We start from the raw sequence: 56225 nt of genomic DNA on the forward strand, positions 1-56225 counted from the left end.
GCCGCGTCCGTTGTGCCAGGCTTTGACGTCGCCGTTGTCGAGGACGGTGATGATTTCGGACTTGCCGTCGCCGTCGAGGTCGGCGAAGTGGACGTCGTCCTTGGTGAAGCCTTGGCCGATGACGACGTCCGCGTCCCACGGCATTTCCGCGAAACCCGCGCCGTTGCGCCAGGCCTTCACATCACCGTTGTCCAGGACCGTCACGATGTCCGCCTTGCCGTCCCCCGACACCGAAGAACCGTGGGGCCCGCCGTCCACGATGTTGCGGTAGCGGTACGGCTTGTAGTCGCCCGGGGTGCTGGAGTACGGATACGGGATCTTGCGGTAGATCGTGCCGGTGCCGCCGGCCTGCTCGTATCCCCAGTAGGACGTGTGGGCGGCGTCGGCCCACTTCTCGAACAGCACCGCGTGGCGGGTGTTCTCGTTTCCGCTGGCGTCGATCAGCGCGTCCCCGGCCCTCAGGTCCTCCTTGCCGATGGCGTCACTGATCTGCGTGAGCCCCACGGTGTTGGTCCCGCCGTTGGGGTCCTGCGGCTTCCCGGGCAGACCCCAGGTCATCGACACATAGCCCGAGCAGTCCGTGCGATAGGTGCCGTACTGGTTGCTGTGGTAGGCGGACTGGCTGTAAGGCACCGAAGGGATCAGCCAGCTCTTGGCCCGGGTGATGACCTCGTTCCGGCTGATCGGCTGGGCTGCGGCCGCAGCCGCGGCCGTGGGACTCTTCTGGGCATCAGCGGCTCTCTCGGCACGGGCCGCCGGCGCGGCGGTGGACGCGGTTCCGGAAGCCGTCCCGCCTGTGGCCGCCTGCGCGGTGGCGGCTGTGGACATCAGCGCCGCCAGTGCCGCCGTCGTCGCGACCGCGAGTTTCACGCGGCCGGAATTCCCCCTCGCGAGCATTGGATCTCCTCTGCCATGAATCGCCCGAGGCGATGTGGTCCGTTTCCTGGCAGGAAAAACACTCGCGGTCGTGGCTTCAGGAGACCTACAACGCTTCTGCAAGTCCGCGCGGGGCCATGCGAATTCCCTATAGGCCGTCTAGAAGCGGCCCAGAGAACCGCCGATTCCGCCTCCTCAGGCCCCGGCTCACCCGCCGGACCCGCCCGCATAGCATCGGGCCATGAACCGGACGGCGAATCTCGTACTCATCAGCGGCAGCCTGCGCGAAGGCTCCACCAACACGGCGGTGGTGCGCACCCTGTCCGGGCTCCTGGGCGACCGGGCCCGCCCGCTGGAGTACCGCGGCATGGCGGCGCTGCCGCACTTCAACCCGGACGACGACATCGAGCCGCTGCCCGCGGAGGTGACCCGGCTGCGCCGGGTGGTCGCCGAGGCCGACGCGGTGTTGTTCTGCACGCCCGAATACGCCGGGGATCTGCCCGGCTCGTTCAAGAACCTGCTGGACTGGACGGTCGGCGGGGCGGAGATCGGGGACAAACCGGTGGGCTGGATCAACGCTTCCTCGTCCCCCACGGGGGCCGAGGGGGCCCACCGCGCCCTGCGCACGGTCCTCGGGTACACGGGGGCGCGCCTGGTGGAGGAGGCGTGTGTGCGGGTGCCGGTGGCCCGGGCCGCCGTCGACGCCGCCACCGGCACCGTCACGGATCCCGGGGTGCGCCAGGCCCTCGCCGATGTCGCTCGCGCGCTCGTCGACCATGTGGCGGCCGGCTGGGGGCCCTCGGCCACGGAAGAGACCACGGAAGAGACCACGGAAGAGACCACGGAAGAGACCACGGAGGGAGCCGCGGGCGGGGCCACGGGCCCCGCCGTCGCGTCCTAACCGGCGTCCCATTCCCCCGTGGTGGCGAACCGCTCCACGGCGTCCGCGTACGGCCCCGGGTCGAGCCCCCGCGCGCGTACCCACTCCGGGTCCAGGTGGGTGCCGCGGTACGGCTCGGCGTGGTCGCCGACCAGGCCGACCACGCTGCCCCGCACCCCCGCCGCGCGCATCCGCGACACGAGGTGGCACACGCCCCACAGGCCGGTCCCTGCCGCCGGGCCGGCCGGGACCCCGGCGGTGTCGTGCAGCCACCGCAGAGCCGCGATGGACGCGGCGTCCGGGACCGGGATCACCAGGTCGATCACGGTCGGCAGGAAGCCGGGCTCGGTGCGGGGGCGGCCGATGCCGGGGATCCGGGAGGGCATACCGGTGGCGTAGTCGCGGCAGTCGCTCGCCCAGGCGGGGAAGTAGGCGGAGTTCTCCGGGTCCACCACGGCCAGCCGGGTGGGGTGGCCGTGGTGTCGCAGATGGCGGCCGATCGAGGCCGAGGTGGCGCCGGTCCCGGCGCCCGTCACGATCCACGTGGGCACCGGATGGGGCTCGGCGCGCAGCTGCTGGAAGATCTCGTCGGCGATCGTCGGCTCGCCGCAGCCGGCCAGGGCCGGTGCGGCGTCGGTGAAGTGGTCGAGGAAGTGGCCGCCGAGGCGCGCGGCCAGCGCGGCGGCCTCCTGCTGCACGGCGGCCGGCGGCTGTTCGCCCACCTGCCACCGACCGCCCTCCCGCTCGATGCGGAGCAGGGTGTCGGCGGGGGTCTTCGCCGGTACGACGGCGAGGAACGACAGGTCGAGCAGGCGCGCGAAGTGGGCCCCCGCGACGGCGACGGCGCCGCCGGTGGCGGCGACCACCGTGGTGTCCGCCGCGATCCGGCCGTTGGTGATCGCCTGGCAGAACATGGCCCGTACCAGGCGGTGTTTGACGCTGCCGGTGGGGTGCGCGGACTCGTCCTTGAAATAGACCTCGACGTCCCGCAGCGCGGGCAGCGGAAGCCGGCGGAGGGGGGTCGGGCCGTGTGCGCGGCCTTCCGCGTGCAGGCGCCGAATCGCCTCCGCCGCCCAGGCGTTGGGGTGCGCCGAGGTCATGGACACCGACCCTACCCTGGGGCCAGGACGCGTTGTCGGTGCCGTATGGCATCGTCGAAGGCGTCAAGTACGGTGCGTTTACGGGGGGTTGACGTGACGGTGATGCTGGACGGCGAGCGGCTGGTCGAGGTGGCGCGGCGCCTGAGGGAGGCCGACACCGGAGGGTGGCGGGAGCCCGCGCTGCGGGCGCTGGTCTCGTCGCTCGGGTGGGAGTGGCGCGAGGCCGCGGGGGAAGCGGGCGAGGCGTGGCTGCGGCCGACGGGGAGGTACGAGTCGCCGTTCACGCATGACGGGGAGGAGTTCGTCGGGCTCCATGTGCCGGTCGAGCTGGTGGAGGGCGGGGCCGCCGCCAAGGCGGAGAGCTTCCGCAGGGCGGCGGAGACGCTGACGGAGGCGTTCGCGCGCGCGTCCATCATGGGCGCGTACGGGGACCTCGGGCCGTTCTACGAGTCCACGCCGCTGTGGGGAAGCCCCTTCCTGCGGTGGCGCGGGAAGCCCGACACCCTGGAGCTGCGCGCGGGGGAGCGGGGGCCGGAGCTGCTGCTCCAGCCGACCGACCCGGTGGAGAACTGGTTCTGGCGGCAGGGCCACGGCGAGGCCCACGCGCTCGGCGGCTTCTTCGGCTCGCGCCGGGTCCCGGCCAACGGCGGCCTGGGCTTCCCCGGTTACTGGCACACGGACGACTGGGACGTCTACACGACCGCGCTGAGCGATTTCCTGGGCTCGCTCCCGGCCGAGACCAGCGCCCTGGGCATCGAGCTGGACCTCGGCATCCATGCGCTGGTGCCGGGCACCTACGGGCCGGTTGTCTTCCATATGGTCTGCGGCGACCAACTGGAGATCGTCTACAGCACGGAGGAACTGGACGGCGCGGGCTCCGGCACCGACCCGGCCTCCCTCGGCTGGACCCCGGAGGCCACCACGCCCGCGCGGCTCTCCCACTGGATCGACTGGACACACCACTCCGGCGTCTTCGGCCCGGACGACACCGACGGCCCCCGGCTGGCCCGGTTGCTCGTCGACACCCTCCGCGGCCTGGGAGTGTCGTCGCCGAAGGACCTGAGCCTTTCGGACCACGCCCAGACCGTGGACGAGTACCAGGTGGACTTCTACGGGCTCACGCTGCGGGAGAACCCCTAAGAGCCGCGGAGCGGGCGTATGGCGCGGCGGTTCAGGGGGTGGCGGTTCAGGGGGCGGCGGTGAACACGAGCGAGGTGTTGTGGCCGCCGAATCCGAAGGAGTTGGTCAGCGCCGCGGCCGGTGCCGCGCCGCGCCGGGGCTGCCCCGTGACGACGTCGAGCTTCACCTGTGGGTCGAGGGCCTCGATGTTCTGGGTCGCGGGGATCACCCCGTCGCGCACCGCGAGGATCGCGGCGAGCGCGCCGACCGCCCCCGCCGCCCCGAAGAGGTGGCCGGTCATCGACTTGGTCGCGGTCACGGACGGATGGACGCCGATGGCCTCGGCGATCGACTCGGCCTCGACGAGATCGCCCATGGGCGTGGAGGTCGCATGGGCGTGGATGTGCTCGATCGCCAGCGGGGTCAGCCCCGCGGCGGCCAAGGCCAGGCGCATGGCGCGGATCTGACCCTCGGGGTGCGCGGCGGTGATGTGGTGGGCGTCCGAGGTGACGCCGGCCCCGGCGAGCGTCGCATGGGCGCGGGCCGCCCGGGCGGCGGCGAACTCGGCGCGCTCCAGGACGACCACGGCCGCTCCCTCGCCGATGACGAAGCCGTCGCGGTCGACATCGAAGGGCCGGGACGCCCGCTCGGGCTCGTCATTCCGCGTGGAGTGGGCCCTGGCCTGGGCGAACCCGGCCAGCACCAGCGGGTTGACGCAGGCCTCGGTGCCGCCCGCCACGACCACGTCGGCCCGGCCGAGGCGGATCAGGTCTAAGCCCAGCGCGATCGCCTCGGCGCCCGAGGCGCAGGCGCTGACCGGGGCGTGGGCGCCGCCGCGCGCGCCGAGTTCGATGCTGACCAGGGCGGCGGGGCCGTTGGCCATCAGCATCGGGACGGAGTGCGGGGACATCCGCCGCATCCCGGAGGAGTCCATGACGTCGTTCTGGCGGAGCATGGTCAGCGTGCCCCCGGTGCCCGTGCCGATGGCCACGGCCAGCCGCTCCGGATCGACCTCGGGGGCGCCCGCGTCGGCCCATGCCTCGCGGGCGGCGATCAGTGCGATCTGCTGGCAGCGGTCCATGCGCCGGGCCTGCACCCGGTCCAGGACCTCGGACGGCTCGACCGCCAGTTGGCCCGCGATCCGCACGGGCGCGTCGAGAGCCCAGTCCTCCTCGATCCCGCTGATCCCGGATCTCCCCGCCAGCATCCCGGACCATGTCGAGGCCACGTCCCCGCCGAGCGGTGTGGTGGCCCCGAGACCGGTGACCACCACCTGGTCGGTGTCTGCGCGCATCGGAACTACCCCCGTGTAGTGGACACACAACTCCCGCAGAAAGTACGGGAGGAGATCGACTTGTCGGCCACTCTGTCAGGGGGATTCCACCCGGGTAGATGTTGTGATCCCAGCAGTCCGGGGTCGGGATTTTATGGGGATCGGCTATTGAGCGGCCAGGCGGTGACCGAGGAACCGCGGAGCGTGAGAAAAGGGACCGCCCCGGCCGGACGGGTGTCCAGCCGGGGCGGGAAAGGGGCTGAGGCGGCGGGCCGCCGGATCAGCCGAGGGTGGCGAGGGCCTGGTTGAAGGTCGCCGAGGGACGCATCACGGCGGCGGCCTTGGCCGGGTCGGGCTGGTAGTAGCCGCCGATGTCGGCCGGCTCGCCCTGGACGGCGATCAGCTCGTCGACGATGGTCTGCTCCTGGGCGGTGAGCGTCTCGGCGAGCGGGCCGAAGGCCTTGGCCAGGTCCGCGTCGTCGGTCTGCTTGGCCAGCTCCTGCGCCCAGTACAGCGCCAGGTAGAAGTGGCTGCCGCGGTTGTCGATGCCACCGACCCGGCGGCTGGGCGACTTGTCCTCGTTGAGGAAGGTGGCGGTGGCCCGGTCGAGGGTGTCGGCGAGCACCTGGGCGCGCCCGTTGCCGGTGGTCTTCGCGTACTGCTCGAGGGACGGCACCAGCGCGAAGAACTCGCCCAGCGAGTCCCAGCGCAGGTAGTTCTCCTTGACCAGCTGCTGGACGTGCTTGGGCGCGGAGCCGCCGGCGCCCGTCTCGAACAGGCCGCCGCCCGCCATCAGCGGGACGACCGAGAGCATCTTGGCGCTGGTGCCCAGCTCCAGGATCGGGAACAGGTCGGTCAGGTAGTCGCGCAGCACATTGCCGGTGACCGAGATGGTGTTCTCGCCGCGGCGGATCCGCTCCAGGGAGAAGGTGATCGCGTCGACCGGGGCCTTGATCTCGATCTGCAGGCCCTCGGTGTCGTGCTCGGGCAGGTACGCCTTGACCTTCTCGATCAGCTGGGCGTCGTGGGCGCGGTTCTCGTCGAGCCAGAAGACCGCCGGGTCGCCGGTGGCGCGGGCGCGGGTGACGGCGAGCTTGACCCAGTCGCGGATCGGCAGGTCCTTGGTCTGGCACATGCGGAAGATGTCACCGGCGCCGACGACCTGCTCCAGGACCACGTTGCCGCCCTCGTCGAGGACGCGGACGGTGCCCGTGGTGGGGATCTCGAAGGTCTTGTCGTGGCTGCCGTACTCCTCGGCCTTCTGCGCCATCAGGCCGACGTTCGGCACCGAGCCCATGGTGGCGGGGTCGAGGGCGCCGTTGGCCCGGCAGTCGTCGATGACGGCCTGGTAGATGCCGGCGTAGCTGCTGTCGGGGAGGACGGCGAGGGTGTCGGCCTCCTGGCCGTCGGGGCCCCACATGTGGCCGGAGGTGCGGATCATGGCCGGCATGGAGGCGTCGACGATGACGTCGGAGGGGACGTGCAGGTTGGTGATGCCGCGGTCGGAGTCGACCATCGCCAGGCGGGGGCCCTCGGCCAGCTCGGCCTCGAAGGACTCCTTGATCTTCGCGCCCTCGGGCAGCGACTCCACGCCCTTGAGGATGCCGCCGAGCCCGTCGTTGGGGGTCAGGCCGGCCGCGGCGAACACCTCGCCGTACTCGGCGAAGGTCTTCGGGAAGAAGGCCCGCACCGCGTGGCCGAAGACGATCGGGTCGGAGACCTTCATCATCGTGGCCTTCAGGTGCAGCGAGAACAGCACGTCCTCGGCCTTGGCACGGGCCACCTGCGCGGTGAGGAACTCACGCAGCGCCGCCACCCGCATCACGGACGCGTCCACGACCTCGCCCGCCAGTACGGGGACCGACTCGCGCAGGACGGTGGTCGAGCCGTCGTCGCCCGCCAGCTCGATGCGCAGCGAGCCGGCCTCGGAGATCACCGCGGACTTCTCGGTGGAGCGGAAGTCGTCGACGCCCATGGTGGCGACGTTGGTCTTCGACTCGGGGGACCAGGCGCCCATGCGGTGCGGGTGCGTCTTGGCGTAGTTCTTGACCGACGCGGGGGCGCGGCGGTCGGAGTTGCCCTCGCGCAGCACCGGGTTGACGGCGGAGCCCTTGACCTTGTCGTAGCGGGCGCGGATCTCGCGCTCCTCGTCGGTCTTCGGGTCGTCCGGGTAGTCCGGCAGCGTGTAGCCCTGCTGCTGCAGCTCGGCGATCGCGGCCTTCAGCTGCGGGATCGAGGCCGAGATGTTCGGCAGCTTGATGATGTTGGCCTCGGGCGTCTTGGCCAGCTCGCCGAGCTCGGCGAGGGCGTCGGGGATCCGCAGGCCCTCCTCCAGGTACTCGGGGAAGACGGCGATGATGCGCCCGGCCAGCGAGATGTCACGGGTCTCCACGGCGACGCCCGCCGTCGACGCGTAGGCCCGGACCACCGGCAGGAACGAATACGTCGCCAGGGCCGGGGCCTCGTCGGTGTGCGTATAGATGATGGTCGAGTCAGTCACCGGGTGCTCCGCTCCACGTCTGCAACATTGCTCGACATCAAGATATCTCGTCACGGGCTCCCTCTCGAAGGGGCCCTCGAAAGCCCTCATTGCATAAAGCTTCGGTCGGCCGTATAGTCATGCCATCAAGAGGGAGGCATCGATGGTGGTACGTGCGGCGGTGGCCGGAGCGAGTGGATACGCGGGCGGCGAGGTGCTGCGCCTGCTGCTCGCCCACCCCCAGGTGGAGATAGGCACCCTGACCGGAAACTCCAACGCCGGCCAGCGCCTCGGGGCCCTGCAGCCGCACCTCCTGCCGCTGGCCGACCGGGTCCTCGAGCCCACCGCCCCCGAGACCCTGGCCGGCCACGACGTGGTGTTCCTCGCGCTGCCGCACGGCCAGTCCGCCGCCGTCGCCCAGCAGCTCGGCGACCAGGTCCTGATCATCGACTGCGGAGCCGACTTCCGGCTCCAGGACGCGGGGGACTGGGAGAAGTTCTACGGTTCGCCGCACGCGGGCACCTGGCCCTACGGCCTCCCCGAGCTGCCCGGGGCCCGCGACGCGCTGGAGGGGTCCAAGCGCGTCGCGGTCCCAGGCTGCTACCCGACCGCCGTCTCGCTCGCCCTGTTCCCGGCGTACGCGACAGGCCTGGTCGAGCCCGAGGCCGTGATCGTCGCCGCCTCCGGCACCTCCGGCGCCGGCAAGGCGCCCAAGCCGCATCTGCTGGGCAGCGAGGTCATGGGCGCCATGAGCCCGTACGGCGTCGGCGGCGGCCACCGGCACACCCCCGAGATGATCCAGAACCTCTCCGCGGCGGCGGGGGAGCCGGTCTCGGTCTCCTTCACCCCCACCCTCGCCCCCATGCCCCGCGGCATCCTCGCCACCTGCAGCGCCAAGGCCCGGCCCGGGGTGACGGCCGAAGCCGTCCGGGCCGCGTACGAGAAGGCGCTCCGGGACGAGCCGTTCGTCCACCTCCTCCCCGAGGGGCAGTGGCCGTCCACCTCCGCCGTGTACGGATCGAACGCCGCGCTGATCCAGGTCGCCCACGACCCGGCGGCGGGCCGTGTCATCGCCATCAGCGCGATCGACAACCTCACCAAGGGCACCGCGGGCGGCGCGGTCCAGAGCATGAACGTCGCGCTCGGCCTCCCGGAGGAGCTGGCGCTCGCCACCACCGGAGTCGCGCCATGAGCGCCGTACACCACTCAACGGGTCCCCACGCTGGGGCGAACAAGGAGTCACAGTGAGCGACGCACGCACGGCAGCCGGGTTGCAGCCGAAATCGAAAGCCGCACCTCTGCGCCGTGCGGGCGACAGCAACATCAGCCGCTGGCGCGGCGGGGCGAACAAGGAGTCACAGTGAGCGTTACGGCAGCCAAGGGCTTCACCGCCTCCGGCGTCGCCGCGGGCATCAAGGAGAACGGCAACCCCGACCTGGCCCTCGTCGTCAACAACGGGCCGCGGTCGGCCGCCGCCGGTGTCTTCACCTCCAACCGCGTCAAGGCCGCCCCCGTCCTGTGGTCCGAGCAGGTGCTGAAGGGCGGCACGGTCAGCGCGGTCGTCCTCAACTCCGGCGGCGCCAACGCCTGCACCGGCCCGCTCGGCTTCCAGGACACCCACGCCACCGCCGAGAAGGTCGCGGAGGTCCTGGGGCACAGCGCCGGTGAGGTCGCCGTCGCCTCCACCGGGCTCATCGGCATCCGGCTGCCCATGGACAAGCTGCTCCCCGGCGTGGAGAAGGCGGCGGCCGAGCTGACCGCCCTCGGCGGCGACAAGGCCGCCATCGCCATCAAGACCACCGACACCGTGCACAAGACCGCCGTGGCGCAAGGGCCCGGCGGCTGGGTCGTCGGCGGCATGGCCAAGGGCGCGGGCATGCTCGCCCCCGGCCTGGCCACCATGCTCGTCGTGCTCACCACCGACGCCGACGTCGAGGCCCAGGACCTGGACGCGGCGCTGCGTGCCGCCACCCGCACCACCTTCGACCGGGTCGACTCCGACGGCTGCATGTCGACCAACGACACCGTGCTGCTGCTGGCCTCCGGCGCGTCCGGCGTCACACCCCCCGCCGAGGAGTTCGCCGAGGCGGTCCGCGAGGTCTGCGCCGACCTGGCGCGGCAGCTGATCGGCGACGCCGAGGGCGCCTCCAAGGACATCCGCATCGAGGTGGTGGGCGCGGCCACCGAGGACGACGCCGTCGAGGTGGGCCGCTCGATCGCCCGTAACAACCTCCTCAAGTGCGCCATCCACGGCGAGGACCCCAACTGGGGCCGGGTGCTCTCCGCGATCGGCACCACTTCCGCCACCTTCGAGCCCGACCAGCTCAACGTCGCCATCAACGATGTCTGGGTGTGCAAGAACGGCTCCGTCGGCGAGGACCGGGAGCTGGTCGACATGCGCTACCGCGAGGTGCGTATCACCGCCGACCTGGCCGCGGGCGGCGAGTCCGCCGTCATCTGGGCCAACGACCTGACCGCCGACTACGTCCACGAGAACAGCGCCTACTCGTCATGAGCCAGCCGACCGCCCGTAAACACACCGCCCTGCCCAAGGCCCGCATCCTCATCGAGGCGCTGCCCTGGCTGACCCGCCACCACGGCAAGACCGTCGTGATCAAGTTCGGCGGCAACGCCATGGTCGACGACGAGCTGAAGGCCGCCTTCGCCCAGGACGTCGTCTTCCTGCGCCACGCCGGGCTGCGCCCCGTCGTGGTGCACGGCGGCGGCCCCCAGATCAGCGCCCAGCTCGACCGGCACGGCCTGGTCAGCGAGTTCAAGGCGGGGCTCCGGGTCACCACCGACGAGGCGATGGACGTCGTACGGATGGTGCTGGCCGGACAGGTCCAGCGCGAGCTGGTCGGGCTGCTCAACCGGCACGGGCCGCTCGCCGTCGGCATGACCGGCGAGGACGCGCACCTGATGTCCGCCACCAAACACTTCGCCGAGATCGACGGCGAGCAGGTCGACATCGGCCGGGTCGGCCAGATCACCGAGATCGACACCGGCGCGGTGCAGGCCCTGCTGGACGACGGCCGCATCCCGGTCGTGTCCTCCATCGCCCGCAGCGCCGATGACGGCCACGTCTACAACGTCAACGCCGACACCGCCGCCGCCGCGCTCGCCGCCGCGCTCGGCGCCGAGACGCTGATGGTGCTCACCGACGTCGAGGGCCTGTACGCGGACTGGCCGAACAGCGACGAGGTGATCAGCAAGCTCACCGCGAGCGAGCTGGAGAAGCTGCTGCCCGAGCTGGCCAGCGGCATGGTCCCCAAGATGGAGGGCTGTCTGTACGCCGTGCGCAACGGCGTCACCACCGCGCGCGTCATCGACGGGCGGGTGCAGCACTCCATCCTGCTGGAGATCTTCACCGACGAGGGCATCGGCACGATGGTCATGCCCGACCCGGACAACGCAAACGACAAGGCCGAGGGGGCGGACCGGTGAGCAACGAGCAGCTGACACAGCGCTGGCAGGGCGCGCTGATGGACAACTACGGCACGCCCCGCGTCCCTCTCACACACGGCGAGGGCGTCAAGGTCTGGGACGCGGACGGCAAGGAGTACCTGGACTTCGTCGGCGGCATCGCCGTCAACGCCCTCGGCCACGCCCACCCCGCCGTCGTCCGGGCCGTGTCCGACCAGATCGGAACCCTCGGCCATGTCTCGAACCTGTTCATCGCCGAGCCCCCGGTGGCCCTGGCCGAGCGGCTGCTGCAGATCCTCGGCCGGCCCGGGCGGGTCTACTTCTCCAACTCCGGCGCGGAGGCCGTCGAGGCCGCCTTCAAGATCGGGCGGCGCACCGGCCGTACCCACATGGTGGCCACCACCGGTGGCTTCCACGGCCGCACCATGGGCGCCCTCGCGCTCACCGGCCAGCCCGCCAAGCAGGAGCCGTTCCTGCCGCTGCCCGGCGAGGTCACCCATGTGCCGTACGGGGACGTGGACGCGCTGCGCGCGGCCGTCACCACCGACACCGCGCTGTTCATCGTGGAGCCGATCCAGGGCGAGAACGGCGTGATCGTCCCCCCGGAGGGATATCTGGCGGCGGCCCGTGAGATCACCCGGGCCACCGGCACCCTGCTGGTCATCGACGAGATCCAGACGGGAATCGGCCGCACCGGCCACTGGCTCGAATGCCAGGCGCAGGGCGTCGAGCCCGATGTGGTGACCCTCGCCAAGGGGCTGGGCGGTGGCCTGCCCATCGGCGCGACCGTGGCCTTCGGGCCCGCCGCCGAGCTGCTGACCCCTGGTCAGCACGGCTCGACCTTCGGTGGCAACCCGGTGGCGTGCGCCGCCGCGCTGGCCGTGCTCGACACCCTCGCCGCCGATGACGTCCTCGAGGGGGTCAAGCGGGCCGGGGAGCGGCTGCGTGACGGGATCGAATCGCTCGGCCACCCGTTGATCGGCCATGTCCGCGGCTCGGGCCTGCTGCTGGGTATCGTGCTGACAGAGTCCCTTGCGCCACAGGTGCAGCAGGCGGCTCAGGACGCGGGACTCCTGGTCAACGCGGTCGCGCCGGATGCGGTCCGGCTCGCCCCGCCGCTCGTCGTCGGCGACGAGGAGGTGGATGCGTTCCTCGGGGCCTTCCCCGACGCCCTGGACGCCGCCCAGGGGAGACACGGGCACTGACGGACCGGAGACTGACGAGACGATGACCGAGGCGCAGCACACCGAGGCGCAGGCCAACGGCCCTTCCCACGGGAACGGCCCGGCCGTGCCGCAGACCCGCACCGCCCGGCACCGCCGGATCGTGGACATCCTGAACCGGCAGCCGGTCCGCTCCCAGAGCCAGCTCGCGAAGCTCCTCGCCGACGACGGGCTGTCCGTCACCCAGGCGACGCTCTCCCGCGACCTGGACGAACTGGGCGCGGTGAAGATCCGCAACACCGGGGGCGAGCTGATCTACGCGGTGCCGGCCGAGGGCGGCGACCGTACGCCCCGGGCCCCGCTCGGCGAGTCGGCGAGCGAGGCCCGGATGGCGCGGCTGGCGGGTGAGCTGCTGATCTCGGCGGAGGCGTCGGCCAACCTCGTGGTGCTGCGCACCCCGCCCGGCGCCGCCCAGTTCCTGGCCTCGGCCATCGACTCGGCGGAGCTCCACGCGATCCTGGGCACGATCGCGGGGGACGACACGGTGCTGCTGATCAGCCGTGAGTCGACGGGCGGCCAGGCGCTCGCCGACCATCTGCTCCGCCTGGCCCAGAAGGAGAGTTAACGCCCTTCCGGCGGCGGGGCCGTGGAGCCGCGGACGACCAGGCGGGTGGGGACGCGGACGCGCGGCGGGCGCTCGCCCGCGTGCGGGGCCTCCCGCACCAGCCGGCACGCCGCGGCGCCCGCCTCCTGGAGCGGGACGTGCAGCGCGGTGCTGCCCGGCTGGGTCATGCCGATGACCGTGAGGTCGTCGGACGCCGCGAGGCTGATGTCCTCGGGCACCCGCAGCCCCGCCCCGCGCAACCCCATGAGCAGGCCGAGCAGCACATAGCTGCTGTACGCCATGACCGCGGTGACCCGCTCCGCCCGCCGCACCAGGTGCTCGGCCGCCGCGAGGCCGGCGTCGACCTGGGGCGGCACGGGGTCCAGCACGGTCAGCTCGCCGCCGCCGTCCTCGACCGCCTTGCGGGCGGCCCTGGTGCGCTGCCGGTCCATCCACGAGCCCGGCGGGCCGCCGAGGTAGGCGATGTGCCGGTGGCCGAGGCCGAGCAGATGCGTCATCAGCTCCCGTACCCCGCCGGGGGTGTCCACGACCACCCCGGGCAGACCAGGGGTGGTGCGGTCGACCGTCACGACCGGCAGTCGCTCGGCCAGTTCGCGCAGAGTCGCGTCGCTGCTGACCGGGGCGACGAGGACGAGCCCGTCGACCCGCGAGCCCAGCTGCGCCGCCAGCTCCCGCTCGCGTTCCTCGGAGCGGTCGGACACCCCGAGGAGGACGTTTCCGCCCGTCTCGGTCAGTGACTCCTGGACACCGGTGACGATGGGCGGGAAGAACGGGTTGGCGAGGGTGGGGACGATGACGCCGACCAGCCCGGTGTGGCCGGTGGTCAGGGCCCGCGCGGTGGCGTTGAGCGTGAATCCCATCTCGGCGGCCGCTTTGGCAACCCGCTCCCGGGTCTCCGCCGCCACCATGTCGGGCCTGCTGAGGGCGCGGGACGCGGTGGACGTGGACACCCCCGCGGCGCGTGCGACATCTGCCAGCCGAACCATCCGCCCCTGCCTTCTGTCGATCCGTTGCCCGTTTCCGGCCCGTTGTTGGTTACACGTTCTTTACCGGCAGCCGTTGACGGGCTCGCCGGGTCCAGCGTAGCTTGCCTGCAACCGGTTGCCGCAACCGGTTGCAGACGATGTATCAGTAACATCTAGGAGGGTCCGGCTCGTGTCACGCAGAGCGGCTTCTGGCCTCTTGCTCCTGCCGGGCGTGGCACTTCTCGCCTTCGGCTTCCTCTATCCCTTCGGCGTCACCCTGTTCGCGCCGCCCGCCGCCGAGGACCCCGACGTCCTCGGCAAGCTCGGCGGCATGCTCGGCGACGGATACGTGCTGGAGGTCGCGGCCCGCACCGTCCGGGTCGCCGCCCTGACCACGGCCATCTGTCTGCTGCTCGGCTTCCCGGTGGCGTATCTGATCGCCCGGGCGCCCCGTCGTCGCCAGGGGCTGCTGCTGGCCCTCGCGGTGTTCCCGCTGCTGCTCAGCACCGTCGTACGGACCTTCTCCTGGCTGGTCATCCTGGGTCGCAACGGACTGATCAGCGACCTGCTGACCGCCCTCGGCCTCGCCGACGGCGGCACCCAGCTGCTCTACACCGAGTTCGCCCTGATCGCCGGGCTCACCCAGCTCTTCACCCCGATCATGATCCTGACCTCGTACAGCTCGCTGTCGCATATCGACGTCAAGCTGGAGGAGGCCGCCCGCGGGCTCGGGGCGAGCCCCGGCCGGGCCTTCCGCCGGGTGGTGCTGCCGATCGCGCTGCCCGGTGTGCTGGTCGGCGCGATGCTGGTGTTCGCCGGCGCGGTCACCGCGTTCACCACCCCGCTGCTGCTGGGCGGCACCCGCAACCGCACGCTGGCCACCCTGCTGTACGACTACGCCAACGTGAAGCTCGACTGGGGCGCGGCCAGCGCGGTGGCCCTGATCATGACCGCGCTGGTGGTCGTCGCGGGCCTGATATCCGGCCGGCTGTCGAAGGTGGGTGCCGTCTGATGCGCGGACGTCCGCTGCTGACCGCCGTGGCCGCGCTGGCCCTGGTCTTCCTCCTCGGGCCCATCCTGCTGGTGGTGGCCATCGCCTTCTCCTCCGGCGACACCGTGGAGTTCCCCCCGCCCGGCCTGTCGGGCAAGTGGTTCACCAAGGCGCTGGCCTACCAGCCCTTCCAGGACGCGCTGACCACCAGCGCGCTGGTGGCGGCCGGGGCCACGCTGCTCGCGCTGCTCGTCGGCATCCCCGCCGCGCTGGCGATCCAGCGGCGGCGGTTCCGCGGCCGCAAGGCGGCCGAGGCGCTGTTCCTGTCCCCGGCGATCGTCCCCGAGCTGGTCCTGGGCTTCGCGCTGTTCCAGCAGCTGATGGTCACCCTGCGGATCACCGCCCTCGGGGCGCTGCTGATCGGCCACACCGTGCTGCTGCTGCCGTACGCGGTGCGGGTGACCGGTGCCTCGCTCGCCATGGCCGACCCCGCGCTGGAGGAGGCGGGGCGGGGGCTCGGCGCGGGACCGCTGCGGACCTTCTTCCACATCACCCTGCCGGTGATGACGCCCGGGATCGTCTCCGCGGCCGTGCTGTCCTTCCTCACCTCCTTCAACAATGTGCCGCTGTCGCTGCTGCTCAACGGCCCCGGTGTGACCACCCTCCCGGTTCAGATGCTCAATTACGTCGAGTTCTCCTTCGACCCGGTCGTGGCGGCGGTGTCCACCCTGCTGCTGGCGGCCACGGTGGTCGTCGCCCTGGTGACCGAGCGGCTCGTCGGCTTCAACAAGGTCTTCGGCAAGTAGGGACGCACGCATGACATCGACGATGACGACGACCAAGACGACGACGCCAGTGGTTCAACTCCAGTCCATCACCCGGGAGTTCTCGGGCTCGGTGGCGGTCGACTCCATCGATCTGACGGTGCGCCGCGGGGAGTTCACCGCGCTGCTCGGCCCCAGCGGCTGCGGCAAGACCACCACCCTGCGGATGATCGCCGGCTTTCTGCCGCCCACCAGCGGCACGATCCTGCTCGACGGCCAGGACGCCACCACCTTGCCGCCCGAGCGCCGCAACATCGGCATGGTGTTCCAGTCGTACGCGCTCTTCCCGCATCTGACCGTCGAGAAGAACGTCGCCTTCGGACTGCGGATGCGGGGTGTGCCCACCGCCGAGATCCGCACCCGCGTGGCCGAGGTGCTCGACCTGGTCGGCCTGGCCCACCTGGCCGGGCGCAAGCCCAAGCAGCTGTCCGGCGGCCAGCAGCAGCGGGTCGCGCTGGCCCGCGCGGTGGCCATCCGCCCCTCGGTGCTGCTGCTCGACGAGCCGCTGTCCAACCTGGACGCGCGGCTGCGGGTCCAGATGCGCCAGGAGCTGCTGCGGGTCCAGCGCGAGACCGGGCTGACCGCCATCCTGGTCACCCACGACCAGGAAGAAGCGCTCGAACTGGCCGACAACATGGTGATCCTCGACCGCGGCCGGATCGTCCAGCAGGGTCCGCCGCGCGAGGTGTTCCGGGCGCCCGCCACCCGGTTCGTCGCCGAGTTCCTCGGCTACGAGAACTTCCTCGACCTCCCCGGGCGTGGCCCGGTCACCATCCGGCCCGAGCACATCGGCGTCCTCGGCCCGGACGCCGAGCCGCCCGCGGGCGGCGAGGTGGTCGAGGCGACCGTCACCGCGGTCCGCTTCCGCGGCACCGACTTCGCGGTCACCGCCGCCGTCGGCGACCGCACCCTGCACGCCATCACCACCGACGAGACGCTGCGCGCGGGCGCGTCGGTGCGGCTCCACCTGCCCCTGGGGCAGGCCATCCCTCTGCCTGGCGACGACGGCGCCGCTCGGCTCGGCAAAAACCCTCGTCAGGAGTGTCCCGCATGATCCGCACCGCCAGACTCACCACCGGCGCCCTGGCCGCGTCCCTGATCGCCTTCACCCTCTCCGGCTGCGCCGAGAGCGCCAAGGCCGACCCGAAGAAGCTGACGGTGAGCACCTTCGGCTTCGGGGCCGACCGCTTCGAGGAGACGGTGATCAAGCCGTTCGAGAAGAAGACCGGGATCGATGTCACCCTGGAGACCGGGGCCAACGCGGACCGGCTGACCAAGCTGCGGGTCAACAAGAACGACCCCACTGTGGACGTCGTGATGATCTCCGACCTCTTCGCCGCCATGGGCCAGAAGCAGGGTCTCTTCGACAAGGTCGACCCCGAGAAGGTCCCCAACATGGCGAAGATCTACGACTTCGCCAAGAGCCAGGACGGCTACGGCCCCGCGTACACGTACCAGCTGCTCGGGATGCTCTACCGCACCGACAAGATCAAGCAGCCGCCCACGCTGGAGACCCTGTGGGACGCGAAGTACAAGGGCAAGGTCGCCGTCCCCGACCTGTCCACCAGCGCCGGCGTCCCGTTCCTCCAGGCCGTCTCCGCGACGTACGGCTCGGGCCCCAAGGACACCGACACCGGCTTCAAGAAGCTCTCCGACCTGAAGCCCAATGTGCTGAAGTTCTTCAACCGCTCCACCGAGCTGGTCAGCCTCCTCGACCGCGGCGAGGTCGAGATGGCCCCCGGCCTCGACCTGTTCGCCGTGGACCCGGCCAAGGCCGGCAAGCCCATCGGCTGGGTGCCGTTCGACAAGGGCCGCTACGTCGCCGCCAACACCGCCCAGATCGTCAAGGGCGCCAAGAACAAGGCGGGCGCCGAGAAGTTCCTCGACTACCTGCTGTCCGCCGACGTCCAGGAGAAGGCGGCCGCCTCCTTCAGCGACAAGCCGGTCAACAAGGACGCCAAGGTCCCCGCCGCCATCACCAAGGTGTCCGGCAAGGCCGCGAGCGACCCGGCCGCCGCCGGGTTCACCTCGCCCGACCTGAAGTACTCCGTCGAGCACAACGACGCGTGGGTGGACCGCTTCCAGCGCGAGGTCTCCGGATGAGCCAGGCCCCCAGACGGGTCATGATCGACTGCGACCCGGGCATCGACGACGCCATCGCCCTCTTCCTGGCGTACGCGTCGCCGGAGCTCGAGGTCGCGGGCGTGACCACGGTCGCGGGCAACGTCGGCCTCGACCAGGTGGTCGACAACGCCCTGCGGCTGTGCGACCTGATCGGCGGACCCGCCGCGGCCACCCCCGTGCTCCGCGGCCACGCCGGGCCGCTGGCCCGGGTGGTGCGCCACCCCGACGAGCCGGTCCACGGCGCGCACGGCCTCGGCGGAGTCGAACTCCCCGCGGCCGCCCGCGCCGCCCACCCCGGCCACGCCGTGGACTGGATGGCCGAGCAGCTGCGCGGCGCGAGTCCCGGGGAGATCACCCTCATCGCCACCGCGCCGCTCACCAACGTCGCCGCGCTGCTGCACACCCACCCCGACAGTCGCGGACTGCTGCGGGAGATCGTGGTCATGGGCGGTGCGGCGTTCGCCCCGGGCAACACCACCCCCGCCGCCGAGTTCAACTTCCACGCCGACCCGGAGGCCGCCCGCTACGTCACCGAGTCCGGCGTCCCGCTGCACATCGTCGGCCTCGATGTCACCCGCAAGGCCCTCACCCCGCTCGCCGACGCCGACGCGCTCGTCGCCGACGGCGCGCCCGTCACCACGGCGGCCGGGCAGATGCTGCGCCACCTCATCGACCGCTACGCCCGCCGCCACCAGGTGCGCGCCTGCGCGGTGCACGACGCGCTCGCCGTGGCCGCCGCCGTCCGCCCGGAGCTGCTGGAGTGGACGGGGGCGTGGGTGACCGTCGAGTGTGCGGGCGAGTTCACCCGCGGCGCCCTGGTGGCCGATGTACACGGGCGCACCGGCCTCGCGCCCAACGCGCGGGTGGCGACCGGCGTGGACGCGGAGGCGTTCCGCGCCTTCCTGATGTCCCGGCTGCGCGGCCACTACGGCGCGGACACCACCGTCGCGCCGTAGTGGCCCTACCCCTCACTGACCCCCCAGAGCAGGAAGCGAGCAGGAGACCCCATGCCGATGCCAAGCCGCTGCGACCTCCTCATCCGTGGCGCCGGCGTCTTCTCGGTGCACACCGGCGAGATCCTGCCGGCCGACGTGGTGGTGACCGGCGACCTCATCCGCGCCGTCGCCGCCCCGGGTGTACGGATCGAGGCCGAGCGCGTCCTGGACGCCGACGGGCTGATCGTCGCGCCCGGCTACATCGACGCCCATATGCACATCGAGAGCTCGCTGCTCACCCCCGCCGAGTTCGCCCGGATCACCCTGCTCCGGGGCACCACCACGGTCCTCGCAGACCCGCACGAGATCGTCAACGTCGCCGGACGCGATGCCATGGCGTGGATGATCGAGCAGGGCCGCGGGGCCGCCCAGACCATGCTGTGGGCCGTGCCCTCCTGCGTGCCCGCGCTGGAGGGCTTCGAGACCGCGGGCTCCTCGCTGACCGCCGAGGACATCGCCGAGATGCTCGACTGGGACGGGGTGACCACCCTCGGCGAGGTGATGGACTACCGCGCCGTGGTCGCGGGCTCGCCGCGGATGCGCTCGATCGTCGACGCGGCCCGGCGCAAGGGCGTCCGACTGGACGGCCACTGCCCCAACCTCACCGGCGACGACCTCGGCGAGTACCTGTGGGCCGGGATCGACTCCGACCACACCAAGAACACCCCCGAGGTCGCGGTCGAGAAGGCGCGGCTCGGCATGCTGCTGATGCTGCAGGAGAAGTGCCTGAGCGCCGAACTGGTGCGCCGCCTCCACGAGCTCCCCGTGCTGCCCGACTTCTGCCTGGTCACCGACGACCTGGCGGCCGACGCGATCCTCGACCGCGGACACCTCGACCACATCGCCCGCGTCGCGCTCGACGCCGGGATGAGCCCGGCCACCGTACTGCGCGCCCTGACCCTGCACCCGGCCCGCCGCCTGGGCCTGGACGACCGGGGCGTGGTGGCCCCCGGCAAGCGGGCGGACCTCGTCCTGCTGCGCGCCCTCGACGACCCGACACCCGTGACGGTGGTCTGCGGGGGCCGCGTCGTGGCCGGGGACGAGTCGGCCGGGCCGGTCCCCGACAACCCCTTCGCCGACTCCGTGCGCCTCACCCCGCTGGAGGAGACGGACTGCGTGTGGCGCGCCGACCTTCCCGACGGGGAGCACACCTTCCGGGCGCTGCGGGTCAACCCCGTCGACACCTTCACCGAGCCGGCCGAGGTCGTGCTGCCCGTACGGGACGGCGTCGTGCACTGGGAGGGCAGGACGGCCGTGCTCGCGGTGTACGAGCGGCACCACGGCACCGGCCGCCGGACGATGGCCCCCGTGGTGGGCTTTGACCTCGCCGAGGGCGCCACCGCCACCACGTACGCGCACGACAGCCACAACCTGACCGTGGTGGCCACCGATGCGGGCGCGTTGCGCCGGGCGGCCAACCGCGTCATCGGCTCGGGCGGCGGGATCTGTGTGGCGGTGACCGGGCGGCCGGACGTCCATCTGCCGCTGCCCGTGGGCGGCGTGATGTCCACCGCGCCCGCACCCGAGGTCGCGGTCGGCGCGGGTGCCGTACGCGAGGCGCTGCACGGGTGGGGCTGGCTCCACCGCAACGCCTTCATGAGCGTGTCCACCATGACGCTCCCGGTGTCGCCCCAGATCAAGCTGACGGACCTGGGTCTGGTACGGGTGGTCGACCGGGCCTGGGAGGACCCGGTCGTCACGTGACACCCGCCGTCAGCCCTCCGCGCGGCGCGAGCGGTGGGACATCCAGGCGGCGACCAGCGCGCCCGAGATGTTGTGCCAGACGGAGAAGACGGCGGCCGGCAGCGCGGCCAGCGGGCTGAAGTGCGCGGACGCCAGGGACGCCGCGAGGCCCGAATTCTGCATGCCGACTTCGAAGGCCATCGCCCGCCCGGCGGGCTCGCCGAGGCGGGCGGCCCGGCCCGCCGCGTAGCCGAGCGCGAGCCCGAGTCCGTTGTGCAGCACGACGGCCAGCAGCACCAGCGCGGCCGCCGACTTGATGGCGTCCGCGCTCGCCGCCACCACGACCGCCACGATCACCGCGATGGTGACGGCCGACAGCCAGGGGAGCAGCCCCAGCACGCGGCTGATGTAACGCCCCGCCAGCAGCCGTACGACCAGGCCGCCGATGACCGGCAGCAGCACCGTCTTGAGGATGTCGGTGACCATCGACCCGGCGTCCACCGGCAGATACTCCCCGGCCAGCAGCAGCGTCAGCGGCGGGGTGACCAGCGGGGCGAGCACCGTGGAGACGGTGGCCACCGAGACGGACAGCGCCACGTCGCCGCGCGCCAGGTACGTCACCACATTCGAGGCCGTACCGCTCGGGGCGCAGCCGACGAGGATCACACCGGCCGCCAGCTGCGGTGACAGGCCGAGGGCGTGGGCGATGAGCCATCCCAGGCCCGGCATGATCACATAGTGCGCCACCAGGCCCAGCGCCACCGCCCAAGGGCGCTTGACGACGCCGGAGAAGTCCTGCGTGGTCATGGTCAGACCCATGCAGAACATGATCGTGCCCAGCAGGTAGGGCACGTTCGGCGCCCATCCGCTGAAGGTGCCGGGCGTGGCCAGGCCCGCCGCGCCCGCGGCGAGGACCAGGAGGGGGAAGACGGTGACGGCCCGTCTGGCCGCCCGGTCGGCGGCGGCGGGCTGCGGCGGTGTCGGCGGCGCTGTGGCGTCCGCCCTGCGGCTCGTATCTTCGGATCGCACCGCGTGATCGAACGCCCTCGGCGGGGCGCCGCGCAACACCGTCTCGTTATATGGTCGCTACACGCAAATTGGGCGCCCGCACGCAAACGGGGCCTCAGACCGCGCTTCGGCCGCCTCCGGCCGTGCTTCGGCCGAAGCCGCGGGCGGCTTCTCAGGCCGTACGGGGCGGCAGCGGGAGCGGGAGGCCGGGCAGCCCGTCGATGCTCGAGGCCACGTGCTCCTTCTTCTCGAAGTACGCGCTCAGCGTGTCGTCGGTCTCGCGCCGGAAGCGGTCGCCGTGCAGTGTGCGGTCCTCCCGGTAGTCCATGAAGGGGACCGCGAACCCACAGGTGTCCCGGATCAGCTCCGCCGTCACCACGATGATCGCCCGCAGCCCGTGCTCGGTCACGTCGATGTCCGGGAAGTGCTTCAGCAGGGCAGGGAACCGGGGGTCGTCACGGAAGACGGGCTCGCCGCGGCCGTGCACGCGCACGATGTTCGGCGGGCCGGTGAAGGCGCACCACATCAAGGTGATGCGGCCGTTCTCCCGCAGATGGGCGATGGTCTCCGCGTTGCTCCCGGCGAAGTCCAGATAGGCCACCGTCAGCTCGTCGAGGACGGCCAGGCAGCCGGTCAGCCCCTTCGGGGAGAGATTCACCGTGCCGTCCCCGGCGAGTGGGGCGGTAGCGGTGAAGAAGATCTTCTGCTCTTCGATGAAGGTGCGGAGCCTGCCGTCGATGCGTTCATAGACCTTTCCCATGAGCCGCATTATCCGGGCGGCGCGGTGGCGCGGCCGATGTTTTCATGGAGGCATGCCCAGGGACAGAGGCAGGACCGAGGCACGACCAGGGACAGAGGCATGACCAAGGACACCGGGAACGGGATTCGGATCCGGCGGGTCTACGAGGCGCCGGAGCCGGACGACGGCGCTCGTATCCTCGTGGACCGGATCTGGCCGCGCGGCCTGGCCAAGGACGAGGCGCGGCTGGACGAGTGGGCCAAGGCCGCCGCCCCCTCCACCGAACTGCGCCGCTGGTACGGCCACGCCCCCGAGCGGTTCAAGGAGTTCGCCGAGCGTTACCGGGCGGAGCTGGCCGAACCGGAGCGCCGCGAGGCCGTCGACCACCTGCGCGACCTGGCGGCGGCCGGGCCGCTGACCTTGCTCACCGCGACCAAGGACCCGGACCGGAGCCATCTGCCGCTGCTGGCCGAGGCGGTCGGCGGCTGAGCCTGTCGGGCCTCAGACGCACATCGCCGCGTCATACCGGGCGAAGCCGCTGGTCTGCCAGCTCGTGCCGTCGGACGTGACGGCGAAAGCCGCCGCCCCCGGCAGCCGCTGCAGCCAGGGCCGGGCCCGCTCGGCGCCCATCGCGCACGCCGCGGTGGCCCAGGCGTCCGCGTCCGTGAGGCTCCGGCACACCACGGTGACCGAGGCGAGCGGGTCCGCGGGGGGCGCGCCGGTGTACGGGTCCAGGATGTGGCAGCCGCGCTCGGCCGGGCCCGAGGTCGCCACGGCCAGTTCGCCGGAGGTCTCCACCACGGCGGCCAGCTCCCCGGGGCGCAGCGGATCGGCGATGCCCACCCGCCACGGCCCGCCGTGCGTCTGGATGTCCCCGCCGCCGTTCACACACACCGACCCGGCCCCCGCCGACGCCAGCATCTGGGCGGCCCGCTCCACGGCCCAGCCCTTGACCAGGCCGGTCGGGTCCAGCTGTCCGGCGTGGCGGGCGCTGAACCAGCCGTCGCTGAGCCGATCGGCCTCCTCGGACAGCCGCAGCACGTCCCGTACGTCCGCGTCGCAGCGCGTCAGGTCGAGCTCGCCGCGGTGCAACCGGCTGATCTGGCTGTCCGCCCGCCAGGTGGAGAAGAGCTCGTCGACCCGGTGCAGCCAGGCCGCCGCCCCGTCCAGCGCGGCCCGCACCCGGGGCCGGGCGGCGTCGGGCACCTCACGGACGTCGAGGGAGAAGACCGTGCCCATGGCCTCCTCGACATGCAGCATCCGCCGCGGCTCGCCGTCCATCACAGACCGGCCTTGTCCAGCGCGCTCTGCAGGGACTTGCGGTAGCCCTCGCTGGTGTAGGTGGCGCCGGAGACGGTGTCGATCTTCGCGCTCTGGGCGGTCAGCGCGGCCTGGTTCAGCTTGGGCACGGAATCGGCGGCGATCTGCTCGCTCCGCGGGCCGGAGTCGGGGGTCTTGACGGCCGTGGCCCCGGTGATCTTGCCGCCGCTGACGGTGACGCTCACCTGGACCGGGCCGTACTGGGTCTGGGCCGCGTCGCCGGTGACCGTACGCGCGCCCGCGCCGCCTCCGCCTCCGCCGCCACCGCCTCCGCCACCACCACCTCCGCCGCCGGGTGCGGCCGGTGCGGTGGCGGGGGCCTGTGGCGCCTGTGCCGGGTTTTGCGGCCCGGCCGCGGCGACCGGCTCCGACCCGGGCTGCTTCAGGGCGAGCAGCAGCACGACCCCGGAGACGGTGGCCGCGGTGCCCAGGATGATCCGGCGCAGCGGATGTTTCCTCTTCATGACTGACTCCGCCTCCCTTGCGTTTCGCAGGACTACATTTCGAAGGACTCGTGGTGGATACGGCGGTCGGGCACCCCGGCCTCGCGCAGCGCCGCATAGGCGTGCTCGGCCAGGCCGGGCGGCCCGCACAGAAAGACGTCGTGCCGGTCGATGTCGGGCAGCACCGAGCGCAGCCGCTCGGAGGTGATCTCGGGGCGCGCGCCGTCCGGCCCGTTCACGGCGTACAGCAGCCGGGCCCCGCGCTCCTCGGCGATGCGCTGGAGCTCGTCCCACAGCGCCAGGTCCTCCATGCTGCGGGCCCGGTAGAGCAGCGTGATGTCGCTGCCGCGGCCGGGCAGCGTCTCGAACAGCGCCCGCAGCGGGGTGATCCCGGCCCCACCCGCGATCATCAGCACCTTGCTGCGGCTGCGCCGCCCGGTGGTCATCGCCCCGTACGGCCCCTCGGCCCACACCCGCGTCCCCGGCTCCAGCGTGGCGAGCGCCGTGCTGTGCCCGCCCACCGCCTTCACCGTGATCCGCAGACGCTCCTCCTGCGGGGGCGCGGACAGCGAGTAGGGGTGGGAGCCCCACCGCAGCCCCGGCGCCAGGAACCGCCAGCGGAAGAACTGCCCCGGCTCCGCGCCCAGCCGGTCGAGATTCCGCCCGCCGATCACCACCGAGACCATGCCGGGCGCCTCGGGGACGACGGCCAGCACCCGCATCCGGTGCCGCAGGTTGAGCCCCACCGGGACCAGCAGCCGGTACCACACCATGGCGACGGTGACACTGCCGTACAGCACGTACCAGCCGGTGCGGGCCATCTCGTCGGCGGCGAACTCGGCGCCGGCGGTCAGCTGGTGCCAGAAGGCCAGGAACACGCCCGCGTACGTCAGCAGATGCAGGTAGTACCAGGCCTCGTACGGCATCCGGCGGCGCACCGCCCCCGCGGAGATCAGGCCGATCAGCAGCAGCAGCCCGGTGCCGATCACCGCCTTGATCATGTCCGGGTACTCGGTCACCACCGTCACGGTCTGGTCGACGACGCTGGTCTGTGCCTGGGCCGCGTATCCCCAGATGATCAGCACGATATGGGCGAGGATCAGGCACAGCGTGTACCGGCCGCTCATGGCGTGCCACCGCGCGACCCGGTCCGACCCCACGCGCCGCTCCAGCGCCGGAACCCGCGCCATCAGCAGCACGACCAGCGCGATGGAGTACCCGCTGAGCAGCCCGGTCAGCCGTCCCCCGCCGACCAGCCACTCGGCGTTGCCGACCACGTTCGGGGTGTTCTGCCACCACAGCATCACCACCGCCGCCGCCCCCGCCCAGCTCAGCAGGAGCAACGGCACCGCGGGAGAGCGGCGGGGACGGATGCGCCGCATCACCTCCCGCCGGTCGGTCCGGCTGTTCGTCACCGTCGTCAACGGCCTGTCCCCTTTCGCACGCGTCCGCGCGGTACCGGACGGCTCCGGTGACGAGGGATACGGCTCAGGGGCGCCGGCGTCTCAACGGGCGCCGAGGATTCGTGGAATCCGGGCGGTGAACCATGAGGTATCGGGCGAATCGTCGCGTCCGCGCCGCGTCGCCGTGCGGCGCCCTCGGAGGTCTTTGACGAAACATACGGGGGAGTGCATACTTATGCTAGCTAGTGCATGAATCCTAAGGAGCATCCCGTGACCGAGCGCGTCGTACTCGCCTATTCGGGCGGCCTTGACACCTCCGTCGCCATCGGCTGGATCGCCGAGGAGACGGGCGCCGAGGTCATCGCCGTCGCCGTCGACGTCGGCCAGGGCGGCGAGGACCTGGACGTCATCCGCAAGCGCGCACTCGCCTGCGGGGCGGTCGAGGCGGAGGTCGCGGACGCCAAGGACGAGTTCGCCGAGGAGTACTGCCTCCCGGCGATCAAGGCCAACGCGCTGTACATGGACCGCTATCCGCTGGTCTCGGCGCTCTCCCGGCCCACGATCGTCAAGCATTTGGTCGCCGCCGCGAAGAAGCACGGCGCGACGACCGTCGCCCACGGCTGCACCGGCAAGGGCAACGACCAGGTCCGCTTCGAGGCCGGGATCTCCTCGCTGGCCCCGGGCCTGAAGTGCATCGCCCCCGTCCGGGACTACGCGGTGACTCTGCGAGGCGAAGAAGCTGCCGATCGCGACCACCAAGAAGTCCCCGTACTCCATCGACCAGAACGTGTTCGGGCGGGCCGTGGAGACCGGCTTCCTGGAGGACATCTGGAACGCGCCGATCGAGGACGTGTACGAGTACACCTCGAACCCGGCCACCCCGCGCGAGGCCGACGAGGTGATCATCACCTTCGACAAGGGCGTCCCGGTCGCGATCGACGGGCAGCCGGTCACCGTCCTGCAGGCCATCCAGCAGCTCAACGAGCGGGCCGGGGCCCAGGGCGTCGGGCGGATCGACATGGTCGAGGACCGGCTGGTCGGGATCAAGTCGCGGGAGGTCTACGAGGCCCCCGGCGCCATCGCGCTGATCACCGCCCACCAGGAGCTGGAGAACGTCACCGTCGAGCGCGAGCTGGCCCGCTACAAGCGCCAGGTCGAGCAGCGGTGGGGCGAGCTCGTCTACGACGGGCTGTGGTTCTCCCCGCTCAAGCGGGCCCTGGACGGCTTCATCGCCGAGGCCAACGAGCATGTCTGCGGCGACATCCGGATGACCCTGCACGGCGGCCGCGCGGTGGTCACCGGCCGCAGGTCCGAGCAGTCGCTGTACGACTTCAACCTGGCGACCTACGACACCGGCGACACCTTCGACCAGTCGCTGTCGAAGGGCTTCATCGAGATCTTCGGCCTGTCCAGCAAGATCGCGGCCGGGCGGGATCTCGAGCAGGGCTGAGCAGAGCTGAGCAGAGCCGACCGCGGGCAGCCAGTAGCCTGCATGTCATCGCCGCCTCCTCGCCCCCGGTGGGGAGGCGGCCGCACATCCACACCCTTCAAGGAGCAACGCGTGAGCAACGGCAACAACGGTGATGTACGCCTGTGGGGCGGGCGCTTTGCCGACGGGCCGTCCGAGGCACTGGAGAAGCTGAGCGCTTCCGTGCACTTCGACTGGCGCCTGGCGCCGTACGACATCGCCGGCTCCCGCGCCCACGCCCGCGTCCTGCGCGGGGCGGGGCTGCTCACCGACGACGAGCTGGAGCGGATGCTGGCGGGGCTCGACCGGCTGGAGGCCGACGTCGCCTCCGGCGAGTTCAGCGGCACCATCGCCGACGAGGACGTGCACACCGCGCTGGAGCGCGGCCTGCTGGAACGGCTCGGCCCCGAGCTCGGCGGCAAGCTGCGGGCCGGGCGCTCCCGCAACGACCAGGTCGCCACGCTCTTCCGGATGTATCTGCGCGACCACGCCCGGATCATCGGCGGCCTGATCGCCGAGCTGCAGGGCGCGCTGGTCGGCCTCGCCGAGGCCCACCCGGACGTCGCCATGCCCGGCCGCACCCACCTCCAGCACGCCCAGCCGGTGCTCTTCGCCCACCACGTCCTGGCCCACGCCCAGGCGCTGTCCCGGGACGCGGAGCGGCTGCGGCAGTGGGACGCGCGCACGGCCGTCTCGCCGTACGGGGCGGGCGCGCTGGCCGGCTCCTCGCTGGGCCTGGACCCGCAGGCGGTCGCCGCCGACCTGGGCTTCGAGGGCGGCTCTTCGGGCAACTCCATCGACGGCACGGCATCCCGTGACTTCGTCGCCGAGTTCGCCTTCATCACCGCGATGATCGGCATCGACCTGTCGCGGATCGCGGAGGAGATCATCATCTGGAACACGAAGGAGTTCTCCTTCGTCACCCTCCACGACGCCTTCTCCACCGGCTCGTCGATCATGCCGCAGAAGAAGAACCCGGACATCGCCGAGCTCGCCCGCGGCAAGTCCGGCCGGCTGATCGGCAACCTGACCGGTCTGCTCGCGACCCTCAAGGCCCTGCCGCTCGCGTACAACCGCGATCTCCAGGAGGACAAGGAGCCGGTCTTCGACTCCTGTGACCAGCTGGAGGTCCTGCTCCCCGCCTTCACCGGCATGATGGCGACCCTCACCGTCAACCGCGAGCGCATGGAGGAGCTGGCCCCGGCCGGGTTCTCGCTCGCCACCGACATCGCCGAATGGCTGGTCAAGCAGGGCGTGCCGTTCCGTGTGGCGCACGAGACGGCGGGGGAGTGCGTCAAGGAGTGCGAGCGGACCGGCATCGAACTGGACCAGCTCACCGACGAGCAGTTCGCGAAGATCTCGCCGCATCTGACGCCGGAGGTCCGCACCGTCCTCAATGTGCCGGGCGCCCTCGCCTCGCGCAGCGGCCGCGGCGGTACGGCCCCCTCCGCGGTGGCCGTGCAGCTCGCCGAGGTGAAGGCGGACCTGGCGGCGCAGCGGGAGTGGGCGGACGCCAAGCGCTGACGGGCCGCTCGGCACGGGCCCGGCGGCGCCGCACGGCACACTGATCGGATGGCCGTCCGACACACGGCCATCCGACCCAAGGAGCAGACAGACATGCCGTTCGCGCGCCTCGCGGAAGTCACCACCCCCACGGCCCGGATCGGCCTCGGCCTGGCCGCCGTGGGCCGTCCCGGCTACATCAACCTCGGCCGGGAGCGGGACCTCCCGGCCGAGCGCACCGTCGAGGCCATGCGCGAGCGCACCTATGAGGTGCTGGACGCCGCGTACGCGCGCGGCGTGCGCTATCTCGACGCCGCGCGCTCGTACGGGCGGGCCGAGGAGTTCCTGGCCGGCTGGCTGGACCTCCGCCCCGAGGCGCGGGACGTGGTCGTCGGCAGCAAATGGGGCTACACCTACGTCGCCGACTGGCGCACGGACGCACCGACGCACGAGGTCAAGGACCACGGCGTCGCGACGTACGAGCGCCAGAGCGCCGAGAGCCGCGCCCTGCTCGGCGACCGGCTCGACCTCTACCAGGTGCACTCCGTCACCCTCGGCAGCCCCGCCCTCACCGACCCCGAGCTGCACGGTCGGCTGGCCCGGCTCGCGGCCGACGGGGTCACGGTCGGGCTGTCGACCAGCGGACCCGCCCAGGCGGACGCGATCCGCGCCGCGCTGGAGGTCACGGTGGACGGCGAGCCGCTGTTCCGTACGGTCCAGTCCACGTACAACCTGCTCGACCCCTCGGCGGGCACGGCCCTGTCCGAGGCGCATGAGGCGGGCCGCGCGGTGATCGTCAAGGAGGCCGTCGCCAACGGCCGCCTCGCGGCGCCCGACCAGCTCCCGGAGGCGCTGCGCCACGTCGCCCAGGAGACGGGCGCGGGCCCCGACGCCGTCGCCCTCGCGGCGGTGCTGCACCAGCCGTGGGTGAGCGTCGTCCTGTCGGGCGCGGCGACGACCGCCCAGCTGGACTCCAACCTGGCGGCGGCGCGGCTGAGGCTGGACGACGCGCAGCGGGAGGCTCTGGGCGCCCTGGCCGAGCCCCCGGAGCAGTACTGGCACCACCGCGCGCGGCTGCCCTGGTCCTGAGAGGCGAACACCGGGGCGGCCCACCGGGTTTCGCGGGCGGCGCCCGGACGCCACACGCGGCTGGCGAGGGCGCACGGGGACGGAGACGATGGGGCTGACCATGACATAACCCCTGCCGTCAGGCGAGGTCCCGAATGCCCATACGCACCGCCTCGGCCACGCGCACCGCGGAGCCCGGCACCAAGAATCGCGCGAGCGCCCTGCACAAGGTCCGGTACGCCGTACGCCACCCCGAACGGGTGCCACGCTATGTGCGGCGGCTCGCCCGGGATCTGCGGCTGCGCGCCTCCACCCGCGATCACATCGCCTACTACCGGGCGGTGATGCGGGACGACACCGCCCGCAACCCCGAGGCGGCCGTGGGCAGCGCCTCGCACGAGCGGTGGCTCGCCCTGGGCGAGATGCAGTACGACTATCTCCTGCGGCACGGTCTTCGGCCCGAGGACCGGCTGCTGGACATCGGGTGCGGCAATCTGCGCGCCGGGTGGCGCTTCATCGACTACCTCGACGCCGGCCACTACCACGGCATCGACATATCGCCGGACATCCTCCTCGCGGCCCAGGAGGTCGTGACGGGCCGTGGCCTGCAGGCCAAGCTGCCCTCGCTGAGCCTGGTGCGCGATCTGCGCCTGGCGGCGCTGCCCGAGGCGCACTTCACCGTGGTGCACGCGCACAGCGTCTTCTCCCACTCGCCCCGGGAGGTCATCGACGAATGCCTGGCTCATGTCGGGCGAATGCTCGCCCCGGGCGGATACTTCGACTTCACGTTCAACCGCACCGAGGGGCCCGAGCACCACGTGCTGCGCGAGGACTTCTACTACCGAACGGCCACGCTGGTGCGGCTCGCCGCGGACCATGGGCTCACCGCGCGGCTCATGGACGACTGGGAGGCACTGCCCCACCGGCAGTCGAAGATCCGCGTCAGGCCGGAATGAAGAGGGGAACGACCCGGTCAGGCGGCCTTCGCCTTGGTGGCGTACATGTCCACGTACTCCTGGCCGGACAGCCGCATGACCTCGCTCATGACCTCGTCCGTCACCGCCCGCAGCACAAAGCGGTCGCGGTCCATGCCCTCGTAGCGGGTGAACTCCAGCGGCTCTCCGAAGCGGACCGTCACCCGGCCCGGCCGCGGCAGCCCCTTGCCGCCCGGCTGGAGCCGGTCCGTGCCGATCATCGCGAACGGCACCACGGGAGCACCCGTCATCAGGGTGAGCCGGGCGATACCGGTGCGGCCGCGGTAGAGGCGGCCGTCGGGGGAGCGGGTGCCCTCGGGGTAGATGCCGAAGATCCTGCCCTCCTCCAGCACCCGGCGGCCGGTCATCAGCGCGGCCACGCCGCCGTGCCCGCCGTCCCGGTCCACCGGGATCATGCCGACGCCCGTGAAGAACCAGGCCATCAGCCGGCCCTTGAGGCCCTTGCCCGTGACGTACTCGTCCTTGCCGATGAAGACGACCTGACGGTCACAGACCAGCGGCAGGATCATCGAGTCGATGAAGGTGAGATGGTTCCCCGCCAGGATGACCGGGCCGGAGCCCGGGATCCGGTCCGCCCCCTCGACCTGCGGGCGGAACATCAGGCGCATCAGCGGACCGAGCACTGCCTTCAGGAACGCGAATCGGGACAACGGGCCCTCCGGTCGGGGTCATGGTCTGGGGCGCCGGCGTACGGGAGGTCGACCCAGGGTGAGTCAACCCGATACCGCACACTTGCGCCGATGAGACGATACTCGCCGGTCACGCCCCCACGCACACCGGGTTCACCCACCTGATACGCACTGTTGACCTACGTTTCCCACGCGTTCTGCCCAACGTCTCCCCCGGGAAAGCCGCTCCACCCTACGATCAGGCCGTCTTTTGATCGGGTTTTGGCAGGTAGCGGACTCCACAGCGAGGAGTGTCATGGAGCGGGAGCAGAAGCCTGGACGGCGCGCCATCCTGGGGGCGGCGGCCCTCGGCGCGGGGGCGATGGCGCTGGGCGGGGCGGGCACGGCCACGGCGGCTGAGGCGTCCGGGGCGGCGTCCGGGAAGGGCCGCGGCCTGCCGGTGCCCACCGTCATCGGGCACCGCGGGGCCAGCGGTTACCGGCCCGAGCACACCTTGGGCTCGTACCAGCTCGCCCTCGACATGGGCGCCGACATCATCGAGCAGGACCTGGTCCCCACCAAGGACGGCCACCTCGTCTGCCGCCACGAGAACGACATCACGGCGACCACGGACGTCTCCGCGCACCCGGAGTTCGCCGACCGCAAGACCACCAAGACCGTCGACGGCACCGCGCTGACCGGCTGGTTCACCGAGGACTTCACGCTCGCCGAGCTGAAGACCCTGCGCGCCAAGGAGCGCATCCCCGGCACCCGCCAGCGCAACACGCTCTACGACGGCCGCTGGGAGGTGCCCACCTTCGAGGAGGTGCTGCAGTGGGCCGAGCGGGAGGGCCGCGAGCGGGGCCGCCGGATCTGGCTGTATGTCGAGACCAAGCACCCCACCTACTTCCGCAAGCTGGGGCTCGACCTGGAGGAGCGGCTGGCCAAGCTGCTGCGCACCTACGGGCGGCACCGCAAGGACTCGCCGACCTTCCTGCAGTCGTTCGAGCCGAGCAGCATCCAGCGGCTGCGCAAGCTGGTCACCACCCCGGCGGTCGTGCTGCTGTCCACCGCGAACAGCCGCCCCTGGGACTTCGTCGAGGCCGGTGACCCGCGCACGGTCGCGGACCTGGTCAAGCCCGAGGGGCTGAAGTGGATCTCCGGTTACGCCGAGGGCATCGGCCCCGACCTGTCGCTGATCATCCCGCGTGACTCCAGCGGCAAGCTCACCACGCCCACCACGCTGGTGAAGGATGCGCACGCGGCCGGTCTGGTGCTGCACCCCTACACCATGCGCAACGAGAACTCCTTCCTGCCCGCCGACTTCCGGCGCGGGACCGACGCCAACGCTTACGGTGACGCCTTCGGCGCCTTCAAGAAGTACTTCGAGACGGGCATCGACGGAATCTTCTCCGACAACCCGGACACCGCGCTGCTGGCCGCGGAGGACTTCCGCAAGAGCCGCTGAACACCCGCCCCGGCGCGCGGCGGTGCCCTGCTCGTACGGGGGACCGCCGCGCGCCGGGGCGTTTCCGGACACCGGCGTGACGCCGTCAATCCTCGTCCGCGCGGCCGCCCTGTCGAGTGAGAGACCGGCGCACCGGCAACCGGTCCCGTCCGGCCCACGTCCGGCCAGGTATGGACCTTCTGGAGAAACTCCGTCCGCTGCTCGCCGCCGAGGCGGCGGCCGAGGCCTACGGCGCGGGCATCGAACCGGCCGAGCTGGAACAGGCGGTGTGGCTGCGGCTGCTGGAGCGCACCCGCGCGGACGGGCCGCCGTCCGAGCCCGCGGCCTGGCTGCGCGGCGCGGTCCGGGCCGAGGTGCGCGGGGCCAGGCGCCGGGCCCGGCGGGAGGTGCCGTACGACCCGGTGGGCGACGGCCCGCCCAGCGGCCCCGACCCCCGGCCCGCCGAGCACGCCGTGCTCCGGGCGGAGACGGGCCGCGCGCTGCGCGCGGCAGTGCGCCGGTTGCCCGGCCGTTGCCCCCTTTTACTGAGTGCGCTGCTGTCCCGCTCCGACCTGACGTACCGCGAGATCGCGGGGGAGTTGGGAATGTCACAGGGCAGCCTGGGCCCGGTACGTTCCCGATGTCTCGGTTGCCTGCGCAGAATGCTCACGGCGGAGATTGCGGCTCCTGAACTCTGGGGAAAGGAGCGTTAGACAATCGGCGCCTCGGAGGCGGACGTGCATCCTCACGACGGCTCCAGTCAGGCCAACACCCCGGTCGCATCCCTCACCCTCACCCGCGGCCGGTGGACCGATACAAGGGGAGGCATGCGCACATGGGCATGAGCGTGACCATCTCTGCGGCGACCGCGGACGACGCCGAGCAGATCCTCAAGTTGCAGTACTTGTGCTACCAGCGGGAAGCCGAGCTCTACGGGGACTACTCGATCGAGCCGCTGACCCAGTCCCTCGACGACCTCCGTGCCGAACTGGGCGAGGGCTGTGTGCTCGTGGCCCGGCTCGGCGCGGAGGTCGTCGGGTCGGTCCGCGGCATGGTCGACGACAAGGGCACCGCCGCCATCGGCAAGCTCATCGTGCACCCGCGGATGCAGCGGCACGGCCTGGGCGGGAGGCTCCTCGCGGCGATCGAGGAGCGGCTGGCCGAGGAGCGGGACGCCAAGCGGTACCGGCTGTTCACCGGCCACCGCAGCGAGGGCAATCTGCGGCTGTACCGGCGGTACGGCTATGCCCAGGTGGGCACCGAGGAGGTCAACCGCCGGCTGAGCCTGGTCACCCTGGAGAAGGAGGCCACGCCCTCGGCGTACGCGGCCAGCGCCTGACGCCGCTCGCCTCGAGACCCCTGGGCCCGCCGGGACTTCAGTCCTGGCGGGCCTTGCGCAGCCAGATCAGCCCGGTGACCGGCAGGAAGATCGGGATGAACAGATAGCCCATGCCGTAGTCCGACCACACCGTCTCGTCGGGGAAGGCGGAGCGGTCCGCGAGCGTCCAGGTGCCGATGGTCAGCACGCCAAGCAGCTCGGCCGCGCAGCAGACGAACGCCGCCTTGCGCGCCCCCTCCCCGCCGCGTACGAGCGAGACGGTGATGAACGCGTACACAACCGCGGAGACCGCGGAGAGGATGTAGGCCAGCGGGGCCTCGTGGTACTGCGCGGCCAGCTGGTAGATCGAGCGGGACGCGGCCGCGACGGTGAACACCCCGTAGAGCAGCACCAGCAGCCGGCCCGGCCCCTGGCCGAGCCCGGCCCGCCGGGCCGCGGTCGTCTCGGGCGCTGACTCAGGCACCGGTGCCTCCCCAGATGTCGTACAGCCGCACCTCGAGCACGGCCAGCACCACGGCGGCCGCGGCCACCGTCGCCGACCCCCACCGGGTCCGCTCCGCCAGCGACATGAACGCCGCGACCGGCACGGCGAGCCCCGAGCCGACCAGATACGCCACGAAGATCGCCACACTCTCGTCGGGCCGCTGCCCGCGCGCCAGCTGCACGATCCCTATGACCAACTGGGCCAGGCCCAGCAGGGTCACCACGGCCATGCCGATGAAGTGCCAGTCCTTGGTGGGCTGGTCGCGGTAGGCGGCGAATCCGCACCACGCGGCGAGTGCGAGGGCGGTCACACCGAGCGCGACCGTCAGCGCGTCGATCAACGGGACCTCCGCGCGGTGCGGCGGCGCACACAGGGGGTGGCAAGCATGGGACGAGGGTAATCGGCCGGGGAGGGCGCCCTGTGCCCGGCCCCGAGGCCCCCGTACGCTGAAGCGATATGAAGCTCTCCGCTGACGCCCTGCTGTTCGACAACGACGGAACCCTCATCTCGTCCCTGGAGTCGGTTCACCGTTGCTGGAGCCGCTGGGCGCTGGAGTACGGAATCCCGGCGGAGGACTTCGCGCGGGTCGAGCTGCACGGCCGCCCCGCCTCCGACATCATCGGCGATCTGCTCCCCGCGCACCGCATACCCGAGGCCCGCGCCCGCATCGACGAGCTGGAGCTGGCGGACGTGGCGGGTGGCGGGGTGGTGGCGCTGCCCGGCACCGTAGAGCTGCTGGGGCGGCTTCCCGTGGACCGGTGGGCCGTGGTGACCTCCGCCAACCGCCAACTGGCCGAGGCCCGTCTCGCCGCGGTCGGGATCTCCGCGGCGCTGCTGATCAGCGCGGATGACATCACGCGCGGCAAGCCGGACCCCGAGCCCTTCCTGCTGGCCGCCGACAAGCTCGGCTTCGGCCCGGCCCGTTGTGTGGTCTTCGAGGACGCCCCGGCCGGGCTCGCGGCGGGCCGGGCGGCCGGGATGCGGACCGTGGCGTTGACCACAACCACCGACCGGGAACAGCTGGTCGCCGATGTCGTCGTCAAGGACCTGTCGGCCGTGTCCGTCCAGGCCCTTGAGGGCGGACTGGAGATCACGGCGGCGGAGTGAGCCGCCCCGTACCGTCCACAACGTGATCCGACAAGTCCGCTATTCGGACAAGTTTGATCGGCCCGCACAGGTGTCTGCTTTACTTACGCCCATGACCACGACGAGCAGCCGCGCCACCGCGACCGAGGCGATCCAGACGCCCGGTGCTCGCTGTATGTGTCGAATGTGTGACCGCTGAGGGCCCCTGCCTGAGCCTCGCGCCCCGAAGCGAGACCCGCTGAGCCGAGCCGTGCCCGCACCGATCCGTGCGGACCCGCGCCGCCCCGCGTCACCGGACCCCGAAGCCGCGCCCGCGCTCGCGTGCGCCTCGGGCGCTCCACGCCGCGTTCCGCAATGAACGAACCGTGCCCGGCGGCACCATCCGCCGTGCACTCGACAGTGACGGAAACCCCTGTGATCACCACGACAGGCCTGACCAAGGTCTACCGCTCACGAGGCCGCGAGGTCACCGCCCTCGACGGCGTCGACCTCCATGTCCGCGAGGGCGAGGTGTACGGCGTCGTCGGACAGAGCGGCGCCGGCAAGTCCACCCTCATCCGCTGCGTGAACCTCCTGGAGCGCCCCACCTCCGGCACGGTCACCGTGGCCGGCCAGGACCTCACCGCGCTCGCCGGGCGCGGAACGAGGGCCGGTTCGGCGCTGCGCAAGGCCCGCACCGGGATCGGGATGGTCTTCCAGCACTTCAACCTGCTCTCCTCGCGCACCGTCCGGGACAACGTCGAACTGCCGCTGGAGATCCTCGGGGTATCGGGCAAGCAGCGCACCCGCAAGGCCCTGGAACTGCTGGACCTGGTCGGCCTCGCCGACAAGGCGAAGGCGTACCCCGCGCAGCTGTCCGGTGGCCAGAAGCAGCGCGTCGGCATCGCCCGGGCGCTGGCCGGCGACCCCAAGGTGCTGCTCTCGGACGAGGCGACCTCCGCCCTCGACCCGGAGACCACCCGCTCGATCCTCCAGCTGCTGCGCGATCTGAACCAGCAGCTCGGACTGACCGTCCTGCTGATCACCCACGAGATGGACGTCGTCAAGTCCATCTGCGACTCGGCGGCGCTGATGCGCGGCGGACGGATCGTGGAGTCCGGCACGGTCGCCGATCTGCTCGCCACGCCGGGCTCCGAGTTGGCGCGGGAGCTCTTCCCGGTCGGCGGGGAGCTGCCGGGCACCGCCCGGACCGTGGTGGACGTCACGTTTCACGGTGACGCCGCGACCAAGCCGGTCATCTCCCAGCTGGCGCGCACCTACAACATCGACATCTCGATCCTCGGCGCCGCGATGGACACCGTCGGCGGCCGGCAGGTCGGCCGGATGCGGATCGAGCTGCCCGGCCCGTTCGAGGAGAACGTCGTGCCGATCGGGTTCCTGCGCGAGCAGGGACTGCAGATCGAGGTGGCGAGCGGCGCCGAGGCGGCGCTCCGCGGGGCGAATGACGTCAAGCTGACCAAGGAAGGTGCCAAGTGACCTGGTCCGAGATGCAGCCCCTGCTGGAGCAGGCCTGTTGGGACACGCTCTACATGGTCGGCTGGTCGGCCCTGATCGCGGTCGTCGGCGGACTGCCCCTCGGGGTGCTGCTGGTGCTCACCGACCGCGGCGGGGTGCTGCAGAACGTCGTGGTGAACAAGGTCGTCGGCCAGATCGTGAACATCGGCCGTTCCATGCCGTTCATCATCCTCATGGTCGCGCTGATCTCCTTCACCCGCTGGATCGTGGGCACCACGATCGGCCCCGAGGCCGCGATCGTGCCGCTGGCGATCGGCGCCATCCCCTTCTTCGCCCGGCTCGTGGAGACCTCGGTGCGCGAGGTGGACGGCGGGCTCGTCGAGGCGGTGCAGTCGATGGGCGGCTCCACCTGGACCGTCGTACGCAAGGTCCTGCTGCCCGAGGCGCTGCCCTCGCTGATCTCCAGCGCCACCACCACGATCGTCGCGCTCATCGGCTACTCGGCGATGGCCGGCACGGTCGGCGCCGGCGGTCTGGGCGACCTCGCCATCCGCTACGGCTACCAGCGCTTCGAGACCGAGCTGATGTGGATCACCGTGGCGATCCTGGCGGTGGTGATCTCCATCATCCAGTTCGCCGGTGACTTCGCCGCCCGTGCCCTGTCGCACCGCGGCCGCTCCTCGGCCTCCTCGCGGCTGCGGCCGGCCCGTGCGCGGAAGCGGGCCGAGGAGCCCGGCCCGGTGGCCAAGGTCGCCGAGGCCTCCGAGGCCCCCTGAGGCCCCGGCCCCAGCCGCGTCCCCCTCCCGCCGAACTCCGCCCCCCTCAACTTCTCTCACACCTCCCCTCCGCGCAGAGCGCCCCGCACCCGCAGCGGCCTCGCGCGCCCTAAAAGAAAGGCACTTTTCGTGCGTAACACTACAAAGACCCTCGCCATCGCCCTCACCGCCGGTGCCCTCACCCTGGGTCTGGCCGCCTGCGGCAAGGACTCCGGCTCCGACAAGAACGGCGCGCTCGTCGTCGCCGCGAGCCCCGTTCCGCACGCCGAGATCCTGAACTACGTCAAGGACCACCTGGCCGAAAAGGCGGGCCTCAAGCTCGAGGTCAAGGAGTTCACCGACTACAACACGCCGAACACGGCGACCGAAGACGGGTCGGTGGACGCCAACTACTTCCAGAACCAGCCGTTCCTCGACGACTTCAACAAGAAGAAGGGCACCCACATCGTGCCCGTCGTCACCGTGCACCTGGAGCCGCTCGGCCTGTACTCGCACAAGGTGAAGAAGGCCGACGACCTCAAGAGCGGCGCGACCGTGGCCATCCCCAACGACACCGTCAACGAGGCCCGCGCCCTCAAGCTCCTGGACGCCAACGGCGTCATCAAGCTCAAGAGCGGCGTCGGCAACGAGGCCACCCCGAAGGACATCGCCGACAACCCCAAGGACCTGAAGTTCAAGGAGCTGGAGGCCCCGCAGCTGCCGCGCGCCCTGGACGATGTGGACGCCGCGGTCATCAACGGCAACTACGCCATCGAGGCCGACCTCAAGCCCGCCAAGGACGCCCTCGTCCTGGAGTCGCCCGAGAACAACCCCTACGGCAATTTCCTCGCCGTGAAGAAGGGCAACGAGGACGACCCGCGCGTCAAGAAGCTCGCGAAGCTCCTCACCTCCCCCGAGGTGAAGAAGTTCATCAAGGACAAGTACGACGGCTCCGTCATCGCCTCGTTCTGACCGCGGGCCCGGACCGCGTGACCCCAAAGGAAGCCACAACATGCGCAAGATCGCGCTCCCTCTCGCCGCCGCCGCGCTCGCCCTCGGGCTGACCGCGTGCGGCGCGGGCTCCGGCAGCGGCTCGGACGACGACACGCTCGTCGTCGGGGCCACCGCCGTCCCGGCAGGCGAGGTGCTGGACTACATCAAGAAGAACCTGGCGGACAAGGCGGGCCTCAAACTCGAGGTCAAGGAGTTCACCGACTACGTCCTGCCGAACACCGCCCTCCAGGAAGGCTCGCTGGACGCCAACCTGTACCAGAACGTCCCGTTCCTGGAGAATTTCAACAAGACGAAGGGCACCGACCTGGTGTCCGTGGCGGACATCTATCTGCCGCCCATGGGCGCCTACTCCAAGCGCCTCAAGGACGTCTCCGACCTCAAGACCGGGGCGACCGTCGCGGTGCCCAACGAGACCACCAACGAGGGACGCGCCCTCAAACTGCTCGCCGCCAAGGGGATCATCGAGCTGAAGAAGGGCGCGGGAGTCACCGCGAGCCCCGCCGATATCACCGCCAACCCGAAGAAGCTCACCTTCAAGGAGCTGGAGCCGGCCCAACTGCCGCGCTCTCTCGACGATGTCGACCTGGCCGTCATCAACAGCAATTACGCGCTCGACGCCGGACTCGACCCGGCGAAGGACTCGGTGCTGCTGGAGTCGGTGAAGGGAAACGAATACGCCAACGTCCTCGCCGTGAAGAAGGGCAATGAGGACGATCCGCGGGTGAAGAAACTGACCAAGCTCCTCACCTCGCCCGAAGTGCGGAAATTCATCCAAGAGAAGTACAAGGGGTCGGTGCTGCCGGTCACCGGCGGTTAGCCGACACCCGAGCGAGGGCTCCGTATCCGAACGCCACAAACGGATACGGAGCCTTCCGCTTGGCCACCCCGTGCTGCATTTCTCTCGGGCGATGCTGCATGCTGGGCTCTTCCCGAACCCTTGGACCCTTGGACCCTGGACCCCCGGTTATGGAGCGGCGCATGACATCCACCTTCCCGGACATCTCCATCAGCACGGAACGGCTGGTGCTGCGCCCGTTCGAGGAAGCGGACGTGCCCGCGCTCGCGGAGATGATGAACGACGAACTCGTCATCGCGTGGACCTCGGCGCCCCATCCCTACACCACCCGCGACGCGCGCGACTGGGCGCTGCGCGCCGCGCCCGCCGAACGCACCTCTGGCCGCGGCATCGTCTTCGCCGTCGCCGAATTCCTCACCCAGCGCCTCGTGGGCATCGTGCACCTGAGCAACACCGACTGGCGCGTGCTGGCCACCGAGATCGCCTACGTCACCGCCCCCTGGGCGCGCGGCGAGGGCTACGCCTCGGAGTCCGCGCTGGCCGTCGCCCGCTGGCTCTTCCAGGACCAGAAGTTCGAACGGCTGGAGCTGCGCACCGCCGCCGACAACGCCGCCTCCCAGCAGGTCGCCCAGAAGATCGGCTGCATCAGCGAGGGCGTCCTGCGCAACGCCTGGATAGCGCGCACCCAGACGGAAGACGGCGGCTGGACCGAGCTGCGGACCGACGTCATCGTCTGGAGCCTGTTGCCCGAAGACCTCCACGGGGTGCACGGCGGCCCGATGGCGGAGGCGGACGGTTTCAGCGCGTACCCGACGTACTCCGACTGGAACTGACCGCCCCAGCGCGAGACGCACCCCTGGCCCACCCGGCCCGCGCCCCGGCCCCGGTCCGCGCCCCGGCCGCGGCGTGTTCTCGCCCTACGGCGTGTTCTCGCCCTACGGCGTGCGATGCCCTGGCGTGCGTCGCGCCTCGCCCGTGGGTGCCTGCCTCACCTCTGGCTCGTGGCGTGCCTCACCCCATCCCCGCGGCGCGTCCTACCCCTGGCGCGCCCCGAACTCACGCTCCGCGCCTGCTGTCCGGGCCGCGCGCCCCCGGGCGCACGCGCCCTGCGTCCGGAGGTCCGGACCAGGCGGGATAATCTCTCCAGGCCCGAGCACCGCGCCCAAGCACCTCGCTCGGGCACCGCGCGCCCCGCGCGGCGGCGAGCGCACCGGCGCCACCCACCTCCGCGGCCACCCGCCGCCCACCCGCGACACCCTGGGAGACACACGACGATGGCCGACCGCGTCACGGTGATCGGTTGGGACGGCTCCCCGCTCACGGACGTGGCCCGCTCCGCTCTCGGCGCGGCCACCCTCGTGGCCGGCGCCGCCCACCACCTGGCGCTGCCCGAAGTCCCGCCGGGCGCCGAGCGGATCAGGCTCGGCAGCGTGGACCTCGCCGCGCGCCGCATCGCCCAGCACCGGGGCTCCGCCGTGGTGCTGGCCGACGGCGACCCCGGTTACTTCGGCGTCGTACGCGCCCTGCGCGCGCCCGAGCACGGCCTGGAGGTCGAGGTCGTCCCCGCGGTCTCCTCCGTCGCCGCCGCCTTCGCCCGGGCCGGGATGCCCTGGGACGACGCCCAGGTGGTCGTCGCCCACAGCCGAGACCTGCGCCGCGCCGTCAACGTCTGCCGGGCCCACCCCAAGGTCGCCGTGCTCACCTCGCCCGGCGCCGGCCCCGCCGAACTCGCACTGCTGCTCGGCCCGGTGCACCGCACCTTCGTCATCTGCGAGGCCCTGGGCACCCGGCACGAGCGGGTCACCGTACTGACGTCCGACAAGGCCGCCGACCACACCTGGCGCGACCCCAACGTCGTCATCGTCATCGGCGGCTCCGGCGCGGCCGCGGTGCGCAGTGCGCCCGCCCCGGGCGCCGCGCGCGGCGCGCTGCAGGGCGGAGGGTGGCTCGCCGGCCGCGACCCGGGCTACCCGGGCGCCGTACGCGGCTGGGCGCTGCCCGCCGCCGCCTACGCGACCGTCCTCGGCGACAGCGAGTCCCCCCAGCTGCGCGCCACCCAACTGGCGCGCCTCGGCCCCCGCGTCGGCGACCTGGTCTGGGACATCGGCGTGGGCAGCGGCGCGGCGGCGGTCGAGACGGCCGGATTCGGCGCCGCCGTCATCGCCGTGGACCGCGATCCGGACGCCTGCGAGCGCGCCGCGGCACTCGCCCGCCGCTTCGGCGTACAGCTCCAGGTCGTCCACGGCACCGCGCCCCAGGTCCTCGAGGACCTGCCCGAGCCGGACGTGGTGCGGGTCGGCGCCGGCGGCCCCGCCGTCGTCGCCGCGTGTGCCGACCGCCGCCCCGAGCGGATCGTCACACATGCCGCGACACGGGACGAGGCGGAGGCCGTCTGCCGGGTGCTGGAGGAGGGCGGTTACGCGGTCGAGTGCGCCCTCGTGCAGTCGGTGGAACTGGACACCAGGGTGTGGGCCGAACGCGAGCGGGCAGTGGCCTTCCTGGTGTCCGGTCACCGCCCGCACCTGTGATTTCGCCCTGCGGTACCGTCCCCGGCCACCACCGGGAGGTACCCCTGTGACCCTCGCCCCGATGAGCGTCGCCGAGCGGCGCCCGAGGTAGGCTGGCAGATCGTTGTACTGCCTGTGCCGCTGCCCGGCGTTCGGCGCTTTATCGGCCAATGGCCGGAAAGCGTCCCCCTCTTGACGGGCGGCGGTAGGCAATGCCTCGGGCGTGCTACGTGCCGCGCACCGCGTGCGCTCGTTCTTGCCTCTGAGGCTTGCTCTAGGCGGTAGGCGGTTGGAAGGAGCACTAGCGATGGGCGAGGGGTACGCATGACCGACACCGGCCAGGTCCCGGGCGAGGGACTGCCGGAGAACGCGGGCGGACGACTCGGACAGCCGCATCCCACGGATGTCCACACCCCCCCCGCCGACGCCGGCTTCATCGAGCAGCCGCAGTCCGCGTACCCCTTCCTCGACACGCACGACGCCGGCGCCGAGGAGGACGACCTGCTCCTCATGCCCGGCGCGCAGGGCGCGTGGAGCGAGCACCAGCCGCACTACCAGGCCCCGCAGACCCCCTACCAGCAGCCCATGACCCACCTGCCCGGCGGATACGAGACCGGGGGCTACGAGATGGGCCCGGCGGGAGGCTACGACGCGGGGCCGGCGCAGGGCTACGCCCCGGCGCCGGCCGACCCGTACGACCAGGGGCAGGCGGAGCCCTACGCCCAGGGACAGGGCGGCCCCTACGACCAGATGCCCGGCGGAACCTATGACCAGGTTCCGGGCGGGGGCTATGGCGCGGGGCCGGCCGAGTACGTGGACGCCGGGCCGGCCGAGTACGTCGACGCCGGGCCGGGCGAGTACGTCGACATGGTGCACGCGGTGCCGGGTGAGTTCGGGAGCGCGGGGCAGGTCGAGTTCGAGAACGCGGGACAGGTCGAGTTCGAGAACGCGGGACAGGCGGCGTACGGCGACTCCGGGCCTGTCGCGTACGGGGACGCGGGACCGGAGGCCGAGTACGCGCACGCGGGACAGGCCGAGCACCAGGACGCCGGATCGGCCGGGTACGAGGACGTACAGCCGCCCGAGCCCCAGACTCAACCCCAGCCCGTATCCGCTGAACCCGCGCCTGCACAGGCCGCGCAAGGCCAGCCTGCGCAAGGCCAGCCCGCGCCGGCCCAGGCCGCTTCCGCCCGCCCCGCCCCCGCCCGGACCGCCGCGCCGTCGCCCAGGCCGCTCGCCCAGGCCACCCCCACCCCGCCGCGGCGCCCGCTGCACATGGGCCCGCCGGTGCCCGACCCGACCAACGGCATCGTGCGTTCTCTCGCCGACCGCGGCCCGGCTGGAGCCACTGCTCCCGCCCCGGCCCCTGCTCCCGCTCATGTCGCGCACGTCCGGCAGGCCGAGCCGCCTGCCGCCGGACCCCAATACATCGATGAACCCGGGGACGACGCGGGACCGCTCCCCGGCCCGCAGCCCGGCAGCCCCTGGGGCGTCCAGCCTCCACAGGCCGCGCCCGCGGCGGAGGACGTGGCCGACGCTGCCGAAGAGCACCAGGCGCAGGGCCCGTACGAGCCGCAGGAGTCCGCCGAGCCCGCCGCGGAGCAGACCGCCGTCGCCGAGGAGATCCCCGAGGCGGCCGAACTCCAAGGAGCCGACCCGGCCGTCGGTATCCCCGCGCAGGTCCACCCGGACTCCGTCCCACCGCGGCAGGACCTGGGGCACGCTCCGGGCGCGGACCCCGTTCCGGGCGCGGACTCCGCACCGGGCGCCGCCGCGGAGGGCCTCGCGGGCCCCGCGGCGGGTATCCCCGCCCAGAGCCGTCCGCAGGCCGAGCCGTCCGCGCAGCCGACCCCGGCCATCACCATCCCGGCCCAGGCGGACGGCACCGCGCCCCCGGCCGAGCCCGCCCCACAGCCCGTACCCGTGCCCCCGGGCCACGCCATAGTCGCTGAGGCCCCCTCGTCCGACGATCCCGCGCAGGACCGGCCCGAGCAGCCTCAGGAGACGGCGGAGGCCGCGCCGGACGCCCCCGCGGCGCCGGCCCCCCAGGGCCGCGCCGCACGCCGCCGCGCGGCCCGGGGCCGGACCGCCGCACAAGGCGCGGCCACGGCGAGCGAGGCTCCGGCCGAGCCCGCCGCCGACCCCGAGACCCCTGCGGCTCCGGCCCCGCAGGGCCGCGCCTCCCGACGCCGTGCCGCGCGGGGCCAGGGCCAGCGTGCACAAGGCCGGGGGACGACCCCCGAAGCCGCCACCGCGACGGCTGGGGGCGCGGCCACCCCCGCGTCGGCCGATGACTCAGCGGAAGCAGCAGGGGCCGAGGCAACTGTGGCCGAGGGCGCAGCACCTGTGGCTGATGCTCCCGCCGCGGAGCCCGCCGCCACGGCCTCAGCGGAGGCTGCGGCCGCCGCCGCGCCCGCCGGAGACGCGGCGGCGCTCGCGGATGGTGCAGCCGTCGATGCGTCAGCCGCTGCCGGAGCGGCCGACGACGCAGCCGGAACCGAGTCTGTCGCTGAGCCCGGCGGAGATGCCGTGGTTGAGGCTGCGGTTGGCGGCGCGTCGGGTGGCGACGCCACGGGCGCCGAGTCTGTGGCCGAGCCCGGCGGAGATGCCGTGACCGAGGGTGCGGTTGGCGATGCGCCGGGTGGTGCGACCGCCGTGCCGACGGCTGAAGCGGCAGCGGCTTCTGCCGTACAGGCCGGGGAAACCGCTCCTTCGTCCAACGCCGACCCGTCTGCCGCTGTGGCAGCGGCTGCCGCTACGCCCGGCGGGGAGGCCTCAACCGCCGCGTCGGCGGCCGACACGGCTGCGTCTTCTGCCGTGTCGGCTGAGGAAGCCGCCCCTCCGCCCGCGGGCGACCCGTCTGCCGCTGATGGCAACGCTTCTGCCGACGCAGCGTCCGCTGCCGCGCCTACCGGCGCTGCCGTAGCTGGTGCGGACGCGACTGCGTCGCCTTCGGGCGCCGTTTCCGGTGCGGTCGGAGCTGAGTCTGTCGCTGCGCCTGGGGAGGATGCTGCCGCCGCTGACGGTGCGGTTGCTGGTGCCTCGGCTGGGGATGGCGTGACCGCCGCGCCCGACGGGGGCTCTTCGGCTGCGGCCGAGGGAGCCGCGGCGGGTGGCGACGCTGCCACTGCTGAGGCAGCTGTCGCCGGTGCTGCCGTGTCGGCTGGGGACGCGACTGTGTTGCCTGCGGCCGATGCGCCGGGCGGCGACGCTGCCCCGGCGTCGGCGGATGGCGCCACTGGGTCGGACGGAGACGAGTCGACTGCTCCGGCTGAAGCGCCGGGCGATGCGGCTGCGGCCGCGCCTGCGGGCGCCGTTTCCGATGCGGCCGGAGCTGAGTCTGCCGCCGCGCCCAATGGGGACTCTGCTGCGGCTACTCCCAGACAGGACGGGTCGGGTGGTGACACTGCCGCCACTGCGCCCGTCGCTGCGGCGGCTGGCGAAGGAGCCGGTGGGGACTCTTCGGCTGTGGTCGAGGAGGACGCGGCGGGCGGCGACGCGGCTGCCTCGCCTGCGGCCGACGCACAGGACGGCAGCGCTGCCCCGGCGTCGACGGATGACCCAACTGGCGCAGACGGAGGTGAGTCTGCCGCTGTGGCCGAAGCGCCGGGCGATGCGGCTGCGGCCGCGCCTGCGGGGGCCGCTTCCGATGACGCCGCCGGAGCCGAGTCTGCAGCTGCGCCCGACGGAGACGCCGCTGACGGTGCGGGCGCCGATGCGTCGGCTGAGGATGGCGCGACCACCGCGCCTTCGGCTGATGTGGCTGCGGCCAACGCCGCGCCAGATGGGGACTCTGCTGCCGCGCCGATCGCGGACCAGGGTGACGCGCCAGGTGGTGACGCTGCCGCCGTTGCGCCTGCCGTTGCCGCGGCTGGCGATGAAGCCGACGGGGACTCTGCCGCGCCGATCGCGGACCAGGGCGACGCGCCGGGGGACGACGCTGCCGTCGCGTCCGGCGCATCGCCCGCAGCTGCTGTCGTGTCGGATGGCGAGGCCGCCGCCGCGCCCACGGCTGACGAGGCCGCCGCCGCGCCGGCGGGCGCCGAGTCCGGTGCAGGCCAGGCCGCTGAGGCGGCGACGGACGCCGCTACCGCCGACGCCACCGCAACGCAGGACGCACCTGCCGCCGCCCCTGCGGGTGACGCGGCCGACGCTCAGGCGCCCGGTGCCGCGTCTCAAGAGGCAGCCCCCGCGGAGCCCGCTGAGACCTCGACCGATGGAACGGCCGCCGCGCCGACTGCCGGTGAGGGGCCTGCAGCCGACGCATCCGCGACTGACGCCTCCGCCACCGAACAGGTCGGCACCGCGCCGACCACCGACGACGGTGCCGACAACGCGCCCGCCGGACAAGCGGTTGACGCCGACGCGCCCGCAGCCGAAGCGGCCACAGGCGACGAGTCCGCGACCGCCGCGCCAGCCGCCGCCAACGCCGACGCTGCCGCCGCCAACCTCAACGCCGCCGCCGACGCCGACACCAACGCCGCCGACGCCGCGACCAACGCCGCCGCCAACGCCGAGGGCGCCGCCGACACACCCGCCGACAACGCACCTGAGTCGCCTCAAACCCCTCAACCCCCCGAAGAAGGCACTCAGCCGGCGCACCCCACCCCCGCCGCGCCCCCCGCCGAGGGCTACGCCGAGGCCGAGCGTGCCGCCGTGCACCGGGTCATCCGGGACCGGCGCGACGTCCGCAACGGCTTCCGCTCCGATCCCATCCCGCACGAGGTGCTGCTGCGCGTGCTCGAGGCCGCGCACACCGCGCCCAGCGTGGGGCAGTCCCAGCCGTGGGACTTCGTCGTCATCCGGTCCGAGGAGACCCGCCGTACCATGCACGAGCTGGCCACGCGCCAGCGCGACGCGTACGCCAAGTCGCTCCCCAAGGGGCGGGCCAAGCAGTTCAAGCAGCTCAAGGTCGAGGCGATCCTCGAGACGCCGGTCAACATCGTCGTGACCGCCGACCCGACCCGTGGCGGCCGCCACACCCTCGGCCGGCACACCCAGCCGCAGATGGCGCCGTACTCCTCCGCGCTCGCCGTGGAGAACCTATGGCTCGCCGCGCGGGCCGAGGGTCTTGGGGTCGGCTGGGTCAGTTTCTTCGACGAGCGCGAGATGGTGCGCGCGCTCGGGCTGCCCGACCATCTGGAGGTCGTGGCGTATCTGTGCGTCGGGTACGTCGACGAGTTCCCGGAGGAGCCGGAGTTGGCGAAGGCGGGGTGGTCCAAGCGCCGCCCGCTGTCGTGGGTCGTGCACGAGGAGGCGTACGGGCGGCGTGCGCTGCCCGGCGAGGACCCGGCGAATCTGCTGCAGGAGACTCTTCGCGGCATCCGCCCGCTGGACGCGAAGGCGCTCGGCGAGGCGTGGGAGCGGCAGAAGCGCATGACGAAGCCGTCCGGCGCGCTGGGCATGCTGGAGATCATCTCGGCGCAGCTGAGCGGACTGTCCAGGAAGTGCCCGCCGCCGATCCCCGAGCCCGCCGCCGTCGCGATCTTCGCGGGTGACCACGGGGTGCACGCGCAGGGCGTCACGGCCTGGCCGCAGGAGGTCACCGGCCAGATGGTCGCCAACTTCCTGGGCGGCGGGGCGGTCTGCAACGCCTTCGCGAGCCAGGTCGGCGCCGAGGTGTGCGTCGTGGACGTGGGCGTGGCGGGCGAGCTGCCCACCACCCCGGGGCTGCTGCCGCGCAAGGTGCGGGCGGGCACCGGTGACTTCACCGTGGGCCCCGCGCTGACCCGCGAGGAGGTGCTGCGCGCCATCGAGGTGGGCATCGAGACGGCCCGCGACCTGGTGGCGGCCGGGAACAAGGCGCTGCTCACGGGCGAGATGGGCATCGCGAACACCACCGTGTCGGCCGCCTTGATCTCCGTCTACACCGACGCCGACCCGGCCGAGGTCACCGGGCGTGGCACCGGCATCAACGACGAGATGCACGCCCGCAAGGTCGATGTCGTACGGCGCGGTCTGGAGCTGCACCAGCCCGATCCGGCCGACCCCATCGCCGTCCTCTCCGCGTTCGGCGGCCTGGAGCACGCGGCGATGGCCGGACTGCTGCTGGGCGGCGCGTCCCTGCGCACCCCCGTCATCCTGGACGGGGTGAGCGCGGGCGCGGCGGCGCTGGTGGCCCGGGCCATCGCGCCGGAGGTGCTGGCCGCCTGCATCGCCGGGCACCGCAGCGCCGAGCCCGGACATGTGGCCGCCCTGAACAAGCTGGGACTGCGGCCGCTGGTCGACCTCGATCTGCGCCTGGGGGAGGGGACGGGCGCGCTGCTGGCCCTGCCCGTGGTGCAGAGCGCCGCCCGGGCCATGCACGAGGTGGCGACCTTCGATTCCGCCGGAGTCACGGAGAAGAGCTGACGTCCGCCCCCGCCACGTAACCCGCCACGTAAGGTGTGCGCGGGGGCACATCCCACAGCCGGTCAGCGCCGATCACCTCGATCAGCACCAGATCAGCCCGATCACCGATCAGCACTGACCAGCCCGATCACCGATCAGCACCGATCAGCGATCAGCCGCTCCAGCGCCGCAGCGGCAGCGCATTCGCACGAGGAGAGCCGCATCGCCATGTCCGAGAACTTTGCATACCCCGTGGGACTGCGCCTGTCCGGGCGTCGGGTCGTCGTCCTCGGGGCCGGCCAGGTCGCCCAGCGCCGGCTGCCGGCGCTGATCGCGGCGGGCGCGGACATCGTGTTGATCTCGCCGTCCGCCACGGCGTCCGTCGAGGCGATGGCCGAGGCCGGCGAGGTGCGCTGGGAGCGCCGCAGGTACCAGGACGGCGACTTCGAGGGCGCCTGGTACGCCCTGATCACCACCGACGACCCGCAGGCCAACGCCGCCGCGTCGGCGGAGGCCGAGGCGCGCCGGGTGTGGTGCGTACGCAGCGACGACGCGGAGGCGTCCACTGCCTGGACCCCGGCCACCGGGCGCAGCGAGGGCGTCACCGTCGCGGTGCTGACCGGACGCGACCCGCGCCGCTCCGCCGCCGTGCGCGACGCCGTCGTCGAGGGGCTGCGCGACGGCACCCTCGCCGCGCCCCGGCACCGCGCCCGGGGGCCGCATGTCGCCCTGGTCGGCGGCGGCCCCGGCGACCCGGACCTGATCACGGTGCGCGGCCGCCGTCTGCTCGCGGAGGCGGACGTGGTCGTGGCCGACCGCCTGGGCCCCCGAGATCTGCTCGACGAGCTCCCTCCCCACGTCGAGGTGATCGACGCGGCGAAGATCCCGTACGGCCGTTTCATGGCGCAGGAGGCCATCAACAACGCGCTGATCGAGCACGCGAAGGCGGGCAAGTCGGTGGTCCGGCTCAAGGGCGGCGACCCCTTCGTCTTCGGGCGCGGCATGGAAGAGGCCCACGCCCTCGCCGAGGCGGGCATCCCCTGCACTGTCGTACCGGGCGTCACCAGCGCGATCAGCGTGCCGGCCGTGGCCGGCATCCCGGTGACCCACCGGGGCGTCGCTCATGAGTTCACGGTGGTCAGCGGGCATGTCGCGCCCGACGACCCGAGCTCGCTCGTGGACTGGGCGGCGCTGGCGAAGCTCCGCGGCACCCTCGTCCTCCTGATGGCGGTCGAGAAGATAGGCCCCATCTCCGCGACGCTCATCGAGCACGGCCGGGACGGGAACACCCCGGTCGCCGTCGTCCAGGAAGGCACGACCGCCACCCAGCGGCGGGTCGACGCGACCCTGGCCACGGTGGCGGAGCGGGTCGCGGCCGAGGGGGTGCGGCCGCCCGCGGTCGTGGTGATCGGCGATGTCACCGCCCTCGCCTCGGGTAACCATCGGTAACGCATCGCGTCGGCGTCATTGGCACGACCTCCAGGACAAGGCAGTATCACCCTGTGGCTGATCTCATCACCGTCGATGACCCCGACGACCCGCGGCTGCGCGACTACACGGGTCTGACCGATGTGGAGCTACGGCGCAAGCGCGAGCCCGCCGAGGGCCTGTTCATCGCCGAGGGCGAGAAGGTCATCCGGCGGGCCAGACAGGCCGGTTACGAGATGCGTTCCATGCTGCTGTCGGCGAAGTGGGTCGACGTCATGCGGGACGTCATCGAGGACGTCCCGGCGCCGGTCTACGCGGTCAGCCCCGACCTCGCCGAACGCGTGACCGGCTACCACGTCCACCGGGGCGCTCTCGCCTCCATGCAGCGCAAGCCGCTGCCCGAGGCGGAGCAGCTTCTGGAGGGCGCCCGGCGCGTGGCGATCATGGAGTCCGTCAACGACCACACCAACATCGGCGCGATCTTCCGCAGCGCCGCGGCGCTCGGCATGGACGCGGTGCTGCTCTCCCCGGACTGCGCCGACCCGCTGTACCGCCGTTCCGTGAAGGTCTCCATGGGCGCCGTCTTCTCCGTCCCGTACGCGCGCCTGGAGACCTGGCCGCGCGGTCTCGAAGCGGTCCGGCACACCGGCTTCAAGATCCTCGCCCTCACGCCCGACGAGAAGGCCACCTCCATCGACGACGCCGCGCCCCACCGCATCGAGCGCGTCGCGCTGATGCTGGGCGCGGAGGGGGACGGGCTCTCCGTGCAGGCCCTTATGGCAGCCGACGAATGGGTGCGCATCCCGATGGCGCACGGCGTCGACTCCCTCAACGTGGGCGCCGCGGCGGCGGTCGCCTTCTACGCGGTCACGGCGGGTCGCCCGCAGGACTGAAGTCGCCCGCAGGAACGGAAGTCGCCCGCAGGACTGAAGGGGAGCCGAGAGAAAGGCACCGCGCCCCGCTCACGTCATCGGTGCGGCGGCGGCGCGGCATCCTGAGACGGCGCCGTGAGCGCGGGCTTCGGCGCCCCCAGCCCGTAGGACGGCCCCTGGCAGCCCTGGGCCGCCGCGATACCCAGCGCGACCAGCAGCGTCACCACGACGAAGACGATCAGCCGCTGGCGCATCAGCCGGCGGTCCGGCCCGACCGGCCGGCGTCCGTTCCGCGATGTACGGAGCGTACGGACGGGCGGCCGCGCGCCGTTGCGCCCCGAGGGACGCGGGGGGGTCGGGCGGGCGCCGGAGTTACGGCCGGTGGAACCGGCGGACCCCGCGGACCCGGCCGAACCGGCGGACCGGCCCCCCGTGCCCGGCCCAGGGCGCGGCGAAGAGGCGCGCGGAGCCTGGGCGCGGGGCGCGGGAGGAGGAGTGCCACCGGGGCGCCGCTCCGTGCGCTGCCGCGCGTACTCCTCGGCGCGCCGACCGCTCAGCCGCTCCGACGGCTGCCGCGGCCCGGGGTGGTGCCCACCGGACGAGTGGCCCCCTGAGTGCGGACCTCCGGCGTGCTGACCTCCCGGATGCTGACCACCCGGGTGGTGACCGCCGGAGTGGTGTCCGTCGGGCTGCCCGGACCCACCGGAGCCAAGCCCCCCATGGAGGCCAGGACCACCGTGCCCCCCGTGCCCGTGAGCCTCCCGCGCCGCGATCTCCTTCAGGCGCAGGGACAGCTGCAGCGTGCTCGGCCGGTCCTCGGGGTCCTTCGCGAGACACGCGTGGAGCAGCGGCGCAAGCGCGTCCGGCACCCCGGCCAACTGCGGCTCCTCGTGCACCACCCGATAGAGCATCACCTCCGAACTCCCCTGCCCGAACGGGGAGTCCGCCATCGAGCAGTACGCGAGCGTCGCGCCCAGCGCGAAGACGTCGGTCGCGGGGGTCACCGTCGCCCCGCGCACCTGCTCGGGCGCGAGAAAGCCGGGGGAGCCGACCGCCGTGCCGACGTGCGTCAGCGTGCTGGCGCCGGTCGCCCAGGCGATACCGAAGTCGATGATCCGCGGGCCCTTGGGCGACAGCAGGATGTTCGACGGCTTGAGGTCCCGGTGCACCACGCCCGCCTCGTGCACCGCCAACAGCCCCTCGGCCAGCGCCGACCCGATGGCGGCGACCTGCGCGGCGGGCAGCGGGCCGTCCTCGTTCACCTTGTCGTGCAGGGACGGCCCGGGCACGTACTGCGTGGCGAACCACGGCCGGTCGGCCTCCAGGTCGGCGGCCACCAGGCGCGCCGTACAGCCCCCGCGGATCCGCCGCGCGGCCGAGACCTCGCGGGCGAACCGGGACCGGAACTCGCGGTCCTCGGCCAGATCCGGCCGGATCACCTTCAGCGCCACGCGCTGCCCGCGCCGGTCGGAGCCGAGGTAGACCACCCCCATGCCGCCCGCGCCGAGCCGCCGGTGAAGCCGGAAGGAACCGACGACACGCGGGTCCTCGCGCCGGAGCCGCATCATCGCCATGTCCGTCCCCTACCTCCGGTGGTAGGCCCCTTCCCAGTACCCCTGGCGGGGAGGCCCCATCCGTGCCGCCGTCTGACGTGCACAGCTTACGGATTGACGGCCCGGCGCGCTGAGAGGCCGCGCATGCGTCGGCAGATGGATTGTCAGTGGCGGGTGGAATCCTTGGAGAAGTGGGGCGGAATCGCGGCAATCCGCGCTCCGCTCCGCGATGCGAGTTCTCAAGGGACCGTCGCAGAAGGGGGATTGAGCCCGTGAAGGGTGATCGTGTGGAGATAGTCGTGGACGCCGGTGACACGACGCGGACCTATGAAGTGGTGGCGAGCCGGGCGGGCCGCAGGGTGGAGACGGCGGTGCGCCGGGGCGTGGTGGAAGTGAGCGAAGTCACCCGGAGCGGATCAGTGGTGCGCACCGCCCGTTTCATGGCCACCAGGGTGCTGGCGCTGGTCGAGCAGCCGGTGCCGAGGATCGAGGGCGAGGAGCGCGAGGAGGGCCCCCTCAGGGAAGACCCCAAGTCCTGACGGCGGGTCTCCACCCAGGGGAGTAGTCGCCCGCGCGGGACGTCATCCTCCGGGAGGCCCGGCATCGGTACGAAGGCATGACGCCGTCCCCGGTCCCCGCGCCTAATGTTGAGGTCAAGCGGCGGGCGCAGCACTCGTCCCCCGAGGTCAGACGCTCGCCGCCCCAGATGTGACAGGAGAGGGACGATGGCGGATGCGGCTGGAGGGATGGCCACCCGAGCGCGCGGGCACCGCGCGGCGGATGTGTCCGTCGGCCAGCGGTCCGGCAGGCGTCACCCGTTGGTCGCGGCGGCGATGGCGCTGCCGCCGGCCGCTCTCCTGACCATCGTGTTCGGCGGCTGGGAGGCCGTCGTCACACAGGCGTCGTCCGTGGCGGGAATGCTGGGGCGCTGAGCGCCCCAGGCCCGGGAGAGCGGCCCGGGCGGGGACATCCCGTCATCAGCCCCGTGGGGACGGGGGTGCGGCGGACGGCACGAGTGCCCGGACAGCTGGGGAGCTGTCCGGGCATCGCGCCGTTCGGGGGCCATGCCCGGGCAGAACGGGGACGCGACCTGACCTAGGATCCAGCTCGGAAGGCGCACCACGTCTGTGAGATGGGAAGCCGTGAGCGGAACCGTACGGGAGGACGTCGTCCCGCAGCTGGTCGACGTCGTCCACCACCGGTCCGCAGCGCATCACGGACCCGTCGGCGAGGCGGTCGTGCTGGCGGACCGCCACGACGCCACCGTCATACGACAGGGTCCGGTCGTCGCGAAGGCACACGACCCCGGCGCGGACCCGGGCGAGCTGGCCGTCAGGGTGCGGGTGGCCGGGCATCCGAGGTGTGCCGGCATCCTGCTCCCGCCGCTGGGAGAGCCCGAGGCGCTGCCCGGCGGGCGGCCGGTGACCCTGTGGCCGTACGGGGAGCCGGTGTCGCCCGAGCACCCGGAGGCCGCGCCGTGGGCGGAGGCCGGGGCGCTGCTGGCGCGGCTGCACTCCGTGGAGCCCGCCGTACTGCCCGGCCCGTTGCCGCCGATGCGCGGGCCCGTCAAGGCCGCCCGCGCCATCGCCCGGCTGCGCGCCGAGGTCGGTACGGGGGCAGGTACCGGGGCAGGTACGAGGGCCGGCGCGGGAGCGGCCGTGGAGGCGGTGGCGCGGGCGTGGGGCGCGCTGCCGGGCTGGGCGCGGGGCGAGGGGGCGGCGCCGCAGGGTGGCTCGTTGTGCCATGGCGATCTCCACCTGGGCCAGTTGGTGAAGTACGCCGGCTCCCCCGAACACCCGGGGCCTCCCGCCCCTTCCAACGCCCCCGCCCGCTGGCTGCTCATCGACGTCGACGACCTCGGCCTCGGCGACCCGGCATGGGACCTGGCCCGCCCCGCCGCCTGGTTCGCCGCGGGGCTGCTGGCGCCGGACGACTGGGAGCGCTTCCTGGGGGCGTACCGCGCGACGGGCGGCCCCGCTGTACGGGACTGCCACGAGGACCCCTGGGCGCGGCTGGACGTGCCCGCCCGCGCGCTGACCGTGCAGATCTCCGCGCTGGCGCTCGTCAAGGCGGCGGGGGAGGGGCGCCCGTTGGACGAGGCGGAGGAGTCGATGGTGCAGGCCTGCCTGCGCATCGCGCGGCTTGCCGGAGCGTAGGGTGAAGTCAACGCCGCCGGACGCCCGTTCCGGCAGCGCTTTTGTCTGAAAGCTGAGGAGTTGAGCGGACCATGCAGTGTCCCAAGTGCGGTGCGCCGATGCACACGTACAACCGAAATGGTGTCCAGATAGAGCAGTGCAGCGGCTGCCGGGGGATCTTCCTGGACTACGGGGAGCTGGAGGCGCTGACCCGGCTCGAGTCGCAGTGGTCCACGCAGGCTCCGCCCGTGCCCCCGGCGCCGCCGGCCGCTCAGCCGTACCCGGCCGCCCCCGCCTGGGGCGCCCCTCAGCACGGTCACCACGGGCACGGGCACGGGCACCAGAAGCACCACCGTGGTTTCGGGCACATGCTCTTCTCCTCCTGAGCGCGCCCGGCCTGAGGGCACATGGCCTGAGCGCACACGACTGAGGGCCGGGGCGAGATGCCCCGGCCCTCGGCCGATCATGTGGACGATACTGGGATTGAACCAGTGACCTCTTCCGTGTCAGGGAAGCGCTCTCCCGCTGAGCTAATCGTCCCGGGGAACCACGATGAAGATCGCGGAACCGCGGTGTGCGCGATACTGGGATTGAACCAGTGACCTCTTCCGTGTCAGGGAAGCGCTCTCCCGCTGAGCTAATCGCGCGGGCGGGCCCACAAGGGCCCGAGTGGACGATACTGGGATTGAACCAGTGACCTCTTCCGTGTCAGGGAAGCGCTCTCCCGCTGAGCTAATCGTCCGAGGTGGAGACGGGATTTGAACCCGTGTAGACGGCTTTGCAGGCCGTTGCCTCGCCTCTCGGCCACTCCACCAGACGCAGGGGCCGAAACCCCCACTCCGAGCGGACGACGAGATTCGAACTCGCGACCCTCACCTTGGCAAGGTGATGCTCTACCAACTGAGCCACGTCCGCAGGTGTCGTTTCTCCGGGGCGCTCCCGCGTCCCGGCGACGTGTTGAACTCTAGCGGATTCCGGGGCCAGCTCAAATTCCGTTTGCTCACGGTGCTCCCTCCGTTTCCGCAGCGTGCCGCAGTGGCCCGCGGCCGGCACGCCCTGCCGCCACACCGCCGGGGCGCCCGCCATAGACTCGCAACCGTGTACGAGCTCCCCCCTCTGGCCCGCTTCGGCGGCCTCGTCGCCACCGAGCTGCGTGATGTGACCAGCGACCCCGCGGCCCTGGACTCCGAGGGGTTCTGGGCGGTGGTCGCCGACTTCGAGGGCGGCCTCGTCTGCGCCCGGTTCGCGGACGTACGGCCCGAGCCCGTGCCGGCCCCGACGCCCGGCGGCTGGGCCGGTCCCGCCCCCGCGGACTGGACCTCGTCGCTGGACCGCGCCGCCTACACCGAGGGCGTACGGCGCATCCGGCGGTACATAGCGGCGGGCGAGGTCTACCAGGCGAACCTGTGCCGGGTGATGACCGCGCCGCTGCCCGAGCCGGACCGCGCCGATGTGGACGAGCTCAGCGCGCTGCTGGCCCTGGGCAACCCCGCCCCGTACGCCGGCACCGTCCGTCTGCCCGCCCACGGCGTGGAGGTCGCCACCGCCTCGCCCGAGCTCTTTCTGCGGCGGGACGGGCGGGTCGTCGAATCCGGCCCGATCAAGGGCACCGGGCGCGAGGCGTCGGATCTGCTGGAGAAGGACCACGCCGAGAACGTGATGATCGTGGACCTGGTCCGCAACGACCTGGGCCGGGTCTGCGCCACCGGATCGGTGACCGTCCCCGCGCTGTGCGCGGTCGAGCCGCACCCCGGTCTTGTCCACCTCGTCTCCACCGTGCGCGGCGAGCTGGCGGCCGGCGCGGGCTGGCCGGAGCTGTTCGCGGCCGCGTTTCCGCCCGGGTCCGTGACCGGGGCGCCCAAGTCCAGCGCGCTGCGCATCATTGAAGAGCTGGAGACGGCGCCCCGCGGCCCGTACTGCGGAGGCATCGGCTGGGTGGACGCCGACCG

At 72.4% G+C, this 56225-nt stretch carries 48 protein-coding genes, 5 tRNA genes and 2 pseudogenes (1 of these 55 cut by a window edge); 36 read left to right on the forward strand and 19 right to left on the reverse strand.

Features of this window, described 5'->3' with window-relative positions; translation table 11 throughout:
* On the reverse strand, positions 1-870 hold an 870-nt coding region (locus tag ACFZDL_RS37825), incomplete at its 3' end, for an FG-GAP-like repeat-containing protein (protein WP_391193506.1).
* A 247-nt stretch (positions 871-1117) separates the two neighbouring features.
* Here ACFZDL_RS37825 and ACFZDL_RS37830 point away from each other — a divergent pair.
* Entirely contained in the window at positions 1118-1777 is a 660-nt protein-coding gene (locus ACFZDL_RS37830; RefSeq protein WP_353591591.1) for an NADPH-dependent FMN reductase, read from the forward strand.
* On the opposite strand, the gene ACFZDL_RS37835 is transcribed toward ACFZDL_RS37830, so the two are convergent.
* Positions 1774-2856, reverse strand: coding sequence for a pyridoxal-phosphate dependent enzyme (locus tag ACFZDL_RS37835; RefSeq protein ID WP_353591590.1), 1083 nt, complete (start codon positions 2854-2856; stop codon positions 1774-1776). The two genes, ACFZDL_RS37830 and ACFZDL_RS37835, sit on opposite strands and share 4 nt — an antisense overlap.
* A gap of 102 nt (positions 2857-2958) precedes the next feature.
* On the opposite strand from ACFZDL_RS37835, the gene ACFZDL_RS37840 reads away from it, so the two are divergent.
* Positions 2959-3996, forward strand: a complete 1038-nt coding sequence (locus tag ACFZDL_RS37840) for a hypothetical protein (RefSeq protein WP_353591674.1) — start codon at positions 2959-2961, stop codon at positions 3994-3996.
* A 46-nt stretch (positions 3997-4042) separates the two neighbouring features.
* Here the strand turns inward: ACFZDL_RS37840 and ACFZDL_RS37845 are convergent, their stop codons facing one another.
* Together ACFZDL_RS37845 and ACFZDL_RS37850 are read right to left on the reverse strand one after the other, a co-directional pair.
* Positions 4043-5269, reverse strand: coding sequence for a beta-ketoacyl-ACP synthase II (locus ACFZDL_RS37845; protein WP_353591589.1), 1227 nt, complete (start codon positions 5267-5269; stop codon positions 4043-4045).
* A 259-nt stretch (positions 5270-5528) separates the two neighbouring features.
* The gene (locus ACFZDL_RS37850; RefSeq protein WP_353591588.1) at positions 5529-7748 is read right to left on the reverse strand and encodes an NADP-dependent isocitrate dehydrogenase; all 2220 of its coding nucleotides are present in this window, start codon (positions 7746-7748) and stop codon (positions 5529-5531) included.
* A 142-nt stretch (positions 7749-7890) separates the two neighbouring features.
* Between ACFZDL_RS37850 and argC the strand changes: the two genes are divergently transcribed.
* The 5 genes from argC (at position 7891) to ACFZDL_RS37875 (ending at position 12938) form a co-directional block, all read left to right on the forward strand.
* A complete protein-coding gene (argC, locus tag ACFZDL_RS37855) occupies positions 7891-8919 on the forward strand; it encodes an N-acetyl-gamma-glutamyl-phosphate reductase (protein ID WP_353591587.1) in 1029 nt (342 codons plus the stop codon).
* 168 nt (positions 8920-9087) lie between these two features.
* Entirely contained in the window at positions 9088-10242 is a 1155-nt protein-coding gene (gene argJ / locus ACFZDL_RS37860; RefSeq protein ID WP_353591586.1) for a bifunctional glutamate N-acetyltransferase/amino-acid acetyltransferase ArgJ, read from the forward strand.
* Complete coding sequence (argB, locus tag ACFZDL_RS37865) at positions 10239-11171, forward strand: acetylglutamate kinase (RefSeq protein WP_353591585.1); 933 nt, start codon at positions 10239-10241, stop codon at positions 11169-11171. Before argJ ends, argB begins: the two co-directional genes overlap by 4 nt.
* A complete protein-coding gene (locus tag ACFZDL_RS37870) occupies positions 11168-12355 on the forward strand; it encodes an acetylornithine transaminase (protein ID WP_353591584.1) in 1188 nt (395 codons plus the stop codon). The genes argB and ACFZDL_RS37870 overlap by 4 nt, the downstream gene beginning before the upstream one ends.
* Before the next feature lie 22 nt (positions 12356-12377).
* The gene (locus tag ACFZDL_RS37875) at positions 12378-12938 is read left to right on the forward strand and encodes an arginine repressor (protein WP_353591583.1); all 561 of its coding nucleotides are present in this window, start codon (positions 12378-12380) and stop codon (positions 12936-12938) included.
* Here the strand turns inward: ACFZDL_RS37875 and ACFZDL_RS37880 are convergent.
* Positions 12935-13924, reverse strand: coding sequence for a LacI family DNA-binding transcriptional regulator (locus tag ACFZDL_RS37880; protein WP_353591582.1), 990 nt, complete (start codon positions 13922-13924; stop codon positions 12935-12937). The two genes, ACFZDL_RS37875 and ACFZDL_RS37880, sit on opposite strands and share 4 nt — an antisense overlap.
* A gap of 211 nt (positions 13925-14135) precedes the next feature.
* On the opposite strand from ACFZDL_RS37880, the gene ACFZDL_RS37885 reads away from it, so the two are divergent.
* The 6 genes from ACFZDL_RS37885 to ACFZDL_RS37910 are packed head-to-tail and all read left to right on the forward strand — an operon-like array spanning position 14136 to position 20541.
* The gene (locus tag ACFZDL_RS37885; RefSeq protein WP_238545331.1) at positions 14136-14915 is read left to right on the forward strand and encodes an ABC transporter permease; all 780 of its coding nucleotides are present in this window, start codon (positions 14136-14138) and stop codon (positions 14913-14915) included.
* Positions 14915-15700, forward strand: coding sequence for an ABC transporter permease (locus tag ACFZDL_RS37890; RefSeq protein ID WP_014175081.1), 786 nt, complete (start codon positions 14915-14917; stop codon positions 15698-15700). Before ACFZDL_RS37885 ends, ACFZDL_RS37890 begins: the two co-directional genes overlap by 1 nt.
* A 10-nt stretch (positions 15701-15710) precedes the next feature.
* On the forward strand, positions 15711-16772 hold the full coding sequence (locus ACFZDL_RS37895) for an ABC transporter ATP-binding protein (protein ID WP_353591581.1): 1062 nt from the start codon (positions 15711-15713) through the stop codon (positions 16770-16772).
* Entirely contained in the window at positions 16769-17821 is a 1053-nt protein-coding gene (locus ACFZDL_RS37900; protein WP_353591580.1) for an ABC transporter substrate-binding protein, read from the forward strand. Before ACFZDL_RS37895 ends, ACFZDL_RS37900 begins: the two co-directional genes overlap by 4 nt.
* Positions 17818-18798, forward strand: coding sequence for a nucleoside hydrolase (locus ACFZDL_RS37905; RefSeq protein ID WP_353591579.1), 981 nt, complete (start codon positions 17818-17820; stop codon positions 18796-18798). The genes ACFZDL_RS37900 and ACFZDL_RS37905 overlap by 4 nt, the downstream gene beginning before the upstream one ends.
* A gap of 51 nt (positions 18799-18849) precedes the next feature.
* On the forward strand, positions 18850-20541 hold the full coding sequence (locus ACFZDL_RS37910; protein ID WP_353591578.1) for an adenine deaminase C-terminal domain-containing protein: 1692 nt from the start codon (positions 18850-18852) through the stop codon (positions 20539-20541).
* Between the two features lie 9 nt (positions 20542-20550).
* On the opposite strand, the gene ACFZDL_RS37915 is transcribed toward ACFZDL_RS37910, so the two are convergent.
* Both ACFZDL_RS37915 and ACFZDL_RS37920 read right to left on the reverse strand, forming a co-directional pair.
* A complete protein-coding gene (locus ACFZDL_RS37915; protein ID WP_353591577.1) occupies positions 20551-21549 on the reverse strand; it encodes a bile acid:sodium symporter family protein in 999 nt (332 codons plus the stop codon).
* A gap of 151 nt (positions 21550-21700) precedes the next feature.
* On the reverse strand, positions 21701-22288 hold the full coding sequence (locus ACFZDL_RS37920) for a pyridoxamine 5'-phosphate oxidase family protein (RefSeq protein WP_353591576.1): 588 nt from the start codon (positions 22286-22288) through the stop codon (positions 21701-21703).
* Between the two features lie 99 nt (positions 22289-22387).
* On the opposite strand from ACFZDL_RS37920, the gene ACFZDL_RS37925 reads away from it, so the two are divergent.
* A complete protein-coding gene (locus tag ACFZDL_RS37925) occupies positions 22388-22756 on the forward strand; it encodes a DUF488 family protein (RefSeq protein WP_353591575.1) in 369 nt (122 codons plus the stop codon).
* Positions 22757-22768: 12 nt separating this feature from the next.
* Here the strand turns inward: ACFZDL_RS37925 and ACFZDL_RS37930 are convergent, their stop codons facing one another.
* From ACFZDL_RS37930 to ACFZDL_RS37940, 3 genes are read right to left on the reverse strand one after another with little or no spacing between them, the layout of a single operon-like run.
* Positions 22769-23548, reverse strand: coding sequence for an FAD:protein FMN transferase (locus ACFZDL_RS37930; protein ID WP_353591574.1), 780 nt, complete (start codon positions 23546-23548; stop codon positions 22769-22771).
* The gene (locus tag ACFZDL_RS37935; RefSeq protein ID WP_353591573.1) at positions 23548-24051 is read right to left on the reverse strand and encodes an FMN-binding protein; all 504 of its coding nucleotides are present in this window, start codon (positions 24049-24051) and stop codon (positions 23548-23550) included. The genes ACFZDL_RS37930 and ACFZDL_RS37935 overlap by 1 nt, the downstream gene beginning before the upstream one ends.
* Before the next feature lie 32 nt (positions 24052-24083).
* The gene (locus ACFZDL_RS37940) at positions 24084-25412 is read right to left on the reverse strand and encodes a ferredoxin reductase family protein (RefSeq protein ID WP_353591673.1); all 1329 of its coding nucleotides are present in this window, start codon (positions 25410-25412) and stop codon (positions 24084-24086) included.
* Positions 25413-25703: 291 nt separating this feature from the next.
* Here ACFZDL_RS37940 and ACFZDL_RS37945 point away from each other — a divergent pair.
* The 4 genes and pseudogenes from ACFZDL_RS37945 to ACFZDL_RS37960 all read left to right on the forward strand — a co-directional run bounded on the left by ACFZDL_RS37945 (position 25704) and on the right by ACFZDL_RS37960 (position 30428).
* Positions 25704-26883: pseudogene (locus tag ACFZDL_RS37945) on the forward strand (argininosuccinate synthase).
* Between the two features lie 111 nt (positions 26884-26994).
* On the forward strand, positions 26995-28425 hold the full coding sequence (gene argH, locus ACFZDL_RS37950) for an argininosuccinate lyase (RefSeq protein ID WP_353591572.1): 1431 nt from the start codon (positions 26995-26997) through the stop codon (positions 28423-28425).
* A 93-nt stretch (positions 28426-28518) separates the two neighbouring features.
* Entirely contained in the window at positions 28519-29493 is a 975-nt protein-coding gene (locus tag ACFZDL_RS37955) for an aldo/keto reductase (protein WP_353591571.1), read from the forward strand.
* Between the two features lie 134 nt (positions 29494-29627).
* Positions 29628-30428: a class I SAM-dependent methyltransferase gene (locus ACFZDL_RS37960; RefSeq protein WP_353591570.1), complete on the forward strand. Its 801-nt coding sequence runs from the start codon at positions 29628-29630 to the stop codon at positions 30426-30428.
* A 17-nt stretch (positions 30429-30445) separates the two neighbouring features.
* On the opposite strand, the gene ACFZDL_RS37965 is transcribed toward ACFZDL_RS37960, so the two are convergent.
* Positions 30446-31117: a lysophospholipid acyltransferase family protein gene (locus ACFZDL_RS37965; protein WP_353591569.1), complete on the reverse strand. Its 672-nt coding sequence runs from the start codon at positions 31115-31117 to the stop codon at positions 30446-30448.
* A gap of 274 nt (positions 31118-31391) precedes the next feature.
* Between ACFZDL_RS37965 and ACFZDL_RS37970 the strand changes: the two genes are divergently transcribed.
* The 3 genes from ACFZDL_RS37970 to ACFZDL_RS37980 all read left to right on the forward strand — a co-directional run bounded on the left by ACFZDL_RS37970 (position 31392) and on the right by ACFZDL_RS37980 (position 33861).
* The gene (locus tag ACFZDL_RS37970) at positions 31392-32543 is read left to right on the forward strand and encodes a glycerophosphodiester phosphodiesterase (protein ID WP_353591568.1); all 1152 of its coding nucleotides are present in this window, start codon (positions 31392-31394) and stop codon (positions 32541-32543) included.
* 170 nt (positions 32544-32713) lie between these two features.
* On the forward strand, positions 32714-33235 hold the full coding sequence (locus tag ACFZDL_RS37975) for a sigma-70 family RNA polymerase sigma factor (RefSeq protein WP_353591567.1): 522 nt from the start codon (positions 32714-32716) through the stop codon (positions 33233-33235).
* A 122-nt stretch (positions 33236-33357) separates the two neighbouring features.
* Entirely contained in the window at positions 33358-33861 is a 504-nt protein-coding gene (locus ACFZDL_RS37980) for a GNAT family N-acetyltransferase (protein ID WP_352139721.1), read from the forward strand.
* 37 nt (positions 33862-33898) lie between these two features.
* Here ACFZDL_RS37980 and ACFZDL_RS37985 read toward each other — a convergent pair whose 3' ends face one another.
* Positions 33899-34324, reverse strand: a complete 426-nt coding sequence (locus ACFZDL_RS37985) for a hypothetical protein (protein ID WP_353591566.1) — start codon at positions 34322-34324, stop codon at positions 33899-33901.
* Positions 34317-34685: a hypothetical protein gene (locus ACFZDL_RS37990; protein ID WP_353591565.1), complete on the reverse strand. Its 369-nt coding sequence runs from the start codon at positions 34683-34685 to the stop codon at positions 34317-34319. Before ACFZDL_RS37990 ends, ACFZDL_RS37985 begins: the two co-directional genes overlap by 8 nt.
* A gap of 116 nt (positions 34686-34801) precedes the next feature.
* On the opposite strand from ACFZDL_RS37990, the gene ACFZDL_RS37995 reads away from it, so the two are divergent.
* The 10 genes and pseudogenes from ACFZDL_RS37995 (at position 34802) to ACFZDL_RS38040 (ending at position 50609) form a co-directional block, all read left to right on the forward strand.
* Positions 34802-35452, forward strand: coding sequence for an HAD-IA family hydrolase (locus ACFZDL_RS37995; protein WP_353591564.1), 651 nt, complete (start codon positions 34802-34804; stop codon positions 35450-35452).
* A gap of 333 nt (positions 35453-35785) precedes the next feature.
* Positions 35786-36907, forward strand: a complete 1122-nt coding sequence (locus ACFZDL_RS38000) for an ATP-binding cassette domain-containing protein (RefSeq protein ID WP_353591563.1) — start codon at positions 35786-35788, stop codon at positions 36905-36907.
* Complete coding sequence (locus ACFZDL_RS38005; protein ID WP_353591562.1) at positions 36904-37662, forward strand: methionine ABC transporter permease; 759 nt, start codon at positions 36904-36906, stop codon at positions 37660-37662. Before ACFZDL_RS38000 ends, ACFZDL_RS38005 begins: the two co-directional genes overlap by 4 nt.
* 129 nt (positions 37663-37791) lie before the next feature.
* Positions 37792-38613, forward strand: a complete 822-nt coding sequence (locus ACFZDL_RS38010; RefSeq protein WP_353591561.1) for a MetQ/NlpA family ABC transporter substrate-binding protein — start codon at positions 37792-37794, stop codon at positions 38611-38613.
* Positions 38614-38653: 40 nt separating this feature from the next.
* Complete coding sequence (locus tag ACFZDL_RS38015) at positions 38654-39472, forward strand: MetQ/NlpA family ABC transporter substrate-binding protein (protein ID WP_353591560.1); 819 nt, start codon at positions 38654-38656, stop codon at positions 39470-39472.
* Positions 39473-39633: 161 nt separating this feature from the next.
* Entirely contained in the window at positions 39634-40284 is a 651-nt protein-coding gene (locus ACFZDL_RS38020; protein WP_353591559.1) for a GNAT family N-acetyltransferase, read from the forward strand.
* Positions 40285-40725: 441 nt separating this feature from the next.
* Positions 40726-41979: a precorrin-6y C5,15-methyltransferase (decarboxylating) subunit CbiE gene (gene cbiE / locus ACFZDL_RS38025; RefSeq protein ID WP_353591558.1), complete on the forward strand. Its 1254-nt coding sequence runs from the start codon at positions 40726-40728 to the stop codon at positions 41977-41979.
* Positions 41980-46560: 4581 nt separating this feature from the next.
* A pseudogene (cobT, locus tag ACFZDL_RS38030) lies at positions 46561-48309 on the forward strand (nicotinate-nucleotide--dimethylbenzimidazole phosphoribosyltransferase); the annotation flags it as partial.
* Between the two features lie 207 nt (positions 48310-48516).
* Positions 48517-49737 (forward strand): uroporphyrinogen-III C-methyltransferase, encoded by a 1221-nt coding sequence (gene cobA, locus ACFZDL_RS38035; RefSeq protein WP_353591557.1) that lies wholly within the window; start codon positions 48517-48519, stop codon positions 49735-49737.
* A 53-nt stretch (positions 49738-49790) separates the two neighbouring features.
* Positions 49791-50609 carry an RNA methyltransferase gene (locus tag ACFZDL_RS38040; RefSeq protein ID WP_353591556.1) on the forward strand — a complete coding sequence of 273 codons (819 nt, stop codon included), beginning with the start codon at positions 49791-49793 and terminating at the stop codon, positions 50607-50609.
* A gap of 74 nt (positions 50610-50683) precedes the next feature.
* Here ACFZDL_RS38040 and ACFZDL_RS38045 read toward each other — a convergent pair whose 3' ends face one another.
* Positions 50684-52162: a serine/threonine-protein kinase gene (locus ACFZDL_RS38045; RefSeq protein WP_353591555.1), complete on the reverse strand. Its 1479-nt coding sequence runs from the start codon at positions 52160-52162 to the stop codon at positions 50684-50686.
* Between the two features lie 251 nt (positions 52163-52413).
* Between ACFZDL_RS38045 and ACFZDL_RS38050 the strand changes: the two genes are divergently transcribed.
* The 4 genes from ACFZDL_RS38050 (at position 52414) to ACFZDL_RS38065 (ending at position 54662) form a co-directional block, all read left to right on the forward strand.
* Positions 52414-52680 carry a hypothetical protein gene (locus ACFZDL_RS38050; protein ID WP_353591554.1) on the forward strand — a complete coding sequence of 89 codons (267 nt, stop codon included), beginning with the start codon at positions 52414-52416 and terminating at the stop codon, positions 52678-52680.
* A gap of 186 nt (positions 52681-52866) precedes the next feature.
* Positions 52867-53073, forward strand: coding sequence for a hypothetical protein (locus ACFZDL_RS38055; protein WP_391193520.1), 207 nt, complete (start codon positions 52867-52869; stop codon positions 53071-53073).
* A gap of 210 nt (positions 53074-53283) precedes the next feature.
* On the forward strand, positions 53284-54297 hold the full coding sequence (locus tag ACFZDL_RS38060) for a phosphotransferase family protein (RefSeq protein WP_391193521.1): 1014 nt from the start codon (positions 53284-53286) through the stop codon (positions 54295-54297).
* Positions 54298-54368: 71 nt separating this feature from the next.
* Entirely contained in the window at positions 54369-54662 is a 294-nt protein-coding gene (locus ACFZDL_RS38065; RefSeq protein ID WP_353591553.1) for a zf-TFIIB domain-containing protein, read from the forward strand.
* Positions 54663-54744: 82 nt separating this feature from the next.
* Here ACFZDL_RS38065 and ACFZDL_RS38070 read toward each other — a convergent pair.
* From ACFZDL_RS38070 to ACFZDL_RS38090, 5 genes are all read right to left on the reverse strand, one after another.
* A tRNA-Val gene (locus ACFZDL_RS38070) sits at positions 54745-54816 on the reverse strand.
* Positions 54817-54851: 35 nt separating this feature from the next.
* Positions 54852-54923 (reverse strand) — tRNA-Val (locus ACFZDL_RS38075).
* Between the two features lie 23 nt (positions 54924-54946).
* A tRNA-Val gene (locus ACFZDL_RS38080) sits at positions 54947-55018 on the reverse strand.
* A 1-nt stretch (position 55019) separates the two neighbouring features.
* A tRNA-Cys gene (locus ACFZDL_RS38085) sits at positions 55020-55090 on the reverse strand.
* A 28-nt stretch (positions 55091-55118) separates the two neighbouring features.
* Positions 55119-55191: transfer RNA gene (locus ACFZDL_RS38090), tRNA-Gly, on the reverse strand.
* Positions 55192-55374: 183 nt separating this feature from the next.
* Between ACFZDL_RS38090 and ACFZDL_RS38095 the strand changes: the two genes are divergently transcribed.
* Positions 55375-56225 carry the 5' portion of a chorismate-binding protein gene (locus tag ACFZDL_RS38095; protein ID WP_353591552.1) on the forward strand. Its footprint extends 208 nt past the window's final position, so the window shows 851 of its 1059 coding nt (coding positions 1-851); it begins with the start codon at positions 55375-55377; its stop codon lies off the right edge, out of view.

Origin of the sequence: Streptomyces sp. NPDC007917, from assembly GCF_042959105.1 — a bacterium.
Lineage (GTDB): Bacteria > Actinomycetota > Actinomycetes > Streptomycetales > Streptomycetaceae > Streptomyces.

What these genes read in the sequence shown, in the direction of transcription:
- ACFZDL_RS37830 (WP_353591591.1), top strand. Translation starts at nt 1,118, where the DNA reads ATGAACCGGACGGCGAATCTCGTACTCATCAGCGGCAGCCTGCGCGAA.
- ACFZDL_RS37835 (WP_353591590.1), bottom strand. Translation starts at nt 2,856, where the DNA reads ATGACCTCGGCGCACCCCAACGCCTGGGCGGCGGAGGCGATTCGGCGC.
- ACFZDL_RS37840 (WP_353591674.1), top strand. Translation starts at nt 2,959, where the DNA reads ATGCTGGACGGCGAGCGGCTGGTCGAGGTGGCGCGGCGCCTGAGGGAG.
- ACFZDL_RS37845 (WP_353591589.1), bottom strand. Translation starts at nt 5,269, where the DNA reads ATGCGCGCAGACACCGACCAGGTGGTGGTCACCGGTCTCGGGGCCACC.
- argC (WP_353591587.1), top strand. Translation starts at nt 7,891, where the DNA reads ATGGTGGTACGTGCGGCGGTGGCCGGAGCGAGTGGATACGCGGGCGGC.
- argB (WP_353591585.1), top strand. Translation starts at nt 10,239, where the DNA reads ATGAGCCAGCCGACCGCCCGTAAACACACCGCCCTGCCCAAGGCCCGC.
- ACFZDL_RS37875 (WP_353591583.1), top strand. Translation starts at nt 12,378, where the DNA reads ATGACCGAGGCGCAGCACACCGAGGCGCAGGCCAACGGCCCTTCCCAC.
- ACFZDL_RS37880 (WP_353591582.1), bottom strand. Translation starts at nt 13,924, where the DNA reads ATGGTTCGGCTGGCAGATGTCGCACGCGCCGCGGGGGTGTCCACGTCC.
- ACFZDL_RS37890 (WP_014175081.1), top strand. Translation starts at nt 14,915, where the DNA reads ATGCGCGGACGTCCGCTGCTGACCGCCGTGGCCGCGCTGGCCCTGGTC.
- ACFZDL_RS37895 (WP_353591581.1), top strand. Translation starts at nt 15,711, where the DNA reads ATGACATCGACGATGACGACGACCAAGACGACGACGCCAGTGGTTCAA.
- ACFZDL_RS37900 (WP_353591580.1), top strand. Translation starts at nt 16,769, where the DNA reads ATGATCCGCACCGCCAGACTCACCACCGGCGCCCTGGCCGCGTCCCTG.
- ACFZDL_RS37905 (WP_353591579.1), top strand. Translation starts at nt 17,818, where the DNA reads ATGAGCCAGGCCCCCAGACGGGTCATGATCGACTGCGACCCGGGCATC.
- ACFZDL_RS37910 (WP_353591578.1), top strand. Translation starts at nt 18,850, where the DNA reads ATGCCGATGCCAAGCCGCTGCGACCTCCTCATCCGTGGCGCCGGCGTC.
- ACFZDL_RS37920 (WP_353591576.1), bottom strand. Translation starts at nt 22,288, where the DNA reads ATGGGAAAGGTCTATGAACGCATCGACGGCAGGCTCCGCACCTTCATC.
- ACFZDL_RS37925 (WP_353591575.1), top strand. Translation starts at nt 22,388, where the DNA reads ATGACCAAGGACACCGGGAACGGGATTCGGATCCGGCGGGTCTACGAG.
- ACFZDL_RS37930 (WP_353591574.1), bottom strand. Translation starts at nt 23,548, where the DNA reads ATGGACGGCGAGCCGCGGCGGATGCTGCATGTCGAGGAGGCCATGGGC.
- ACFZDL_RS37935 (WP_353591573.1), bottom strand. Translation starts at nt 24,051, where the DNA reads ATGAAGAGGAAACATCCGCTGCGCCGGATCATCCTGGGCACCGCGGCC.
- ACFZDL_RS37940 (WP_353591673.1), bottom strand. Translation starts at nt 25,412, where the DNA reads ATGCGGCGCATCCGTCCCCGCCGCTCTCCCGCGGTGCCGTTGCTCCTG.
- ACFZDL_RS37955 (WP_353591571.1), top strand. Translation starts at nt 28,519, where the DNA reads ATGCCGTTCGCGCGCCTCGCGGAAGTCACCACCCCCACGGCCCGGATC.
- ACFZDL_RS37960 (WP_353591570.1), top strand. Translation starts at nt 29,628, where the DNA reads ATGCCCATACGCACCGCCTCGGCCACGCGCACCGCGGAGCCCGGCACC.
- ACFZDL_RS37970 (WP_353591568.1), top strand. Translation starts at nt 31,392, where the DNA reads ATGGAGCGGGAGCAGAAGCCTGGACGGCGCGCCATCCTGGGGGCGGCG.
- ACFZDL_RS37975 (WP_353591567.1), top strand. Translation starts at nt 32,714, where the DNA reads ATGGACCTTCTGGAGAAACTCCGTCCGCTGCTCGCCGCCGAGGCGGCG.
- ACFZDL_RS37980 (WP_352139721.1), top strand. Translation starts at nt 33,358, where the DNA reads ATGGGCATGAGCGTGACCATCTCTGCGGCGACCGCGGACGACGCCGAG.
- ACFZDL_RS37995 (WP_353591564.1), top strand. Translation starts at nt 34,802, where the DNA reads ATGAAGCTCTCCGCTGACGCCCTGCTGTTCGACAACGACGGAACCCTC.
- ACFZDL_RS38000 (WP_353591563.1), top strand. Translation starts at nt 35,786, where the DNA reads ATGAACGAACCGTGCCCGGCGGCACCATCCGCCGTGCACTCGACAGTG.
- ACFZDL_RS38015 (WP_353591560.1), top strand. Translation starts at nt 38,654, where the DNA reads ATGCGCAAGATCGCGCTCCCTCTCGCCGCCGCCGCGCTCGCCCTCGGG.
- ACFZDL_RS38020 (WP_353591559.1), top strand. Translation starts at nt 39,634, where the DNA reads ATGACATCCACCTTCCCGGACATCTCCATCAGCACGGAACGGCTGGTG.
- cbiE (WP_353591558.1), top strand. Translation starts at nt 40,726, where the DNA reads ATGGCCGACCGCGTCACGGTGATCGGTTGGGACGGCTCCCCGCTCACG.
- cobA (WP_353591557.1), top strand. Translation starts at nt 48,517, where the DNA reads ATGTCCGAGAACTTTGCATACCCCGTGGGACTGCGCCTGTCCGGGCGT.
- ACFZDL_RS38045 (WP_353591555.1), bottom strand. Translation starts at nt 52,162, where the DNA reads ATGGCGATGATGCGGCTCCGGCGCGAGGACCCGCGTGTCGTCGGTTCC.
- ACFZDL_RS38055 (WP_391193520.1), top strand. Translation starts at nt 52,867, where the DNA reads ATGGCGGATGCGGCTGGAGGGATGGCCACCCGAGCGCGCGGGCACCGC.
- ACFZDL_RS38065 (WP_353591553.1), top strand. Translation starts at nt 54,369, where the DNA reads ATGCAGTGTCCCAAGTGCGGTGCGCCGATGCACACGTACAACCGAAAT.